General features: G+C 72.8%; 52 protein-coding genes and 1 riboswitch. Of the genes, 43 read left to right on the top strand and 9 right to left on the bottom strand.

The genetic code is table 11. The features are described 5' to 3' along the window. From ABZY13_RS29495 to nusB, 6 genes are all read left to right on the top strand, one after another. Positions 1-138, top strand: a 138-nt coding sequence (locus ABZY13_RS29495; RefSeq protein ID WP_356636083.1) for a shikimate kinase, incomplete at its 5' end; no start/stop codon positions are given. Next, complete coding sequence (aroB, locus tag ABZY13_RS29490; protein ID WP_356636077.1) at positions 135-1,223, top strand: 3-dehydroquinate synthase; 1,089 nt, start codon at positions 135-137, stop codon at positions 1,221-1,223. The genes ABZY13_RS29495 and aroB, both read left to right, overlap by 4 nt. Before the next feature lie 132 nt (positions 1,224-1,355). Further along, a complete protein-coding gene (locus ABZY13_RS29485; protein WP_356636075.1) occupies positions 1,356-2,246 on the top strand; it encodes a Pro-rich N-terminal domain-containing protein in 891 nt (296 codons plus the stop codon). 102 nt (positions 2,247-2,348) lie between these two features. Continuing rightward, positions 2,349-3,458 carry an aminopeptidase P family protein gene (locus tag ABZY13_RS29480; RefSeq protein WP_356636073.1) on the top strand — a complete coding sequence of 370 codons (1,110 nt, stop codon included), beginning with the start codon at positions 2,349-2,351 and terminating at the stop codon, positions 3,456-3,458. Positions 3,459-3,516: 58 nt separating this feature from the next. Next, positions 3,517-4,083, top strand: coding sequence for an elongation factor P (gene efp / locus ABZY13_RS29475; RefSeq protein ID WP_043498973.1), 567 nt, complete (start codon positions 3,517-3,519; stop codon positions 4,081-4,083). 2 nt (positions 4,084-4,085) lie between these two features. Then, positions 4,086-4,514: a transcription antitermination factor NusB gene (nusB, locus tag ABZY13_RS29470; RefSeq protein ID WP_356636071.1), complete on the top strand. Its 429-nt coding sequence runs from the start codon at positions 4,086-4,088 to the stop codon at positions 4,512-4,514. A gap of 116 nt (positions 4,515-4,630) precedes the next feature. On the opposite strand, the gene bldD is transcribed toward nusB, so the two are convergent. Beyond that, positions 4,631-5,131: a transcriptional regulator BldD gene (bldD, locus tag ABZY13_RS29465; RefSeq protein WP_356636069.1), complete on the bottom strand. Its 501-nt coding sequence runs from the start codon at positions 5,129-5,131 to the stop codon at positions 4,631-4,633. Between the two features lie 277 nt (positions 5,132-5,408). Between bldD and pyrR the strand changes: the two genes are divergently transcribed. From pyrR to ABZY13_RS29395, 14 genes are all read left to right on the top strand, one after another. Continuing rightward, positions 5,409-5,981, top strand: coding sequence for a bifunctional pyr operon transcriptional regulator/uracil phosphoribosyltransferase PyrR (gene pyrR / locus ABZY13_RS29460; RefSeq protein WP_356636067.1), 573 nt, complete (start codon positions 5,409-5,411; stop codon positions 5,979-5,981). A 94-nt stretch (positions 5,982-6,075) separates the two neighbouring features. Beyond that, positions 6,076-7,074 carry an aspartate carbamoyltransferase catalytic subunit gene (locus tag ABZY13_RS29455; protein ID WP_356636065.1) on the top strand — a complete coding sequence of 333 codons (999 nt, stop codon included), beginning with the start codon at positions 6,076-6,078 and terminating at the stop codon, positions 7,072-7,074. Positions 7,075-7,080: 6 nt separating this feature from the next. Beyond that, positions 7,081-8,367 carry a dihydroorotase gene (locus ABZY13_RS29450; protein ID WP_356636063.1) on the top strand — a complete coding sequence of 429 codons (1,287 nt, stop codon included), beginning with the start codon at positions 7,081-7,083 and terminating at the stop codon, positions 8,365-8,367. Beyond that, entirely contained in the window at positions 8,364-8,933 is a 570-nt protein-coding gene (locus ABZY13_RS29445; protein ID WP_356636061.1) for a hypothetical protein, read from the top strand. Before ABZY13_RS29450 ends, ABZY13_RS29445 begins: the two co-directional genes overlap by 4 nt. Beyond that, positions 8,930-10,072: a glutamine-hydrolyzing carbamoyl-phosphate synthase small subunit gene (carA, locus tag ABZY13_RS29440; protein ID WP_356636059.1), complete on the top strand. Its 1,143-nt coding sequence runs from the start codon at positions 8,930-8,932 to the stop codon at positions 10,070-10,072. Before ABZY13_RS29445 ends, carA begins: the two co-directional genes overlap by 4 nt. Beyond that, positions 10,065-13,373: a carbamoyl-phosphate synthase large subunit gene (gene carB, locus ABZY13_RS29435; protein WP_356636057.1), complete on the top strand. Its 3,309-nt coding sequence runs from the start codon at positions 10,065-10,067 to the stop codon at positions 13,371-13,373. Before carA ends, carB begins: the two co-directional genes overlap by 8 nt. 71 nt (positions 13,374-13,444) lie before the next feature. After that, positions 13,445-14,554, top strand: coding sequence for a quinone-dependent dihydroorotate dehydrogenase (locus ABZY13_RS29430; protein WP_356636055.1), 1,110 nt, complete (start codon positions 13,445-13,447; stop codon positions 14,552-14,554). After that, complete coding sequence (pyrF, locus tag ABZY13_RS29425) at positions 14,551-15,396, top strand: orotidine-5'-phosphate decarboxylase (protein WP_356636053.1); 846 nt, start codon at positions 14,551-14,553, stop codon at positions 15,394-15,396. The genes ABZY13_RS29430 and pyrF overlap by 4 nt, the downstream gene beginning before the upstream one ends. A 310-nt stretch (positions 15,397-15,706) precedes the next feature. After that, entirely contained in the window at positions 15,707-16,030 is a 324-nt protein-coding gene (locus tag ABZY13_RS29420) for an integration host factor (protein WP_003977346.1), read from the top strand. 61 nt (positions 16,031-16,091) lie between these two features. After that, positions 16,092-16,649: a guanylate kinase gene (gene gmk, locus ABZY13_RS29415; protein WP_356636051.1), complete on the top strand. Its 558-nt coding sequence runs from the start codon at positions 16,092-16,094 to the stop codon at positions 16,647-16,649. 53 nt (positions 16,650-16,702) lie between these two features. Then, positions 16,703-16,975, top strand: coding sequence for a DNA-directed RNA polymerase subunit omega (gene rpoZ, locus ABZY13_RS29410; protein WP_003988945.1), 273 nt, complete (start codon positions 16,703-16,705; stop codon positions 16,973-16,975). 120 nt (positions 16,976-17,095) lie between these two features. Then, positions 17,096-18,298, top strand: a complete 1,203-nt coding sequence (coaBC, locus tag ABZY13_RS29405) for a bifunctional phosphopantothenoylcysteine decarboxylase/phosphopantothenate--cysteine ligase CoaBC (protein WP_356636049.1) — start codon at positions 17,096-17,098, stop codon at positions 18,296-18,298. A gap of 240 nt (positions 18,299-18,538) precedes the next feature. Beyond that, positions 18,539-19,747, top strand: coding sequence for a methionine adenosyltransferase (gene metK, locus ABZY13_RS29400; protein ID WP_356636047.1), 1,209 nt, complete (start codon positions 18,539-18,541; stop codon positions 19,745-19,747). 99 nt (positions 19,748-19,846) lie between these two features. Next, positions 19,847-22,012, top strand: coding sequence for a primosomal protein N' (locus tag ABZY13_RS29395; protein ID WP_356636045.1), 2,166 nt, complete (start codon positions 19,847-19,849; stop codon positions 22,010-22,012). A gap of 740 nt (positions 22,013-22,752) precedes the next feature. Here ABZY13_RS29395 and ABZY13_RS29390 read toward each other — a convergent pair. Beyond that, complete coding sequence (locus ABZY13_RS29390; RefSeq protein WP_356636043.1) at positions 22,753-23,283, bottom strand: hypothetical protein; 531 nt, start codon at positions 23,281-23,283, stop codon at positions 22,753-22,755. A 193-nt stretch (positions 23,284-23,476) separates the two neighbouring features. Between ABZY13_RS29390 and fmt the strand changes: the two genes are divergently transcribed. The 11 genes from fmt to ABZY13_RS29335 all read left to right on the top strand — a co-directional run bounded on the left by fmt (position 23,477) and on the right by ABZY13_RS29335 (position 35,106). Further along, positions 23,477-24,409 carry a methionyl-tRNA formyltransferase gene (fmt, locus tag ABZY13_RS29385; RefSeq protein ID WP_356636041.1) on the top strand — a complete coding sequence of 311 codons (933 nt, stop codon included), beginning with the start codon at positions 23,477-23,479 and terminating at the stop codon, positions 24,407-24,409. 67 nt (positions 24,410-24,476) lie between these two features. After that, positions 24,477-25,895, top strand: coding sequence for a transcription antitermination factor NusB (locus tag ABZY13_RS29380; protein ID WP_356636039.1), 1,419 nt, complete (start codon positions 24,477-24,479; stop codon positions 25,893-25,895). A gap of 84 nt (positions 25,896-25,979) precedes the next feature. Beyond that, entirely contained in the window at positions 25,980-26,666 is a 687-nt protein-coding gene (gene rpe / locus ABZY13_RS29375; protein WP_356636037.1) for a ribulose-phosphate 3-epimerase, read from the top strand. A gap of 89 nt (positions 26,667-26,755) precedes the next feature. Next, the gene (locus tag ABZY13_RS29370) at positions 26,756-27,799 is read left to right on the top strand and encodes a sugar-binding domain-containing protein (protein ID WP_356636035.1); all 1,044 of its coding nucleotides are present in this window, start codon (positions 26,756-26,758) and stop codon (positions 27,797-27,799) included. Between the two features lie 40 nt (positions 27,800-27,839). Then, a complete protein-coding gene (locus tag ABZY13_RS29365) occupies positions 27,840-28,214 on the top strand; it encodes a ribonuclease domain-containing protein (RefSeq protein ID WP_356636033.1) in 375 nt (124 codons plus the stop codon). Beyond that, positions 28,211-28,564, top strand: a complete 354-nt coding sequence (locus ABZY13_RS29360; RefSeq protein WP_356636031.1) for a barstar family protein — start codon at positions 28,211-28,213, stop codon at positions 28,562-28,564. The genes ABZY13_RS29365 and ABZY13_RS29360 overlap by 4 nt, the downstream gene beginning before the upstream one ends. Positions 28,565-28,672: 108 nt before the next feature. Beyond that, a complete protein-coding gene (locus ABZY13_RS29355) occupies positions 28,673-30,115 on the top strand; it encodes a GuaB1 family IMP dehydrogenase-related protein (RefSeq protein WP_356636081.1) in 1,443 nt (480 codons plus the stop codon). 229 nt (positions 30,116-30,344) lie between these two features. Then, complete coding sequence (locus ABZY13_RS29350) at positions 30,345-31,814, top strand: amino acid permease (RefSeq protein WP_356636029.1); 1,470 nt, start codon at positions 30,345-30,347, stop codon at positions 31,812-31,814. Between the two features lie 10 nt (positions 31,815-31,824). Next, complete coding sequence (locus ABZY13_RS29345; RefSeq protein WP_356636027.1) at positions 31,825-32,277, top strand: Lrp/AsnC family transcriptional regulator; 453 nt, start codon at positions 31,825-31,827, stop codon at positions 32,275-32,277. A 292-nt stretch (positions 32,278-32,569) separates the two neighbouring features. Next, positions 32,570-33,358, top strand: a complete 789-nt coding sequence (locus ABZY13_RS29340; protein ID WP_356636025.1) for a carbon-nitrogen hydrolase family protein — start codon at positions 32,570-32,572, stop codon at positions 33,356-33,358. 50 nt (positions 33,359-33,408) lie between these two features. Then, positions 33,409-35,106 (top strand): NAD(P)/FAD-dependent oxidoreductase, encoded by a 1,698-nt coding sequence (locus ABZY13_RS29335; RefSeq protein WP_356636023.1) that lies wholly within the window; start codon positions 33,409-33,411, stop codon positions 35,104-35,106. Here the strand turns inward: ABZY13_RS29335 and ABZY13_RS29330 are convergent. Next, entirely contained in the window at positions 35,067-35,804 is a 738-nt protein-coding gene (locus ABZY13_RS29330; RefSeq protein WP_356636021.1) for a DUF5995 family protein, read from the bottom strand. The genes ABZY13_RS29335 and ABZY13_RS29330 overlap by 40 nt on opposite strands. A 246-nt stretch (positions 35,805-36,050) precedes the next feature. Here ABZY13_RS29330 and ABZY13_RS29325 point away from each other — a divergent pair, with 246 nt between their 5' ends. Next, positions 36,051-36,509 carry a hotdog domain-containing protein gene (locus ABZY13_RS29325; RefSeq protein WP_356636019.1) on the top strand — a complete coding sequence of 153 codons (459 nt, stop codon included), beginning with the start codon at positions 36,051-36,053 and terminating at the stop codon, positions 36,507-36,509. Here ABZY13_RS29325 and ABZY13_RS29320 read toward each other — a convergent pair. Further along, positions 36,469-37,680, bottom strand: a complete 1,212-nt coding sequence (locus ABZY13_RS29320) for an MFS transporter (RefSeq protein WP_356636017.1) — start codon at positions 37,678-37,680, stop codon at positions 36,469-36,471. The genes ABZY13_RS29325 and ABZY13_RS29320 overlap by 41 nt on opposite strands. A 151-nt stretch (positions 37,681-37,831) precedes the next feature. On the opposite strand from ABZY13_RS29320, the gene ABZY13_RS29315 reads away from it, so the two are divergent. After that, on the top strand, positions 37,832-39,019 hold the full coding sequence (locus tag ABZY13_RS29315; RefSeq protein ID WP_356636015.1) for an ROK family transcriptional regulator: 1,188 nt from the start codon (positions 37,832-37,834) through the stop codon (positions 39,017-39,019). A gap of 353 nt (positions 39,020-39,372) precedes the next feature. Here the strand turns inward: ABZY13_RS29315 and ABZY13_RS29310 are convergent, their stop codons facing one another. The 3 genes from ABZY13_RS29310 to ABZY13_RS29300 all read right to left on the bottom strand — a co-directional run bounded on the left by ABZY13_RS29310 (position 39,373) and on the right by ABZY13_RS29300 (position 43,531). Next, on the bottom strand, positions 39,373-40,125 hold the full coding sequence (locus ABZY13_RS29310; protein ID WP_356636013.1) for an SDR family oxidoreductase: 753 nt from the start codon (positions 40,123-40,125) through the stop codon (positions 39,373-39,375). Positions 40,126-40,130: 5 nt separating this feature from the next. After that, a complete protein-coding gene (locus tag ABZY13_RS29305; protein WP_356636011.1) occupies positions 40,131-41,102 on the bottom strand; it encodes an RNA polymerase sigma-70 factor in 972 nt (323 codons plus the stop codon). A gap of 95 nt (positions 41,103-41,197) precedes the next feature. Beyond that, complete coding sequence (locus ABZY13_RS29300; RefSeq protein WP_356636009.1) at positions 41,198-43,531, bottom strand: chitinase C-terminal domain-containing protein; 2,334 nt, start codon at positions 43,529-43,531, stop codon at positions 41,198-41,200. A 161-nt stretch (positions 43,532-43,692) separates the two neighbouring features. After that, positions 43,693-43,823, top strand: a riboswitch (FMN riboswitch). 144 nt (positions 43,824-43,967) lie between these two features. On the opposite strand from ABZY13_RS29300, the gene ABZY13_RS29295 reads away from it, so the two are divergent. From ABZY13_RS29295 to ABZY13_RS29255, 9 genes are all read left to right on the top strand, one after another. Next, positions 43,968-44,570, top strand: a complete 603-nt coding sequence (locus tag ABZY13_RS29295; protein WP_356636007.1) for a riboflavin synthase — start codon at positions 43,968-43,970, stop codon at positions 44,568-44,570. Then, positions 44,567-45,208, top strand: a complete 642-nt coding sequence (locus ABZY13_RS29290; protein WP_356636005.1) for a nicotinamide mononucleotide transporter family protein — start codon at positions 44,567-44,569, stop codon at positions 45,206-45,208. Before ABZY13_RS29295 ends, ABZY13_RS29290 begins: the two co-directional genes overlap by 4 nt. Continuing rightward, positions 45,205-46,494, top strand: a complete 1,290-nt coding sequence (locus ABZY13_RS29285) for a bifunctional 3,4-dihydroxy-2-butanone-4-phosphate synthase/GTP cyclohydrolase II (RefSeq protein ID WP_356636003.1) — start codon at positions 45,205-45,207, stop codon at positions 46,492-46,494. The genes ABZY13_RS29290 and ABZY13_RS29285 overlap by 4 nt, the downstream gene beginning before the upstream one ends. Before the next feature lie 44 nt (positions 46,495-46,538). Then, on the top strand, positions 46,539-47,024 hold the full coding sequence (ribH, locus tag ABZY13_RS29280; protein WP_356636001.1) for a 6,7-dimethyl-8-ribityllumazine synthase: 486 nt from the start codon (positions 46,539-46,541) through the stop codon (positions 47,022-47,024). A gap of 34 nt (positions 47,025-47,058) precedes the next feature. Further along, entirely contained in the window at positions 47,059-47,331 is a 273-nt protein-coding gene (locus tag ABZY13_RS29275; RefSeq protein WP_055636932.1) for a phosphoribosyl-ATP diphosphatase, read from the top strand. A 47-nt stretch (positions 47,332-47,378) separates the two neighbouring features. Further along, positions 47,379-48,227, top strand: coding sequence for an ATP phosphoribosyltransferase (gene hisG, locus ABZY13_RS29270; RefSeq protein ID WP_356635999.1), 849 nt, complete (start codon positions 47,379-47,381; stop codon positions 48,225-48,227). 14 nt (positions 48,228-48,241) lie between these two features. Then, complete coding sequence (locus ABZY13_RS29265) at positions 48,242-48,685, top strand: PH domain-containing protein (protein WP_356635997.1); 444 nt, start codon at positions 48,242-48,244, stop codon at positions 48,683-48,685. A 225-nt stretch (positions 48,686-48,910) separates the two neighbouring features. Then, positions 48,911-50,245, top strand: a complete 1,335-nt coding sequence (locus tag ABZY13_RS29260; protein WP_356635995.1) for a hemolysin family protein — start codon at positions 48,911-48,913, stop codon at positions 50,243-50,245. Next, complete coding sequence (locus ABZY13_RS29255) at positions 50,242-51,324, top strand: hemolysin family protein (protein WP_356635993.1); 1,083 nt, start codon at positions 50,242-50,244, stop codon at positions 51,322-51,324. The genes ABZY13_RS29260 and ABZY13_RS29255 overlap by 4 nt, the downstream gene beginning before the upstream one ends. A 142-nt stretch (positions 51,325-51,466) precedes the next feature. Here ABZY13_RS29255 and ABZY13_RS29250 read toward each other — a convergent pair whose 3' ends face one another. Further along, entirely contained in the window at positions 51,467-53,329 is a 1,863-nt protein-coding gene (locus ABZY13_RS29250) for an AAA family ATPase (RefSeq protein WP_356635991.1), read from the bottom strand. A gap of 433 nt (positions 53,330-53,762) precedes the next feature. After that, a complete protein-coding gene (locus ABZY13_RS29245; protein WP_356636079.1) occupies positions 53,763-54,386 on the bottom strand; it encodes a hypothetical protein in 624 nt (207 codons plus the stop codon). Between the two features lie 233 nt (positions 54,387-54,619). Between ABZY13_RS29245 and ABZY13_RS29240 the strand changes: the two genes are divergently transcribed. Further along, a partial coding sequence (locus ABZY13_RS29240) for a peptidase C39 family protein (RefSeq protein ID WP_356635989.1) occupies positions 54,620-55,928 on the top strand: 1,309 nt, incomplete at its 3' end.

Below are 55,928 nucleotides of genomic sequence, written 5' to 3'. Positions count from 1 at the left end.
AAGCAGTGGCGGGAGTTGATGGAGGCCCGGCGCCACCTGTACGAGGAAGTGGCCAGCGCGGTCGTATCCACCGACGGCCGCACCCCCGAAGAGGTTGTCCGAGAAGTGCTCAACGCCCTGGAGTTGAAGGAAGCATGAGCGAGACGACGCGGATCCGGGTCGGCGGCACGGCGGGCTCCGACCCCTACGACGTCCTGGTGGGCCACCGTCTGCTCGGGGAACTCGCCGGGCTGCTCGGCGAGAAGGCCCAGCGGGTCGCCGTCATCCACCCCGAGGCGCTCGCCGAGACCGGCGAGGCGCTCCGCACCGACCTGGCCGATCAGGGCTTCGAGGCCGTCGCCATCCAGGTGCCCAACGCCGAGGAGGCCAAGACTGCCGAGGTCGCCGCCTACTGCTGGAAGGCGCTCGGGCAGTCCGGCTTCACCCGCACCGACGTCATCGTCGGCGTCGGCGGCGGCGCCACCACGGACCTCGCCGGGTTCGTCGCCGCGACCTGGCTGCGCGGGGTGCGCTGGATCGCCGTACCGACGACCGTGCTCGCCATGGTCGACGCGGCCGTCGGCGGCAAGACCGGCATCAACACCGCCGAGGGCAAGAACCTCGTCGGAGCCTTCCACCCGCCCGCGGGCGTGCTGTGCGACCTCGCGGCGCTCGACTCCCTCCCGGTCAACGACTACGTCTCCGGACTCGCGGAGATCATCAAGGCCGGATTCATCGCCGACCCGGTCATCCTCGAACTCATCGAGAGCGACCCCGAGGCCGCCCGCACCCCGTCCGGCCCGCACACCGCCGAGCTGATCGAGCGGTCGATCCGGGTCAAGGCCGACGTGGTCTCCAGCGACCTCAAGGAGGCCGGACTGCGGGAGATCCTCAACTACGGCCACACCCTCGGGCACGCCATCGAGAAGAACGAGCGCTACAAGTGGCGGCACGGCGCCGCGGTCGCCGTGGGCATGCACTTCGCCGCCGAACTCGGCCGCCTCGCGGGCCGGCTGGACGACGCGACCGCCGACCGGCACCGCACCATCCTGGAAGCGGTCGGCCTGCCGCTGCACTACCGCTACGACCAGTGGCCCAAGCTGCTCCAGAACATGAAGGTCGACAAGAAGTCCCGCGGCGACCTGCTGCGCTTCGTCGTCCTGGACGGCCTCGCCAAGCCCACCATCCTGGAGGGCCCCGACCCGGCCGTACTTCTCGCCGCCTACGGCGAGGTCGGCCAGTAGCCCGCGCCGCCAAGGCCGACTCCCCGGCCGCCGTTCACCAAACGGCGGCCGGGGACGGTACCGTTCGGTAGGAAGCGGGGCAGGCGCCCCGCTGCCAGCGCCAATCGCCTGTACGAGACGGAGTGGCACCGGATGCAGCACGCAGTGGGGTCTCCGCTGCCGCCGCCCCATCAGCCGGGGCACGGACCGGACGCCGGCTGGTCGCCGGCCGCACATCACCCGGACCACCAACAGCCGGGGCCGCCGCCCGGACCCCCGCACCCCGGCGCCGTGCCGCCCCCGCCCTCCCCGCCCGGCTTCGCCGTACCACCGCCCACCGGACCCGTCCCGCCGGTCCCGCCCGCGCCGGGGCACACCGTCGCGGCCCCGGTCCCGCAGGACGCCACCGGCCACGTACCGCTGCCGCCCGGCGGCCCCGTCGGCGTGCCGAGCGCCCCGCCCGCCGTGGCCGCCCCCAACCCGGCGACCACGACCCTCGCGGTGCTCCTGATAGGCCCGGCGGGCGCCGGCAAGACCAGCGTCGCCAAGTACTGGGCCGACCACCGCCGGGTGCCCACGGCCCACATCAGCCTGGACGACGTCCGCGAATGGGTGCGCTCCGGCTTCGCCGACCCGCAGTCCGGGTGGAACGAGAACTCCGAGGCCCAATACCGCCTCGCCCGCCGCACCTGCGGCTTCGCCGCCCGCAACTTCCTCGCCAACGGCATCTCCTGCATCCTCGACGACGCCGTCTTCCCCGACCGCCCGGTCGTCGGCCTCGGCGGCTGGAAGCGGCACGTCGGACCGGGCCTGCTCCCCGTCGTCCTGCTGCCGGGCCTCGACATCGTGCTGGAGCGCAACGCCGAGCGCAGCGGCAACCGCCGCCTCAGCGACGAGGAGGTCGCCCGGATACACGGCCGCATGGCCGGCTGGTACGGCTCCGGGCTGCCGATCATCGACAACTCCCAGCTCGACGTCGAGGGCACGGCCCGGGTCCTGGACGAGGTGCTGGCCCGGTCGATCGCCAGCCCGCCGCAGTGGTAGGAGCACGCTGACCCCGGCCGGTCCGCCGCCCGGCGTCCGGCCGCTGCTCCACTCGGCCCCTCCCGACCGGCGCGGCCCCGGCCGAGCTCTTACGCTCGGCACATGTCAGAGGTGTACGCGGCCCGCCGGACGCGGCTACGTGAGCGGTGCAACGCGGGAGGCAGCGCGGCGGCGCTGGTCTCCCGACCCGCCAACGTGCGCTACCTCGCGGGCGCCGCGCCGCACGGCGCCGCGCTGCTGCTGGGCAGGCGCGAGGACCTGCTGGTGGTCGCCGGCCCGCCCGACGACCGTCCGCCGCCGCAGGGACGCCCCGACGAGAACCTGCGGGTGCACACCCTGCCCGGCCCCGGCGGCGACCCGGCCGTCGCGGCCGCCGGCCTCGCCGCGGAGCAGGGCGCCGACTCCCTCGCGGTCGAGGAGCACCACCTCACCGTGGCCAGGCACCGGGCCATCGGCTCCGTCGCGCCCGCGCTGCGGCTGGCCGACCTCGGCGGCGCGGTCGAGCAGCTGAGGGTGGTCAAGGACGAGGAGGAGATCTCCTGTCTGCGCATCGGCGCGGAGATCGCCGACCAGGCCCTCGGCGAACTGCTGGAGTCCATCCTCGTCGGGCGCACCGAACGCCACCTCGCCCTCGAACTCGAACGGCGGCTGGTCGACCACGGCGCCGACGGCCGTGCCTTCCCCACCTCCGTCGCGACGGGCCCGCACTCCGGCCGGCGCGGCCACCGGCCCACCGACCGGCGGGTGGAGGAAGGCGACTTCCTCACCGTCTGCCTCGGCGCCGCCTACCGGGGCTACCGCTGCGAGATCGGCCGCACCTTCGTCATCGGCACCAGCCCCGCCGACTGGCAGATCGAGCTGTACGACCTGGTCTTCGCCGCCCAGCGCGCCGGACGCGAGTCGCTGGCACCGGGCGCCGCCCACCGCGACGTCGACCGCGCCGCACGCCAGGTACTGGCCTCGGCGGGTTACGGAGAAGGGCTGCCGGAGCTGACCGGACACGGCGTCGGACTCGAAATCCACGAGGACCCTCGGATCGCCCCCACAGCCATGGGTAAACTGGACGCTTGCGTGCCGGTCACCGTCGAACCGGGGGTCCACCTCCCGGGCCGGGGCGGTGTCCGGATCGATGACACGCTCGTCGTGCGCCCCGAGGCGGACGGCGGACCCGAGCTACTCACCATCACGACCAAGGAGCTGCTCGCGCTCTAGCCTCGCGCTGGGCGCCTGCCCCGGGGTCGTCCACGTCAGTCCAGGAGATTCCGCAACCGTGGCTTCCACGAACGACCTCAAGAACGGCATGGTGCTCAAGCTCGAAGGCGGCCAGCTCTGGTCCGTCGTCGAGTTCCAGCACGTCAAGCCCGGCAAGGGCCCGGCATTCGTGCGCACCAAGCTCAAGAACGTGCTTTCCGGCAAGGTCGTCGACAAGACCTTCAACGCCGGCGTCAAGGTCGAGACGGCCACCGTCGACAAGCGCGACATGCAGTTCTCCTACATGGACGGCGAGTACTTCGTCTTCATGGACATGGAGACCTACGACCAGCTCATGGTCGACCGCAAGGCCGTCGGCGACGCCGCCAACTTCCTGATCGAGGGCTTCACCGCCACCGTCGCCCAGCACGAGGGCGAGGTGCTCTTCGTCGAGCTGCCGGCCGCCGTCGAACTGACCGTCCAGGAGACCGAGCCCGGCGTCCAGGGCGACCGCTCCACCGGCGGCACCAAGCCCGCCACCCTGGAGACCGGCCACCAGATCCAGGTCCCGCTCTTCATCACCACCGGCGAGAAGATCAAGGTCGACACCCGTACGAGCGACTACCTCGGCCGGGTGAACAGCTAACCGTGGCTGCCCGCAACACGGCCCGCAAGCGCGCCTTCCAGATCCTCTTCGAGGGCGACCAGCGCGGAGCCGACGTCCTCACGGTCCTCGCGGACTGGATCCGGCACTCCCGGACCGACACCCGGCAGCCGCCGGTGAGCGAGTACACGATGCAGCTGGTCGAGGGGTACGCGCAGCACGCGGGCCGTATCGACGAGCTGCTCGGCCAGTACTCGGTCGGGTGGACGCTCGACCGGATGCCGGTCGTGGACCGCAACATCCTCCGCCTCGGCGCCTACGAGCTGATCTGGGTCGACGAGACGCCGGACGCCGTCGTGCTGGACGAGATGGTGCAGCTGGCCAAGGAGTTCTCCACGGACGAGTCGCCGGCGTTCGTCAACGGCCTGCTCGGACGGCTCAAGGAACTCAAGCCGTCCCTGCGGCGGGACTAGTCCCGCCGCAGGGCCCCGGCCCGAGCGACGACGCACAGGAAACCGCCGGGGTGGTCCGGACCGAGTAGGTCCGGACCACCCCGGCGGTACGTTTCTGCGGGCTGCCCGTGTCGCGGTCAGCTGTCCTCGTGGGTCACCGCGCGGCGCGCGTCCGCGTCCAGCACGCCCCAGCTGATCAGCTGCTCGGTGAGGACCGAGGGGGACTGGTCGTAGATGACGGCGAGTGTGCGCAGGTCGTCCTGGCGGATCGAGAGGACCTTGCCGTTGTAGTCACCGCGCTGGGACTGGATCGTCGCGGCGTAGCGCTGGAGCGGGCCCGCCTTCTCGGCCGGCACCGTGGCCAGCCGCTCCAGGTCCAGGACCAGCTTCGGCGGGGGCTCGGCCGCGCCGCCGGGGGTGGTGCCCGGGAGGAGTTCCTGCACGGGAACGCCGTAGAAATCCGCCAGCTCGGCGAGTCGCTGCACGGTCACGGCGCGGTCGCCGCGCTCGTACGAACCGACCACGACGGCCTTCCAGCGTCCCTGGGACTTCTCCTCGACACCGTGGAGGGAAAGGCCCTGCTGGGTGCGGATGGCCCGGAGCTTGGCCCCGAGCTGTTTGGCGTATTCGCTGGACATATGGCTCCCCGGACACTGTGTCGACGCGGCCTGCAGTGTTGCGAGCCGCGCGGCTGGTAACTCACTGTGAGGTTACGCAGCGTTACTCTGCCGCGTCAAGCCGAATGGTCCGCACCGACGCTTCCGCGCTCCTCGGACCCCATTGCGCCGTCCGGGTGACTGGACACCGGCCCTGGGGCCCCCTGAGCGCGGCCCCGGCGGCCTGCTACCGTGGAGGACGCAATCCCGACGTCCTTTAAGGTCCGTCCCGTGAGGCGGAGAAGGAGGTCCGTTTCGTATGGACACGCAAGCGTCCGATGCCAGGCCCGTGCTCGAAGGGCCCGACATCGCGCGGGTACTGACCCGCATCGCCCACGAGATCGTCGAGCGCGCCAAGGGCGCCGACGACGTGGTGCTCCTCGGCATCCCCACCCGCGGCGTCTTCCTCGCCCAGCGGCTCGCCGTCAAGCTCGAGCAGATCACCGAGCGCAAGGTGCCCTGCGGTTCGCTGGACATCACCATGTACCGCGACGACCTGCGCATGCACCCCCCGCGCGCGCTGGCCCGCACGGACATCCCCGGCGACGGCATCGACGGCAGGCTGGTCGTCCTCGTGGACGACGTGCTCTTCTCCGGCCGCACCATCCGCGCCGCCCTCGACGCCCTGAACGACATCGGGCGACCGCGCGCCGTGCAGCTCGCGGTCCTGGTCGACCGGGGCCACCGCGAACTGCCCATCCGCGCCGACTACGTCGGCAAGAACCTCCCCACGTCGCTGCGGGAGACGGTCAAGGTCCAGCTCGCCGAGGAGGACGGTCGCGACACCGTGCTGCTCGGCGTCCAGCAGGCCGCACCGGGCGAGCGGCAGTAACACCCGAAGCGCGCGCGGCGCCGCCGCGCGCCCGTTCGGCACGCCCTCGCACGCCCGAAATCTCCTCAATGAACTGCCTTACGGAGCCTGACAGATGCAGCGTCATCTCATCTCGGCCGCCGACCTCACCCGCGACGACGCCGTCCTGATCCTCGACACCGCCGAGGAGATGTCCCGGGTGGCCGACCGGCCGATCAAGAAGCTGCCGACCCTGCGCGGCCGCACCGTCGTGAACCTCTTCTTCGAGGACTCCACCCGGACCCGGATCTCCTTCGAGGCCGCCGAGAAGCGGCTGTCGGCGGACGTCATCAACTTCTCCGCCAAGGGCTCCAGCGTGTCCAAGGGCGAATCCCTCAAGGACACCGCGCAGACCCTGGAGGCCATGGGCGTCGACGCCGTCGTCATCCGGCACGGCGCCTCCGGGGCCCCGTACCGGCTGGCGAACTCCGGCTGGATCGACGCGGCCGTCATCAACGCCGGCGACGGCACCCACCAGCACCCCACCCAGGCGCTGCTCGACGCGTTCACCATGCGCCGCCGCCTCGTCGGCCGGGACGCCGGGCTCGGCCGGGACCTCGCCGGCAAGCGCGTCACCATCGTCGGCGACGTCCTGCACAGCCGGGTCGCCCGCTCCAACGTCGACCTCCTGCACACCCTCGGCGCCGAGGTCACCCTGGTCGCCCCGCCGACCCTGGTGCCGGTCGGCATCGAGAGCTGGCCCTGCGAGGTCTCCTACGACCTCGACAGCACCCTGCCCAAGTCCGACGCGGTGATGATGCTGCGCGTCCAGCGCGAACGGATGAACGCCGCGTTCTTCCCCACCGAGCGCGAGTACTCCCGCCGCTACGGCCTCGACGGCGAGCGCATGGCGCGGATGCCCGAGCACGCCGTCGTGATGCACCCCGGCCCCATGGTCCGCGGCATGGAGATCACCGCCGAGGTCGCCGACTCCGACCGCTGCACGGTCGTCGAGCAGGTCGCCAACGGCGTCTCCATCCGCATGGCCGTCCTCTACCTGCTGCTCGGCGGCGCGGTCTTCGACTCCAAGAACGTCCCCGCCGCCACCCCCGCCCGTTCCACCGAGGAGAAGTAACCGACCATGAGCAAGATCCTGATCCGTGGTGCGCGGGTGCTCGGCGGCGAGCCGCAGGACGTCCTGATCGACGGCGAGACCATCGCGGCCGTCGGAGCCGGACTGCCCGCCGAGGACGCCGAGGTCGTCGAGGCAGGCGGCAAGGTGCTGCTGCCGGGCCTGGTCGACCTGCACACCCATCTGCGCGAGCCCGGCCGGGAGGACTCCGAGACCGTCCTCACCGGCACCCGCGCGGCGGCGAGCGGCGGTTACACCGCGGTGTTCGCCATGGCCAACACCTTCCCGGTCGCCGACACCGCCGGCGTCGTCGAGCAGGTCTGGCGGCTCGGCCGGGAACACGGCTACTGCGACGTCCAGCCCATCGGCGCCGTCACCGTCGGCCTGGACGGCCAGAAGCTCGCCGAGCTGGGCGCCATGCACGAGTCCGCGGCCGGCGTCACCGTCTTCTCCGACGACGGCAAGTGCGTCCACGACGCCGTGATCATGCGCCGCGCGCTGGAGTACGTGAAGGCCTTCGGCGGCGTCGTCGCCCAGCACGCGCAGGAGCCGCGGCTGACCGAGGGCGCCCAGATGAACGAGGGCGTCGTCTCCGCCGAGCTGGGGCTCGGGGGCTGGCCGGCCGTCGCCGAGGAGTCGGTCATCGCGCGGGACGTGCTGCTCGCCGAGCACGTCGGCTCCCGCGTGCACATCTGCCACCTGTCCACCGCCGGGTCCGTGGAGATCGTCCGCTGGGCCAAGTCCCGTGGCATCCAGGTCACCGCCGAGGTCACCCCGCACCACCTGCTGCTCACCGACGAGCTGGTGCGCACCTACAACCCCGTCTACAAGGTCAACCCGCCGCTGCGCACCGAGCGGGACGTGCGCGCGCTGCGCGAGGCCCTCGCCGACGGCACCATCGACATCGTCGCCACCGACCACGCCCCGCACCCGCACGAGGACAAGGACTGCGAGTGGGCCGCCGCCGCCATGGGCATGGTCGGCCTGGAGACCGCACTGTCGGTGGTGCAGGAGACCATGGTCGACACCGGTCTGCTGGACTGGGCGGGCGTCGCCGACCGGATGTCCTTCAAGCCCGCCGAGATCGGCCGGGCCGCCGGACACGGCCGTCCCGTCTCGGTTGGTGAGCCCGCCAACCTCACGCTCGTGGACACGGCATACCGTGGGCCGGTGAACCCCGCGGGCTTCGCCTCGCGCAGCCGCAACACCCCCTACGAGGGTCGCGAGCTGCCGGGCCGTGTCACGCACACCTGGCTGCGGGGCAAGGCCACGCTCGTCGACGGGGAGCTCACATGACATCCGTAATCCTGCTGGCCGCCGAGAAGGAATCGGCGGAAGTGACCGACTGGGCCGCCCGCATCGGCTGGGTCGTCGGGCTCGCCCTCTTCGTCGCGCTCGTCTACTGGCTGATGCGCGAGGGCTGGAAGTGGCGCGGCACGCTCCAGAGCGACCTGCCCGAGCTGCTCACCGCGCCGGAAGAGACGGGCCCGGTGAAACTGAGCATGAGCGGCCGCTACCACGGCTCCACCACCGCCGGCCAGTGGCTCGACCGCATCGTGGCGCACGGCCTGGGCACCCGCAGCAGGGCCGAGCTCACGCTGACGGACGCGGGACTGGACGTCGTACGCCCCGGCGCGGCCGACTTCTTCGTCCCGGCCTCCGCACTGCGCGAGGCCCGGCTCGACAAGGGCATCGCCGGCAAGGTGCTCACCGAGGGCGGACTGCTCGTGGTGACGTGGGCCCACGGCGACCGGCTGATCGACTCCGGCTTCCGCTCCGACCGGGCGGCCGAGCACCCCGAGTGGGTCGCCGCGATCAACTCCATGACCAAGACCAACGACACGGAAGGCGCCGAACGATGACGACCTCCACCCGGGGAACCGCCCAGGCTCCCGCCGTACTCGTCCTGGAGGACGGCCGGATCTTCCGCGGCCGCGCCTACGGGGCCGTGGGGGAGACCTTCGGCGAGGCCGTGTTCTCCACCGGCATGACCGGATACCAGGAGACCCTCACCGACCCCTCGTACCACCGCCAGGTCGTCGTGATGACCGCCCCGCACGTCGGCAACACCGGCGTCAACGACGAGGACGCCGAGTCGAAGCGGATCTGGGTCTCCGGCTACGTCGTGCGCGACCCCGCGCGCGTGCCCTCCAACTGGCGCTCCCGCCGCTCCCTCGACGAGGAACTGGCCGCCCAGGGCGTCGTCGGCATCAGCGGCGTCGACACCCGCGCCCTCACCCGGCACCTGCGCGAGCGCGGCGCCATGCGCGTCGGCATCTTCAGCGGCGACGCCGTCCGCGACGACGCCACCCTGCTCGCCCGCGTGCAGGAGGCGCCCGAGATGAAGGGCGCCGACCTCTCCGCCGAGGTCGCCACCACCGAGCCGTACGTCGTCCCCGCGATCGGCGAGAAGAGGTTCACCGTCGCCGCCGTCGACCTCGGCATCAAGGGCATGACCCCGCACCGCATGGCCGAGCGCGGCATCGAGGTGCACGTCCTGCCCGCCACCGCGACCGTGGACGACGTCTACGCCGTGAACCCCGACGGCGTCTTCTTCTCCAACGGCCCCGGCGACCCCGCCACCGCCGACCACCCCGTCTCCGTGATGCGGGGCGTCCTGGAGCGCGGCACGCCCCTGTTCGGCATCTGCTTCGGCAACCAGATCCTGGGCCGCGCGCTCGGCTTCGGCACCTACAAGCTGAAGTACGGCCACCGCGGCATCAACCAGCCCGTGCAGGACCGCACCACGGGCAAGGTCGAGGTCACCGCGCACAACCACGGCTTCGCCGTCGACGCCCCGCTCGACCAGGTCTCCGAGACCCCCTACGGGCGCGCCGAGGTCTCCCACGTCTGCCTCAACGACAACGTGGTGGAGGGCCTCCAACTGCTCGACAAGCCGGCTTTCAGCGTCCAGTACCACCCCGAAGCGGCAGCCGGCCCGCACGACGCCGCCTACCTGTTCGACCGCTTCGTTTCCCTGATGGAGGGCCAGCGTGCCTAAGCGCACCGATATCCAGTCCGTCCTGGTCATCGGCTCCGGCCCGATCGTCATCGGCCAGGCCGCCGAGTTCGACTACTCCGGCACCCAGGCGTGCCGCGTGCTCAAGGCCGAGGGCCTGCGCGTCATCCTGGTCAACTCCAACCCGGCGACGATCATGACCGACCCGGAGATCGCCGACGCCACCTACGTCGAGCCGATCACCCCCGAGTTCGTCGAGAAGATCATCGCCAAGGAGCGCCCCGACGCCCTGCTGCCCACCCTGGGCGGCCAGACGGCCCTGAACACCGCCATCTCGCTGCACGAGAACGGCGTCCTGGAGAAGTACGGCGTCGAACTGATCGGCGCCAACGTCGAGGCCATCCACAAGGGCGAGGACCGCGACCGGTTCAAGGAGGTCGTCGAGGAGGTCCGCAAGAAGATCGGGCACGGCGAGTCCGCCCGCTCGGTCATCTGCCACTCCATGGACGACGTCCTCGCCGGCGTCGAGACGCTCGGCGGCTACCCCGTCGTCGTCCGCCCCTCCTTCACCATGGGCGGCGCCGGCTCCGGCTTCGCCCACGACGAGGAGGAGCTGCGCCGCATCGCCGGTCAGGGCCTCACCCTCTCGCCGACCACCGAGGTCCTCCTGGAGGAGTCCATCCTCGGCTGGAAGGAGTACGAGCTGGAGCTGATGCGCGACAAGCACGACAACGTCGTGGTCGTCTGCTCCATCGAGAACTTCGACCCCATGGGCGTGCACACCGGCGACTCCATCACCGTCGCCCCGGCGATGACGCTCACCGACCGCGAGTACCAGACCCTGCGCGACATCGGCATCGCCGTCATCCGCGAGGTCGGCGTCGACACCGGCGGCTGCAACATCCAGTTCGCGGTGAACCCCGAGGACGGCCGGGTCATCGTCATCGAGATGAACCCGCGCGTGTCCCGCTCCTCGGCGCTCGCCTCCAAGGCGACCGGCTTCCCCATCGCCAAGATCGCCGCCAAGCTCGCCGTGGGCTACACCCTGGACGAGATCCCCAACGACATCACGCAGGAGACCCCGGCCTCCTTCGAGCCGACCCTCGACTACGTGGTCGTCAAGGCGCCCCGCTTCGCCTTCGAGAAGTTCCCGCAGGCCGACTCCACGCTGACCACCACCATGAAGTCGGTCGGCGAGGCCATGGCCATCGGCCGCAACTTCACCGAGGCGTTCCAGAAGGCGCTGCGCTCGCTGGAGAAGAAGGGCAGCCAGTTCGCCTTCACCGGCGAGACCGGTGACAAGGAGGAGCTGCTGCGCGCCTCGGTCCGGCCGACCGACGGCCGGATCAACACCGTCATGGCGGCCATCCGCGCGGGGGCCACGCCCGAGGAGGTCTTCGCCTACACGAAGATCGACCCCTGGTTCGTGGACCAGCTGTTCCTCCTCAAGGAGATCGCCGACGAACTGGCCGAGGCGCCCGAGCTGACCGCCGAGCTGCTGGCCGAGGCCAAGCGGCACGGCTTCTCCGACCAGCAGATCGGCGAGATCCGCGGCCTGCGCGAGGACGTCGTGCGCGAGGTGCGGCATGCGCTCGGCGTCCGCCCGGTCTACAAGACGGTCGACACCTGCGCCGCCGAGTTCGCCGCGAAGACCCCGTACTTCTACTCCTCCTACGACGAGGAGACCGAGGTCGCCCCGCGCGAGAAGCCCGCCGTGATCATTCTGGGCTCCGGCCCCAACCGCATCGGCCAGGGCATCGAGTTCGACTACTCCTGCGTCCACGCCTCCTTCGCGCTGAGCGACGCCGGGTACGAGACCGTGATGGTCAACTGCAACCCCGAGACCGTCTCCACCGACTACGACACCTCCGACCGGCTGTACTTCGAGCCGCTCACCCTGGAGGACGTCCTGGAGATCGTCCACGCCGAGCGGCAGGCCGGGCCGGTCGCGGGCGTCGTCGTACAGCTCGGCGGCCAGACGCCGCTGGGCCTCGCGCAGGCGCTCAAGGACAACGGCGTGCCGATCGTGGGCACGCCCCCGGAGGCGATCCACGCCGCCGAGGACCGCGGCGCGTTCGGGCAGGTCCTCAAGGAGGCCGGGCTGCCGGCCCCCAAGCACGGCACGGCCACCACCTTCACCGAGGCAAAGGCCATCGCCGACGAGATCGGCTACCCGGTGCTGGTCCGGCCCTCCTACGTGCTCGGCGGGCGCGGCATGGAGATCGTCTACGACGAGGCCCGCCTGGAGACCTACATCGCCGAGTCGACCGAGATCAGCCCCTCCCGGCCGGTGCTCGTCGACCGCTTCCTGGACGACGCCATCGAGATCGACGTCGACGCCCTCTACGACGGCGAGGAGCTGTACCTCGGCGGCGTGATGGAGCACATCGAGGAGGCCGGCATCCACTCCGGCGACTCGGCGTGCGCGCTGCCCCCCATCACCCTGGGCGGCTTCGACATCAAGCGGCTGCGCGCCTCCACCGAGGCCATCGCGCGCGGCGTCGGCGTGCGCGGTCTGATCAACATCCAGTTCGCCATGGCGGGCGACATCCTCTACGTCCTGGAGGCCAACCCGCGCGCCTCGCGCACGGTGCCCTTCACCTCCAAGGCGACCGCGGTACCGCTCGCCAAGGCCGCCGCGCGGATCTCGCTCGGCGCCACCATCGCCGAGCTGCGCGCGGAGGGCCTGCTGCCGGCCACGGGCGACGGCGGCGAGCTGCCGCTGGACGCGCCGATCTCCGTCAAGGAGGCCGTGCTGCCCTGGAGCCGCTTCCGGGACACCTCCGGCCGCGGCGTGGACACCGTCCTCGGCCCGGAGATGCGCTCCACCGGCGAGGTCATGGGCATCGACTCGGTGTTCGGCACCGCGTACGCCAAGTCGCAGGCGGGGGCGTACGGCCCGCTGCCCACCAAGGGCCGTGCCTTCATCTCCGTCGCCAACCGCGACAAGCGGTCGATGATCTTTCCTGCGCGCGAGCTGGTGGCGCACGGCTTCGAGCTGCTCGCCACCTCCGGCACCGCCGAGGTCCTGCGCCGCAACGGCATCAACGCCACCGTCGTGCGCAAGCAGTCCGAGGGCACGGGCCCGAACGGCGAGAAGACCATCGTCCAGCTCATCCACGACGGCGAGGTCGACCTCATCGTCAACACTCCGTACGGCACGGGCGGCCGCCTCGACGGCTACGAGATCCGCACCGCGGCCGTGGCCCGCTCGGTCCCGTGCCTGACGACGGTCCAGGCGCTCGCCGCGGCGGTCCAGGGCATCGACGCCCTCAACCGCGGCGACGTGGGCGTCCGGTCGCTCCAGGAACACGCGGAACACCTGACCGCGGCCCGCAGCTAGCCCCGAGGGGGACACCGGAAACGGTGTCCCCCTCTTCATGAGGCCTCATGGGGCCCGAAGGACACCAAAAGATGTACGAGCTCTTCTTCCGCCTCGTCTTCCGGCGCATGGACCCAGAGAAGGCCCACCACCTCGCCTTCCGGTGGATCCGCCTCGCCGCCCGCGTGCCGGTGCTGCGCACCTTCGCCGCCGCCGTGCTCGCGCCCCGCTACAAGGAGCTGCGCACCGAGGCCCTCGGACTGCGGATGCACGGCCCCTTCGGGCTCGCCGCCGGCTTCGACAAGAACGCCGTCGCCGTGGACGGCATGGCCATGCTCGGCTTCGACCACGTCGAGATCGGCACCGTGACCGGGGAGCCCCAGCCGGGCAACCCCAAAAAAAGGCTGTTCCGGCTGGTGCCCGACCGGGCGCTGATCAACCGCATGGGCTTCAACAACGACGGTTCGCTCGTCGTCGCCGCCCGGCTGGCCGCCCGCGAGCCGGTCTTCCGGACGGTCGTCGGCGTCAACATCGGCAAGACGAAGGCCGTCCCCGAGGCGGAGGCCGTCGCCGACTACGTGAAGTCGGCCGAGCGCCTCGCCCCGTACGCCGACTACCTGGTCGTCAACGTCTCCTCGCCCAACACTCCGGGGCTGCGCAACCTCCAGGCCGTCGAGCACCTGCGCCCGCTGCTGACCGCCGTGCGCGAGGCCGCCGACCGGGCGACGCCCGGCCGCCGGGTGCCGCTGCTGGTGAAGATCGCCCCGGACCTCGCGGACGAGGACGTCGACGGCGTCGCCGACCTCGCGGTGGAGCTCGGCCTGGACGGCATCATCGCCACCAACACCACCATCGCCCGCGACGGACTCGGCCTCACCTCCGACCCCGCCCTGGTGCGGGAGACCGGCGGCCTGTCCGGCGCCCCCCTCAAGGCACGCTCCCTGGAGGTGCTGCGCCGCCTGTACGCGCGCGTGGGCGACCGGATCACCCTGGTCGGCGTCGGCGGCATCGAGACCGCCGAGGACGCCTGGCAGCGCATCCTCGCCGGAGCGACCCTGGTCCAGGGCTACAGCGCCTTCGTCTACGAGGGCCCCTTCTGGGCCCGCGCGATCCACAAGGGCCTGGCCGCGCGGCTGCGCACGAGCCCGTACGCCACCCTCGCCGACGCGGTCGGCGCCGACGTGAGGAAGACGACGACATGACCTCCCTCGAGCCCTTCGGCGCCCGGCTGCGCCGCGCGATGGACGAGCGCGGCCCGCTCTGCGTCGGCATCGACCCGCACGCCTCCCTGCTCACCGAGTGGGGTCTGAACGACGACGTGGCGGGCCTGGAGCGGTTCAGCCGCACGGTCGTGGAGGCGATGGCCGACCGGGTCGCCGTGCTCAAGCCGCAGAGCGCGTTCTTCGAACGGTTCGGCTCGCGCGGCGTGGCCGTGCTGGAGACGGCGGTGCGGGAGGCGCGGGAGGCCGGCGCGCTGGTCGTCATGGACGCCAAGCGCGGCGACATCGGCTCCACCATGGCCGCGTACGCCGAGTCCTTCCTGCACAAGGACGCCCCGCTGTTCTCGGACGCGCTGACCGTCTCCCCGTACCTCGGCTACGGCTCCCTCTCCCCGGCCGTCGCGCTGGCCCGCGAGAACGGCGCCGGCCTGTTCGTGCTGGCGCTCACCTCCAACCCCGAGGGCGGAGAGGTCCAGCACGCCGTCCGCGTGGACGGCCGGAACGTCGGCGCGACCATGCTCGCCCACCTCGCCGCCGAGAACGCCGGGGAGCGGCCCCTCGGGTCCTTCGGCGCGGTCGTCGGGGCGACCCTGGGCGACCTGTCGTCGTACGACCTGGACGTCAACGGGCCGCTCCTCGCACCCGGCATCGGCGCCCAGGGGGCCACGCCCGCGGACCTTCCCCGGGTGTTCGGCGCCGCGGTGCGCAATGTCGTTCCCAACGTCAGCCGGGGGGTGCTGCGGCACGGTCCCGACGTGACGGCGCTGCGTACGGCGGCGGAGCGGTTCGCGGAGGAGATCCGGGCGGCCGTGACCGCGCGGTGAGCGCGGACGGAGGGTGACCGGGGGGCCGGGAGGGCGGCCGGGATCGGGTTCGAGGCTGGATCCATCCACGAATCCGGGGCAGTATGTCTGGAATATCCAGTCCTGACAGAGGCTGACCAGGACTTTTCCGCTGTTCTCGCTGACTCCGGCGCACTTGACCGCTAGTCTCCGTCGAGTGGGGGCACCTCCCGCGCCCCTCAAGGCAGTGGGGGAGAACGGGCAGGCGTGTTGCTCATGGCTCCCCAGGTGTGGGGCAGTAGGTTCCTCACCGGTCCGTATCCGACAGTTCGACATCCGAGGTGACGTAGGCGTGGCTCTTCCGCCCCTTACCCCCGAACAGCGCGCAGCCGCGCTCGAAAAGGCCGCCGCGGCTCGCCGGGAGCGGGCCGAGGTCAAGAATCGACTCAAGCACTCCGGCGCCTCCCTTCACGAGGTCATCAAGCAGGGCCAGGAGAACGACGTCATCGGCAAGATGAAGGTCTCCGCCCTGCTCGAGTCCCTGCCCGGCGTGGGCAAGGTCCGCGCCAAGCAGATCATGGAGCGACTCGGCATCTCCGAGAGCCGCCGCGTGCGCGGTCTCGGTTCCAACCAGATCGCCTCCCTCGAGCGCGAGTTCGGCAGCACCGGCTCCTGACCCGCCGGCCCCGGGGCCCCACTGGTCCCGGGCACTACGGGATTGCTGGAATAATCGCTGCATGAGTGAACGTCCGCGGCTGACCGTGCTCTCCGGACCCTCCGGGGTCGGCAAGAGCACGGTCGTCGCCCATATGCGCAAGCAACACCCCGAGGTCTGGCTCTCGGTGTCCGCGACGACCCGCAGGCCCCGGCCCGGCGAGAAGCACGGAGTCCACTACTTCTTCGTCACCGACGAGGAGATGGACAAGCTGATCGCCAACGGCGAGCTGCTGGAGTGGGCCGAGTTCGCCGGCAACCGGTACGGCACGCCGCGCGCGGCCGTGCTGGAGCGGCTGGAGGCGGGCGAGGCCGTGCTGCTGGAGATCGACCTCCAGGGGGCCCGGCAGGTGCGCGAGTCGATGCCGGAGGCCCAGCTGGTGTTCCTGGCCCCGCCCTCCTGGGAGGAGCTGGTGCGCAGGCTGACCGGCCGGGGCACCGAGGCGCCCGAGGTGATCGAACGGCGCCTCGCGGCGGCGAAGATCGAACTCGCCGCCGAGCCGGAGTTCGACGAAACCCTGGTCAACACCTCCGTCGAGGACGTGGCGCGTGAGCTGCTAGCCTTGATGGATGTCGTGTGATCACGGCATATGTGATCACCGCCCGTCTTTTCCCATCCATCGGAAGGTAGAGCGTGTCCTCTTCCATCTCCGCGCCCGAGGGCATCATCAACCCGCCGATCGACGAGCTCCTCGAGGCCACCGACTCGAAGTACAGCCTCGTGATCTACGCGGCCAAGCGGGCCCGCCAGATCAACGCGTACTACTCGCAGCTCGGCGAGGGCCTCCTCGAGTACGTCGGTCCGCTCGTCGACACCCACGTGCACGAGAAGCCGCTCTCGATCGCTCTGCGCGAGATCAACGCGGGGCTGCTGACCTCCGAGGCCGTTGAGGGCCCGGCGCAGTAGTATTTCCTGCTTGCAGCAGACTTATCCACAGGCCCGGCAGTACGTCTGCCGGGCCTGTGGTGTGTGATGGACCCGTGCGCAGTCCCGGCGCACGGGAGCCGACAGTTGCGGGGAGAGACGGTGGACAAGCCCAAGGTCGTCCTGGGGGTGAGCGGTGGCATCGCCGCCTACAAGGCCTGTGAGCTGCTGCGCAGGCTCACCGAGTCGGGCCACGACGTCCGCGTCGTGCCCACCGCCTCCGCGCTCCACTTCGTCGGCGCCGCCACCTGGTCCGCGCTGTCCGGCCACCCCGTCGCCACCGAGGTCTGGGACCACGTCCACGAGGTCCCGCACGTCCGCATCGGCCAGCACGCCGACCTCGTCGTGGTCGCCCCGGCGACCGCCGACCTCCTCGCCAAGGCGGCGCACGGCCTCGCCGACGACCTGCTGACGAACACCCTGCTCACCGCCCGCTGCCCGGTGGTCTTCGCCCCCGCCATGCACACCGAGATGTGGGAGCACCCGGCCACCCAGGAGAACGTGGCGACGCTGCGCCGCCGCGGCGCCGTCGTCGTCGAACCGGCCGTGGGCCGGCTCACCGGCGCCGACACCGGCAAGGGGCGCCTGCCCGACCCGGCCGAGATCTTCGAGGTCTGCCGCCGGGTCCTCGCCCGCGGCGCCACCCGGCCCGACCTCGCCGGCCGCCATGTCGTGGTCAGCGCCGGCGGCACCCGCGAACCCCTCGACCCGGTCCGCTTCCTCGGCAACCGCTCCTCCGGCAAGCAGGGCTACGCCCTCGCCCGCACCGCCGCCGCGCGCGGCGCCCGCGTCACCCTGATCGCCGCCAACACCGCGCTGCCGGACCCGGCCGGCGTGGACGTCGTCCCGGTCGGCACCGCCGTGCAGTTGCGCGAGGCCGTGCTGAAGGCCGCGGCGGACGCCGACGCCGTCGTCATGGCCGCCGCCGTCGCCGACTTCCGCCCGGCGCACTACGCCACCGGCAAGATCAAGAAGAGGGACGGCCAGGACCCCGATCCCGTCGCGCTGGTCCGCAACCCCGACGTGCTGGCCGAGATCTCGGCCGACCGGCCCCGCCCCGGTCAGGTCGTCGTCGGCTTCGCCGCGGAGACCGACGACGTCCTCGTCAACGGCCGCGCCAAACTGGAGCGCAAGCGCTGCGACCTGCTCGTCGTCAACGAGGTGGGGGAGCGCAGAACGTTCGGCGCCGAGGACAACGAGGCCGTGGTGCTGGGCGCCGACGGAAGCGAGACGCCCGTGCCCCACGGGCCGAAGGAGGCGCTGGCCGACGTCGTGTGGGACCTGGTGGCGCGGCGTCTGCGCTGACGACGCCGTCCGCGCTCCCGCAAGCCCCCCGGCGCCCGCGCGTCCGGGCGCGGGGCCTGGCCAAGGCCGCCCGGCTTTGGGCAGAATGCCCGTGCCGCAGGTCACAGCACTCCCGAGAAACGAGACAGTGCCCCCTGCGGAGGAGCGTGACAGATAAACTGTCTGCGGACGACGCCGAGCGCAGCTCTCGGCCCGTCCACCCATGATCAGCCAGCAGCCGCTGCAACCACAGGGAGCGTTGTGTCCCGTCGCCTGTTCACCTCGGAGTCCGTGACCGAGGGTCACCCCGACAAGATCGCTGACCAGATCAGCGACACCATTCTCGACGCGCTTCTGCGCGAGGACCCGACCTCCCGGGTCGCCGTCGAGACCCTGATCACCACCGGCCTGGTGCACGTGGCCGGAGAGGTCACCACCAAGGCCTACGCGCCCATCCCGCAGCTGGTCCGGGACAAGATCCTGGAGATCGGCTACGACTCCTCGAAGAAGGGCTTCGACGGCGCCTCCTGCGGAGTGTCGGTGTCGATCGGCGCGCAGTCCCCGGACATCGCGCAGGGTGTGGACACGGCGTACGAGACCCGTGTCGAGGGCGACGAGGACGAGCTGGACCGCCAGGGCGCCGGCGACCAGGGCCTGATGTTCGGCTACGCCTCCGACGAGACGCCCACCCTGATGCCGCTGCCGATCTTCCTGGCGCACCGCCTGTCCAAGCGCCTGTCCGAGGTCCGCAAGAACGGCACGATCCCCTACCTGCGCCCCGACGGCAAGACCCAGGTCACCATCGAGTACGACGGCGACAAGGCCGTCCGCCTCGACACGGTCGTCGTCTCCTCGCAGCACGCCAGCGACATCGACCTCGAGTCGCTGCTCGCCCCCGACATCCGCGAGTTCGTCGTCGAGCCGGAGCTGAAGGCGCTCCTGGAGGACGGCATCAAGCTCGACACCGAGGGCTACCGCCTGCTGGTCAACCCCACCGGCCGCTTCGAGATCGGCGGCCCGATGGGCGACGCCGGCCTCACCGGCCGCAAGATCATCATCGACACCTACGGCGGCTTCGCCCGGCACGGTGGCGGCGCCTTCTCCGGCAAGGACCCGTCCAAGGTGGACCGCTCGGCCGCCTACGCGATGCGCTGGGTCGCCAAGAACGTCGTCGCCGCCGGTCTCGCCGCCCGCTGCGAGGTCCAGGTCGCGTACGCGATCGGCAAGGCCGAGCCCGTCGGCCTGTTCGTGGAGACCTTCGGCACCCACAAGGTCGAGCCGGAGCGCATCGAGAAGGCGATCGACGAGGTCTTCGACCTCCGCCCGGCCGCGATCATCCGCGACCTCGACCTGCTCCGCCCGATCTACGCCCAGACCGCCGCGTACGGCCACTTCGGCCGTGAGCTGCCGGACTTCACCTGGGAGCGCACCGACCGCGTGGACGCGCTGCGCAAGGCCGCGGGCCTGTAGGCCCCCGGTCGCCCCCGAGGCCCGGTTCCCCTCGCGGGAGCCGGGCCTCGGCCGTTCCGGGCGCCGCCCGTTGTCAGTGGCGTTTGGAAGAATGCAGGCGTGAGCGGCGAGAACGGGCAGGGGGACGGCGGTGGCGCGGGGACGCCGCCGCCGGAGCAGCTCGCGCTCATCCGGGAGAGCGTGCGCAAGGCCAACGCGCCCAGGGCCAAGCCGCGCACCTGGCGGGGAGCGGCCCTGGCCGCCGAGCTGCCGGTCGCGCGGGTGCTGGTCGACAAGGGCGTGCTGCACCTCGACCGGTACTTCGACTACGCGGTGCCCGCCGAGCTGGACGCCGACGCCCAGCCCGGTGTGCGGGTGCGGGTGCGGTTCGGGGCCGGACGGCACCGGGTCCGCGAGGGGCGGCGCGAGGGCGGAGGACTGATCGACGGGTTCCTCGTCGAGCGGCGGGCCGAGTCCGACTACGCCGGGCCGCTGGCCGCGCTCGCCCAGGTGGTGTCGCCGGAGCGGGTGCTCGACGAGGAGCTGCTGGGGCTGGCCCGCGCCGTCGCCGACCGGTACGCGGGCAGCCTGGCCGACGTCCTGCAACTCGCCGTGCCGCCGCGCAACGCCCGCGCCGAGCAGCGGCCCTCGCCCCCGCCGCAGCCCCCGCCCCCGGCGCCCGCCCCCGGCACCTGGGAGCGGTACGAGCGGGGGCCCGCGTTCCTGACGGCGCTGGCCTCCGGGGCCGCCCCGCGCGCGGTGTGGAACGCCCTGCCGGGTCCCGAGTGGAGCGCGGAACTGGCCCGCGCCGTGGCCGCGACGCTCGCCTCGGGGCGGGGCGCGCTGGTCGTGGTGCCGGACGGGCGTGCCGCCGCGCGGGTGGACGCCGCACTGACCGAGCTGCTCGGCGAGGGACGGCACGCGCTGCTCACGGCCGACGCGGGGCCGGAGAAGCGGTACGGGCAGTGGCTGGCGGTGCGGCGCGGGTCCGTGCGGGCCGTGGTGGGCACCCGGGCGGCGATGTTCGCGCCGGTGCGGGACCTGGGCCTGGTGGCCGTGTGGGACGACGGGGACGACAGCCACAGCGAGCTGCACGCCCCGCAGCCGCACGCGAGGGACGTGCTGCTGCTGCGGGCCGCGCAGGACGGGTGCGCCTTCCTGCTGGGCGGCTGGAACTGCACGGTGGAGGCCGCGCAGCTGGTGGAGAGCGGCTGGGCCCGGCCCCTGGTCGCCGGGCGGGAGCAGGTGCGGGCCGCCGCTCCGCTGGTGCGCACGATCGGGGACCAGGACCTGGCGCGGGACGAGGCCGCGCGCGCCGCCCGGCTGCCCTCGCTCGCCTGGCAGGCGGCGCGCGAAGGACTGCGGCACGGTCCGGTGCTCGTCCAGGTGCCCCGGCGCGGCTACGTCCCGCGGCTGGCCTGTGCCGCCTGCCGGACGCCCGCCCGGTGCCGGCACTGTGCCGGTCCGCTGCGGGCGCGGGACGCGGGCGCGCCGTACTGCGGCTGGTGCGGGCGCGAGGAGGGGGCGTGGCACTGCCCGGAGTGCGGGGCGTTCCGGCTGCGGGCTCAGGTGGTGGGGGCCCGCCGTACGGCGGAGGAGCTGGGGCGGGCGTTTCCGGCCGTGCCGGTGCGCACCTCGGGGCGGGAGCATGTGCTGGACACGGTGCCGGGGACGCCCGCGCTGGTGGTGAGCACGCCGGGCGCGGAGCCGGTGGCCCAGGGCGGGTACGCGGCGGCGCTGCTGCTCGACGGGTGGGCGATGCTCGGGCGGCCCGATCTGCGGGCGGGCGAGGACGCGCTGCGGCGCTGGATCGCGGCCGCGGCGCTGGTCCGGCCGCAGGGGGATGGCGGCACGGTCGTCGTGGTCGCCGAGCCGACGCTCAGGCCCGTGCAGGCGCTGGTGCGCTGGGACCCGGTGGGCCACGCGGTACGGGAGCTGGCCGAGCGGGCCGAGCTGGGCTTTCCGCCGGTGTCGCGGATGGCGTCGGTGGCGGGGCCGCCCGAGGCGCTCGCGGACTTCCTGCGCTCGGTCGAACTCCCGCCGGAAGCGGAGGTGCTGGGCCCCGTGCCGCTCCCGGTCACCCCGTCGGCGGCGGCCGGCCGCCCGCGCCGCCCCGGGGAGCCTCCGCCGGGCGAACAGTGGGACCGCGCGCTGATCCGCGTGCCACCGGGCCGGGGCGCGGCCCTGGCGTCGGCGCTGAAGTCGGCGCAGGCGGCCCGGATGGCCCGGGGGAACGGGAGCGGTTCCGGGGTCCGGGTACGGATCGACCCGCCGGACATCGGCTGAGGCGGGGCGGGGGAGGGCGGGACGTGGGCTTGCCCCGGAGACGGTTTCGCCCTCCTGGTGTGGAGGGCGGGTGGCGGGGGGTGGTTTTGGGGGCTGGGCCGCGTCCGGTCGGTGTGGGGCGGCCGTGGGACGGTTCACGGAGACGGTTTTGCCCTCCTGGTGTGGAGGGCGGGTGGCGGGGGGTGGTTTTGGGGGCTGGGCCGCGTCCGGTCGGCGTGGGGCGGCCGTGGGACGGTTCACGGAGACGGTTTCGCCCTCCTGGTGTGGAGGGCGGGCGGCGGGGGGTGGTTTTGGGGGCTGGGCCGCGCCCGGTCGGCGTGGGGCGGCCGTGGGACGGCGACGGACATGCGGCTGCCTTCCCGGTGCGGGGGCGGGGATGGTGCGGGGGCCGAGTCGCGCCCGGCCGGTGTGGGTGCTTGTGGCGCGGCGCGGGAGTTGCGCTTGCCCTCCCGGTGTCGAGGGCGGGAGGCAGGGGTGTTGTTGCGGGCCGAGTGGCGCCCGGGCGGCGGGGGCGGTCGTGGGAGGGCGACGGACGTGCCGTTGAACCTCACCCGCGTGAGGGCCGGAGTCGGGTGTGGTGTGGGAGGCCGCGGCGCCCGGGCGGCGGGGCGTGGACGATGACGGACGTGCGGCTGCCCTCCGCGCGTGGAGGCGGGGAGGGCAGCGGTGGTGCGAGGGCCGAGCCGCGCCCGGTCGGCGTGGGGCGGTCGGCCGTGCTCGGGACGGTGACGCGGGTGCGGTCAGCCGTTGCGCGGGCCGGGGAAGGCCGTCGGACGGGTCTCGTGGCTGCCCGCCGTCGGCTGGGTCGGCATGGAACGGGCCGCGGGGACCGTCGGCACCGTGGCGACTCCGGCGCCCGTGTTCAGCGGGCGGGAGCCCGCCGGCTCGGCGCCCCGCTCGGCCTCCGCGGCGGCCTGGGCCGCGGCGCGGCGGGAGCCGTACCGGCGGTGCACCGCCTGCTTGGTGACCCCGAGCGCGGAGCCCACCGCGTCCCACGAGAAGCCGAGCGAACGGTCGAAGTCGACCGCCGCCGTGACCAGGGTCTCGACGCTGTCCCGCAGCTCCTGGGCGAGGCGGACCGTGGGTGCGGGGGCGCGTCCGTAGACGACGAAGCCCGTGGAGGGGCCGGAGCGGCGCGGGCGGTAGACGTTGCCGAGCTGGGCGGTGAGGGTCCGCAGTGCGTCCACCTGCCGGCGGACCCGCTCGATGTCCCGCACCAGCAAGTGCAGGCTGGCCCGAGCCTGGGCGTCGTGGGTTGCGTGGTCGGCCATGAACAAGCCTCTCGAACCGGCGTTGAGGAGAAAGGATCGGGCCGCTGCCGCGGCCCGCAGTGGTCAACTCTTTCTTGACCAACGCGCTTTCGCTCCGCTGGTCACGCTGCGGGGCGTAAGAACATGCCCGCGCGCCCGTCATAGACTGGTGCGCCGCCCGTCAAGACCCCCGCCCGAGAGGCCCGTACCACCCATGAAGCTGGTCTTCGCCGGTACCCCCGAGGTCGCCGTCCCCGCTCTGGACGCACTGCTCGCCGCCGAGCGGCACGAGGTGGTCGCCGTGGTCACCCGGCCGGACGCGCCGGCGGGCCGCGGTCGCAGGCTGGTGGCGTCCCCCGTGGCCGAGCGCGCCGAGGAGGCCGGCATCGAGGTGCTCAAGCCGGCCAGGCCGCGCGACCCCGAGTTCCTGGAGCGGCTGCGCGAGATCGGGCCGGACTGCTGCCCCGTCGTCGCCTACGGCGCCCTGCTCCCGCGCGCCGCCCTCGACATCCCCGCCCGCGGCTGGGTCAACCTGCACTTCTCGCTGCTGCCCGCCTGGCGCGGCGCCGCCCCCGTGCAGCACGCCGTCATGGCGGGCGACGAGATCACCGGGGCGTCCACCTTCCTGATCGAGGAGGGCCTCGACTCCGGTCCCGTCTACGGCACCGTCACCGAGACCGTCCGCCCCACCGACACCAGCGGCGACCTGCTCACCCGCCTCGCCTTCGCCGGCGCCGGACTGCTCGCCGCCACCATGGACGGCATCGAGGACGGCTCCCTGAAGCCCGTGCCGCAGCCCGCCGAGGGCGTCAGCCTCGCCCCCAAGATCACCGTCGAGGACGCCCGCGTCGACTGGCGCGCCCCCGCCCTGCGCGTCGACCGGGTGGTGCGCGGCTGCACCCCCGCACCGGGCGCCTGGACCACCTTCCGCGGCGAGCGCCTCAAGCTCGTCCAGGTCGCGCCCGTCCCCGACCGCACCGACCTCGCCCCCGGCCGGCTGTCCGCCGCCAAGAACAACGTGTACGCGGGCACCGGCTCGTACGCGATCGAGCTGCTGTGGGTGCAGCCCCAGGGCAAGAAGCCGATGCGGGGCGCCGACTGGGCCCGCGGGGTGCGCATCGCCGACGGGGAGAGCCTCGGCGGGTGACGTCGCCGCGCACGGGCGGACGTAGGCTGGGCGCAGACCGTATACAGAAATCCGGAGCACCTTCTTCGTGAGCGACACCTCCCGTCGGCCCCGCAAACCCGGCAAGCCCTACCGCCGTCCCCGTAAGGACCCGGTGCGCGTCCTCGCGTTCGACGCGCTCCGGGCCGTGGACGAGCGCGACGCGTACGCCAACCTCGTGCTGCCGCCGCTGCTGCGCAAGGCCCGCGAGAGCCACGGCTTCGACGCGCGGGACGCCGCCCTCGCCACCGAACTGGTCTACGGCACGCTGCGGCGGCAGGGCACGTACGACGCGGTGATCGCGGCCTGCGTGGACCGGCCGCTGCGGGAGGTCGACCCGCCCGTGCTGGACGTGCTCAGCCTCGGCGCGCACCAGCTGCTCGGCACGCGCATCCCCACCCACGCCGCCGTGTCCGCCTCCGTCGAACTGGCGCGGGTGGTGCTCGGCGACGGACGGGCCAAGTTCGTCAACGCCGTGCTGCGCAAGGTGGCCCAGCACGACCTCGACGGCTGGCTGGAGCGGGTCGCGCCGCCCTACGACGAGGACCCCGAGGACCATCTGGCCGTGGTGCACTCGCACCCGCGCTGGGTGGTCTCCGCGCTGTGGGACTCGCTCGGCGGACCGCGCTCCGGCATCGAGGAACTGCTCGCCGCCGACAACGAACGGCCCGAGGTGACCCTGGTGGCCAGGCCCGGCCGGGCCACCACCGAGGAACTCCTCGGCGAGGAGGCGGCGCTGCCCGGACGCTGGTCGCCGTACGCGGTGCGGCTGACCGAGGGCGGCGAGCCGGGCGCCGTCGACGCCGTCCGGGAGGGGCGGGCCGGCGTGCAGGACGAGGGCAGCCAGCTCGTCGCCCTCGCCCTCGCCAACGCGCCGCTGGACGGGCCGGACGGCAGATGGCTCGACGGCTGCGCCGGGCCGGGCGGCAAGGCCGCACTGCTCGCCGCGCTCGCCGCCGAGCGGGGCGCCACCCTGCTCGCCTCCGAGAAGCAGCCGCACCGTGCAGGCCTCGTCGCCAAGGCCCTCGCCGGAAACCCCGGCCCCTACCAGGTCATCGCCGCCGACGGCACCCGCCCGCCGTGGCGGCCCGGCAGTTTCGACCGGGTCCTGATGGACGTCCCCTGCACCGGACTCGGCGCCCTGCGGCGGCGTCCCGAGGCCCGCTGGCGCCGCCGCCCCGAGGACCTCGACGGCTTCGCCCCGCTCCAGCGCGGCCTGCTGCGCACCGCCCTTGACTCCGTGCGCGTCGGCGGCGTCGTCGGCTACGCCACCTGCTCCCCGCACCTCGCCGAGACCCGCGCCGTCGTCGCGGACGTCCTCAAGCAGTTCCCGCGTGCCGAGCTGATCGACGCCCGCCCGCTGCTGCCCTCGGTGCCCGACCTCGGCGACGGTCCGGACGTACAACTGTGGCCCCACCTGCACGGCACCGACGCCATGTACCTGGCGCTCATCCGCCGGACCGGCTGACCCGGGCCGCCCGCGGCCGGGCAGCGGCGCCCACCATCCGACACCGATGCCCGCACCCCCAGCCGGGCATGGCAGTCTTGGGGCATGGCCGTGCAGATCAACCCCAGCATCCTGTCCGCCGACTTCGCCCGTCTCGCCGACGAGGCGAAGGCGGTCGAAGGGGCCGACTGGCTCCACGTCGACGTCATGGACAACCATTTCGTCCCCAACCTCACGCTCGGCGTGCCGGTCGTGGAGTCCCTGGCCCGGGCGACGGACACCCCGCTGGACTGCCATCTGATGATCGAGGACCCCGATCGCTGGGCGCCCCGGTACGTGGAGGCCGGGGCCTCCTCGGTCACCTTCCACGTCGAGGCCGCCGCCGCACCGGTCCGGCTGGCCCGGGAGATCCGAGCCAAGGGCGCCCGCGCCTCCATGGCGCTCAAGCCGGCCACGCCCATCGAGCCGTACGAGGACCTGCTCCCCGAGCTGGACATGCTGCTGATCATGACGGTCGAGCCGGGCTTCGGCGGGCAGGCGTTCCTCGACATCATGCTGCCGAAGATCCGCCGTACCCGTGAGCTGATCGGCAAGCACGGCCTTCAGCTGTGGCTGCAGGTCGACGGCGGGGTGTCGGACGCCACCATCGAGCGCTGCGCCGAGGCCGGCGCCGACGTCTTCGTGGCCGGCTCCGCGGTGTACGGCGCCGCCGACCCGGCCGAGGCGGTGCGCGCCCTGCGCGCCCGGGCCCAGGCGGTGACCGAGCACGCCACATGGGCGTGCGACCACTGAGCCACGGTTACGTGAACGGCGTCCATCGGGCACCGATCGGGGCTGAGCGACCGCGCCGGATCTGCGAGGATGAACGGCGAATCCAGAGTGTGAACAGCAGTGAGGAGAACGCCGTGTCGGGTATGTCGGCGGGCCGGTCAGCCATGCGGATGGGACCCGCTGAGCTGGTGCAGGCGGCGGCCATGGCCCGCCGCTTCTACCTCGAGGGGAAGTCCAAGATCCAGATCGCGGAGGAGTTCGGCGTCAGCCGCTTCAAGGTGGCCCGGGTCCTGGAGACCGCCCTCGAACGGGATCTCGTGCGCATCGAGATCCGAGTCCCCGCCGAACTGGACGCCGAGCGCTCCGACGCGCTGCGCGCCCGCTACGGCCTCAGGCACGCCGTCGTCGTCGAGTCCCCGGCCGACGCCGAGGAGACCCCCGACCCCGAGAACCTCGGCGAGGTGGCCGCCGACCTGCTCGGCGAGCTGCTCAGCGAGGGGGACGTCCTGGGCCTGGCCTGGGGCCGTTCCACCATCCACATGGCCGCCGCCCTCGACCGGCTGCCGCCCTGCACGGTGGTCCAGCTGACCGGCGTGTACGACGCCGGGACCGCCGAGCGCGGTTCGGTGGAGGCCGTGCGCCGGGCCGCGCAGGTGGCCGGCGGCGACGCCCACCCCATCTACGCGCCGATGCTGCTGCCGGACGCGGCCACCGCGCAGGCCCTGCGCCACCAGACCGGGATCGCCCGCGCCTTCGACTACTTCGACAAGGTCACGGTCGCCTGCGTGTCCATCGGCTCCTGGGAGCCGGGCATCTCCACCGTGCACGACATGCTCAGCGACGAGGAGCGCGCCCACTACGCCTCCCTCGGCGTCGCCGCCGAGATGTCCGCGCACCTCTTCGACTCCGACGGCCGCCGGGTCGGGCGCGACCTGGGGGAGCGGTGCATCACCGTCAAGGCCGACCAGCTCCGCCGCATCCCGGAGGTCGTCGCGATCGCGGGCGGACAGCGCAAGGCCGCCGCCATCGACGCGGTCCTGCGCTCCGGGCTGGTCACCAGCCTGGTCACGGACACCTCGGCCGCCGACTACCTGATGACGGCCGGGCCGACGCCCAAGCCGGCGCTCAACCGCGCCGACCCGGACGGAACCTGACAACAGGTCGGGGGAGGGCGGCCGTGGCAGCATCGTCGGCATGGTGCTGCGGCTCGTCCTCCGAGGGCTCCTGGGCGCCCTCCTCCTGCTCACGGGGTGCTCGTCCACCGAAGCCCCGGTCCCTTCCCGGTCCGACGGCATGGCCACCGTCCGGGAGTCCGAACTGCCCCCCGAGGCGCGCGAGACCCTGCGCCTCATCGACGCGGGCGGCCCCTTCCCCCACGACCGCGACGGCGCCGTCTTCGGCAACTTCGAAGGGCTGCTGCCCCGGCAGCCACGCGGCCACTACCGCGAGTACACCGTCCGCACCCCCGGCTCCCGCGACCGCGGGGCCCGCCGGATCGTCGCCGGGCGCGGCGGCGAGACGTACTACACCGACGACCACTACGCATCCTTCAGGGCGGTACTGAGATGACGCACGACGCGGCGGGCCGGACGGTGGTCACGCTGGACCTCGGCGGGGTCACCGACAAGGCGGGCCTGATGGACCGCTGCGCCCTCGCCCTCGACCTGCCCGACTGGTTCGGCCGCAACTGGGACGCCCTCGCCGACTGTCTCGCCGACCCGACCCTGTGGCCCGAGGGTGCCGAGGAGCGGGGCCTGCTGGTCGTGGTCGAGGGCTGGCGGGAGTACGCCGAGACGCGGCCCGAGGAGTGGCGGGTCGCCGAGGAGGTGTTCGCCGAGGCGACGGACCGCGGACCCGGCCTGTTCGTGACCCTCGGATTCGGAGGTTCCTCCAAGCAGGCCGCTGACCAGCCTGGATGATCTGCCGGGGCGGTCCGGGGGCCTCGCCATGGGACAATGAAGTACGTGCTCTTTCCCCCTGGCTGACCTGTCCGGGGGCCGCCTCTGATCGACTGGGATGTGCAGCACGTGCGTTTCCTCAACGACATCCAGCCCTCGTACGACCTCACGTACGACGACGTGTTCATGGTGCCGAACCGCAGCGCGGTCGGCTCCCGGCAGGACGTCGACCTCAGCTCCCCGGACGGCACGGGCACCACGATCCCGCTCGTCGTCGCCAACATGACCGCCATCGCCGGCCGCCGCATGGCCGAGACCGTGGCCCGGCGCGGCGGCCTCGTGGTCATCCCGCAGGACATCCCGATCGACGTCGTCACCGACGTCGTCTCCTGGGTCAAGAGCCGCCACCTGGTGCTGGACACCCCGATCGTGCTCGCCCCGCACCAGACCGTCGCCGACGCGCTCGGCCTGCTGCCCAAGCGCGCCCACAACGCCGGCGTCGTCGTCGACGAGGAGAACCGGCCCGTCGGCGTCGTCACCGACCGGGACCTGACGGGTGTCGACCGCTTCACCCAGCTCGAAGTGGTCATGTCCAAGGACCTGCTCCTGCTGGACGCCGACATCGACCCGCGCGAGGCCTTCAACACCCTCGACCACCACAACCGGCGCTACGCCCCCGCCGTCGACTCCGACGGCCGGCTCGCCGGCATCCTCACCCGCAAGGGCGCCCTGCGCGCCACCCTGTACACCCCGGCGACCGACGCCGACGGGCGGCTGCGCATCGCCGCCGCGGTCGGCATCAACGGCGACGTCGCGGGCAAGGCCAAGCAGCTGCTGGACGCGGGCGTCGACACCCTCGTCATCGACACCGCGCACGGCCACCAGGAGTCGATGATCAGCGCCGTCAAGCTGGTGCGCGCCCTCGACCCGCAGGTGCCGATCGCCGCCGGCAACATCGTCTCTGCGCAGGGCGTGCGGGACCTGATCGAAGCGGGCGCGGACATCGTCAAGGTAGGCGTGGGCCCCGGCGCCATGTGCACCACCCGGATGATGACCGGCGTGGGCCGGCCGCAGTTCTCCGCCGTGCTGGAGTGCGCCGCCGAGGCGAGGAAGCACGGCAAGCACGTCTGGGCCGACGGCGGCGTGCGCCACCCGCGCGACGTGGCCATGGCCCTCGCGGCCGGCGCCTCGAACGTGATGATCGGCTCCTGGTTCGCCGGCACCTACGAGTCCCCCGGCGACCTCCAGCACGACGCGGACGGGCGGGCCTACAAGGAGTCGTTCGGCATGGCGTCCGCGCGCGCCGTGCGCAACCGCACCTCCGAGGAGTCGGCCTACGACCGCGCCCGCAAGGGCCTGTTCGAGGAGGGCATCTCCACCTCCCGGATGTTCCTGGACCCGGCCCGCCCCGGCGTCGAGGACCTGATCGACGCGATCATCGCGGGCGTCCGCTCCTCCTGCACCTACGCCGGCGCGGGATCCCTGGAGGAGTTCGCGGAGAACGCCGTCGTCGGCATCCAGAGCGCGGCTGGCTACGCCGAGGGCAAGCCGCTGCACGCCAGCTGGAACTGACCCCGCGCAACGGTCGACAGCCCTTCCGCAACGAACACGCACCGAGCCGCGAGGAACGCAACGATCTTGCGTCCATGCGCAAGATTGCTTCATTACATGAGCAACGCCGCCCTCATAGGCTGTCGCCTCGTACGTGGCGTGGCGGGGACCCCGCTCGGTGGGTCCCTGCCCCAAGGGGCGCCACCGGGTCCCCGCCGGCCGGACCCGCAGCGACAAGGAGCCCCCGCGCGTGCTCGACCAAGGCGCACCCCCGCAGCACAGCAGCACCACCGCCCCGCCCGCCCCGGGCTTCGCCGCTCGTCTGATGCGGCGCAAGCCCGTGGAACGCCTGGTCGCGGAGGGCGGGCAGGGCGAGGGAGGGTCCCTGCGACGCTCCCTCGGCCTGTGGCAGCTCACGATGATCAGCATTGGCGCCACCCTCGGCACCGGCATCTTCGTCGTCCTCGGCGACGCCGTCCCGGAGGCGGGCCCCGCGGTCACCCTGGCCTTCGTCATCGCCGGCCTCACCGCTCTGTTCTCTGCCCTGTCCTACGCGGAACTGGCCGGCAGCATCCCGGTCGCCGGCTCCTCCTACTCGTACGCATACGCAACGATGGGTGAGCTGGTCGCCTGGGTGTGCGGCTGGTGCCTGGTGCTGGAGTACGGCGTGTCGGTGGCCGCCGTCGCCGTCGGCTGGGGCGAGTACCTCAACGAACTCCTCGACGGCACCCTCGGCGTCACCATCCCGTCGGTGCTCTCCTCCGCGCCCGGCGAGGGCGGTGTCGTCAACCTGCCCGCGCTGCTCGTCGTCCTGCTGGCGATGGTCTTCCTGCTCGGCGGCGTCCGCGAGTCCGCCCGCGCCAACACCGTCATGGTCGCCGTCAAGATCGCCGCGCTGGTGCTGTTCTGCGCGGTCGGCTTCCTGGGCTTCAAGTCGGGCAACTACGCCGACTTCATGCCGCTCGGCATGGCCGGGGTGAGCGCCGCCGGCGCCACGCTGTTCTTCTCCTACATCGGCTTCGACGCCGCCTCCACGGCCGGCGAGGAGGCGAAGGACCCCAAGCGCGACCTGCCCCGCGCGATCATGCTCTCCCTGATCATCGTCACCGCGCTGTACGTGCTGGTGGCGGCCGTCGCCGTCGGCGCCTGGAACTGGACGAGGTTCGAGGGCTCCGAGGCATCCCTCGCCGCGATCATGAACGACGTGAGCGGCCAGACGTTCTGGGGCACCCTCCTCGCCCTCGGCGCCGTCATCTCCATCGCCAGCGTCGTCCTCACCGTCCTCTACGGCCAGACCCGCATCCTGTTCGCGATGTCCCGCGACGGCCTCGTCCCCAAGGCGCTCGGCAAGGTCGACGCGAAGACCGGCGCGCCCCGCCTCAACACGGTGATCGTCTCCCTGTTCTGCGGCGTCCTCGCCGCCCTGATCCCGCTCGGCAAACTCGTCGACGCCACCAGCATCGGCACGCTGTTCGCCTTCGCCCTCGTCAACGTCGCCGTCGTGGTGCTGCGCCACCGGCGGCCGGAGCTGGAGCGCACGTTCAAGGTGCCGTTCGGGCCGGTCCTGCCGGTGCTCGGCTTCCTGTTCTGCGCGTACAACATGCTCAGCCTCGACTCGGTGACCTGGGTGGTCTTCGCGTGCTGGATGGCCGCCGGTCTCGTGTTCTACTTCCTGTACGGCTACCGCCGCTCCCGTCTGGCCGCACCCGAAGCGAAGTGAACCACCCGCAGTGCTGAACGATCTCGACGAACGCATCGTGCACGCCCTCGCCGAGGACGCCCGCCGCTCCTACGCGGACATCGGGCAGCTCGTCGGCCTGTCCGCGCCCGCCGTGAAGCGGCGCGTGGACAGGCTGCGCGCCACCGGCGCCATCACCGGCTTCACCGTCCGGGTGGACCCCTCGGCGCTGGGCTGGCACACCGAGGGGTTCGTCGAGATCTACTGCCGCAGCAATACGTCCCCGGAGACCATCCAGCGCGGCCTGGAGCGCTACCAGGAGGTCGTGGCCGCGTCCACCGTCACCGGGGACGCGGACGCGGTCGCCCAGGTCTTCGCCTCCGACATGCGGCACTTCGAGCGGGTCCTGGAGCGGATCGCGGGGGAGCCGTTCGTGGAGCGCACCAAGTCGGTGCTGGTGCTGTCGCCGCTGCTGCGGCGCTTCTCCTCCGGGTCGCCGACCTAGACCGCCGGGCCCGCGGGCCCTGGGCACCGGTCCGGTGACCCGGCGGCACCGACGCACGGCGCGGAGGGGGAAACCCGGGACTCCGGCCGCCCGGCGGCCAGTCGTGTCGGAACGCTCCGCCGCAGATCCACCTACAGCGCCGCCGGTTCGCGCAACGAATCGCCGCCGACGGCCCGACGGACGCAACGAACGGCTCACGAGCGCGCAACGGCTGCTCCTTGTCCGCCGGAGCGCCCCGACCGTACCGTCTACATGGCCCCCACACCCACTTCCGTCCCGGTGAGGAACACCCATGCGCACCGCCCTGCTCCAGAGCTCCGGCCGGCCCGGCTCGACCGTCGAGAACCTCAAGGTCCTCGACGAGGCCGCGGGCCGCGCCGCCGCGGCCGGCGCCGGGCTGCTGGTCGCTCCGGAGATGTTCCTCACCGGCTACGCCATCGGCGACGACATCGCCCGCCTCGCCGAGCCCGCCGACGGCGACTGCGCCGACGCGATCGCCGAGACCGCCGCCCGGCACCGCCTCGCCATCGCCTACGGCTACCCGGAGCGCGCCGGCGACACGGTTCACAACTCGGCCCAGCTGATCTCCGCCGCCGGCGACCGGCTCGCCAACTACCGCAAGACCCACCTCTTCGGCTGCTTCGAGCGCGACCACTTCACCCCCGGCGACCAGCAGGTCGTCCAGGCCGAGCTGAACGGCCTCACCGTCGGCCTGATGATCTGCTACGACGTGGAGTTCCCGGAGAACGTCCGCGCCCACGCCCTCGCCGGCACCGACCTGCTGCTGGTGCCGACCGCGCAGATGCACCCGTACCAGTTCGTCCCCGAGTCCGTCGTGCCGGTGCGGGCCTTCGAGAACCAGATGTACGTCGCGTACGTCAACCGCACCGGCCGCGAGGGCGAGTTCGAGTTCGTCGGCCTGTCCACCCTGGCCGGCCCCGACGGCATCGCCCGCACCCGGGCCGGCCGTGCCGAGGAACTGGTCCTCGCCGACGTGGACCCCGTCCTCCTCGCCGCGTCCCGCGAGGCGAACCCGTATCTGAAGGACCGCCGCCCCGGTCTGTACGGCTCCCTCGTCTGAGCCCCGGCATTCCCCCCTCCCAGAGTTTTCGCGCAAGGAGTCCGCACCCCATGACGTCCACGGTGCCCAACGCCGTCGAGCACACCGACGAGCAGCAGCCGCCGATCACCATGTTCGGCCCGGACTTCCCGTACGCGTACGACGACTTCCTCGCCCACCCGGCGGGCCTCGGCCAGATCCCCGCGACCGAGCACGGCGCCGAGGTCGCGGTCGTCGGCGGCGGCCTGTCCGGCATCGTCGCCGCGTACGAGCTGATGAAGATGGGCCTCAAGCCCGTCGTCTACGAGGCCGACCGGATCGGCGGCCGGCTGCGCACGGTCGGCTTCGAGGGCTGCGACCCGGAACTGACCGCCGAGATGGGCGCGATGCGCTTCCCGCCGTCCTCCACGGCCCTCCAGCACTACATCGACCTGGTGGGCCTCGAAACCCGTCCGTTCCCCAACCCGCTGGCGGAGGCGACGCCGTCGACCGTCGTCGACCTGAAGGGCGAGTCGCACTACGCCGAGACGATCGACGACCTGCCGCAGGTGTACCGGGACGTCGCCGAGGCGTGGGGCAGGTGCCTCGAAGAGGGCGCCGACTTCTCCGACATGAACCGCGCCCTGCGCGAGCGCGACGTGCCGCGCATCCGCGAGATCTGGTCGCGGCTCGTGGAGAAGCTCGACAACCAGACCTTCTACGGCTTCCTCTGCGACTCCGAGGCATTCAGGTCCTTCCGCCACCGCGAGATCTTCGGCCAGGTCGGCTTCGGCACCGGCGGCTGGGACACCGACTTCCCGAACTCCATCCTGGAGATCCTGCGGGTCGTCTACACCGAGGCCGACGACCACCACCGCGGCATCGTCGGCGGCTCCCAGCAGCTGCCGCTGCGTTTGTGGGAACGCACGCCGGAGAAGATCGTCCACTGGCCCTACGGCACCTCGCTGGCCACCCTGCACGAGGGCGGCGAGCCCCGCCCGGCGGTGACCCGCCTCCACCGCACAGCGGGCAACCGCATCACCGTCACCGACGCGAACGGCGACATCCGCACCTACCGGGCGGCGATCTTCACCGCCCAGTCCTGGATGCTGCTGTCCAAGATCGACTGCGACGACTCGCTCTTCCCGATCGACCACTGGACCGCCATCGAGCGCACCCACTACATGGAGTCCAGCAAGCTCTTCGTCCCCGTGGACAGGCCGTTCTGGCTGGACAAGGACGAGGAGACGGGGCGGGACGTCATGTCGATGACGCTCACCGACCGCATGACCCGCGGCACCTACCTCCTCGACAACGGGCCGGACCGGCCCGCCGTGATCTGCCTGTCCTACACCTGGTGCGACGACAGCCTGAAGTGGCTGCCGCTGTCCGCGAACGAGCGGATGGACGTCATGCTCAAGTCGCTCGGCGAGATCTATCCGAAGGTCGACATCAGGAAGCACGTCATCGGCAACCCGGTGACCGTCTCCTGGGAGAACGAGCCCTACTTCATGGGCGCGTTCAAGGCCAACCTGCCGGGGCACTACCGGTACCAGCGGCGCCTGTTCACCCACTTCATGCAGGACCGGCTGCCCGAGGACAAGCGCGGCATCTTCCTCGCCGGCGACGACATCTCCTGGACGGCCGGCTGGGCCGAGGGCGCCGTGCAGACCGCGCTCAACGCCGTCTGGGGCGTCATGCACCACTTCGGCGGCGCCACCGACCCGTCCAACCCGGGCCCCGGCGACGTCTACGACGAGATCGCCCCGGTCGAACTGCCGGAGGACTGAGAGCCGTTCGGCTCGCCGGGCAGTGGAGTGAGCATCAGGCGCCCCGCGAAGCCCACCGTCGCGTCCAGCCGCTCGGCGAACTCCCCGGCGACGTCGGGCGTCCGGCGCAGCGTCCACAGGGCCCGGGCCGCCGCCCAGGCGGCGTCCCGGGCCCGCTCCAGGCTCCACGCGCCCAGCAGATGGGCGAGCGGATCGGCGATCCGGAGCAGATCGGGCCCCGGCGTCAGCTCCTCCCGGACGCGCTCCTCCAGCGTCACCAGGAGATCGCCCACCTGGTCGAACTCGTCCTCCAGTTCCGTCGGCCCGCACTCCAGCGCCCGGCAGGAGTCCACCACGGCGAGCGCCAGGTCGTGCCCGACGTGGGCGTTGAGCCCGGCGAGCGCGAACTGCAGGGGCCGTACGCCCGGATGGCGGCGGAACTGGAACAGCGGGCGCCAGCAGGCGGGCGGCCGGCGCCCCTCGCCGGCCGCGTCCACCGCCGCCAGATAGCGCTCGGCGAACCGCACGTCCAGCGTGACCGCGGCCCGCGCGTCGGCGAAGGCGCCCGCCCGCAGGCGCCGGTCGACGGCCTCGGCGACCGCGAGACGGACGCGGTTGAAGACCGCGACGCCGTCCCGCGCGGGCAGGGCCGCGTCCAGCGCGCGCATCCGGCGGACGACCGCGTCCTCACCTGTGGCGAACTCTTCCCACTGCGTCATGGGGGCAGGGTCCCAGCCGTGGGCCGGCCCGGGCGTCGATGGGCCGACGCTTCCCCGGAACGGGGGACCCGAGGCGTCCGACGGCGGCCGGGGGACCGGCGGGGACGTGCAGTCCGTCGTACGCCCATGAGCCGGCCGGTTGAGCCGACGGGGCCGCGTTCGTGCACGTGAGCGGCTGCTTAGGATGGGAGCGGCCGCCGATCGGTGCAGCCGCCATCCATCTCGTCCGACCCAGGAGTCCCGCCCGTGACCGCCGAAGCCCCGACCGCTCCCGCCCCGCCGTACGGCCGGCTGGTGCCCGTCACCGTCCACTTCGACGACCTCGACGCGCTCGGACTCCTGCACAACGCCCGCTACCCGCTGATGGTGGAGCGGGCCTGGACCGCGCTGTGGCAGGAGCACGGGCTGCGCTTCGAGGGCGACTGGGCCGCCGCCGGGGACGCCTGCAACGCGGTCAAGGAACTGCGGATCACCTACGAGGCGCCGGTGACCCGGCCGGGCCGGTACGCCGTCCACCTGTGGCTGGAGCGGCTCGGCACGACCGGGCTGACGTACGGCTTCCGGTTCTGCTCCGAGGACGGGTCGGCGACCTACGCGCACGGCGCCCGGGTCCTGGTCCGGCTGGACCCGGGGACGCTGCGGCCGGCGCCGTGGAGCGAGCGGTTCAGGAGCGTGGGCCGGGAACTGCTTCGCTCGGCGGACTGATCTTCGGGCGGTCGCGGTCGCCGGAGCGCAGCACGCCCGCGAAGCCGACCAGGCCGCAGGACAGGAACGTCACCAGGCCGAAGGACACCACCAGACTGGTCGCCTGCGCGAGCGTGCCGATGGCGCTCGGCGCGACCAGGCCCGAGGTGTAGGTGATGGTGGCGACGCCGGCGATGGCCTGGCTGGCGTTGGTGCCGGTGCGGCCCGCCGCCGCGAAGCACAGCGGGACGACGACCGCGATGCCGAGGCCCATCAGGGCGAAGCCGGTCATCGCCACCGCCGGATGGTCCGCGAGGACGATCAGCAGACCGCCGCAGGCGGCCAGGACGCCGCTGACGCGGACCGTGCGCACCGAGCCGAAGCGGTCCACCACCCGGTCGCCCGCGATCCGGGCGATCGCCATGGTGAGCGTGAACCCGGTGGTGCAGGCCGCCGCGACCCCGGCCGAGCTGCCCAGTTCGTCCTCCAAGTAGATGGCCGACCAGTCCAGGCTGGCGCCCTCCGCGAACACCGCGCAGAATCCGATGGCGCCGATCAGCAGGGCCGACCGGGGCGGCAGCGCGAACCGGGGCGGAGCCTCCTCGTCCTCGGCCGGCTGGAGGTCCAGCACCCAGGCGCAGGCCACCAGGCCGAGCACGGTCAGGATCCCGGCGGCGAGCGCGTGGTGCAGCCGGGCGTCCGCGCCCAGGTGGGCGGCGAGGGTGCCGCCCGCCGAGCCGATCAGCGCACCCGCGCTCCACATGCCGTGCAGCCCGGACATGATCGACCGGCCGAGACGGTTCTCCACGTCCACACCGAGCGCGTTCATCGCGACGTCGGCCATGCCCGCGGTGGCGCCGAAGACGAACAGGGACAGACACAGGGTGAGCAGCCCGGGGGAGAGGGACGGCAGGATCAGGGCCAGCGTCCACAGCGCGAGCAGCCCGCGCAGCGCCGGTCGGGCCCCGAACCGGTGGGTGATCCCGCCCGCGAGCGGCATCGCCAGGGACGCGCCGAGCGCCGGGAAGGCCAGCGCCAGCCCCAGCTGGCCGGCGCTCACCCCGGCGTGGTCCTGGATCCACGGCACACGCGTGGCGAACGAGCCGGTGACGGCGCCGTGCACGGCGAAGACGGCGGCCACGGCGTACCGGGCGCGCCTCACCTCGCGTTGCTGGTAGACCACTTCGGCCATGGTGGGGTTCCCTCCGCTGTCGTGTCACCCGCTGTGCGACTGCTCCGCGTCTCTGTCCGTGGCGTAAACTATCAGGCACCCTGCCTGATAGATAGTGGATTATCTGCCGCCGGGGCCCCGCGCAGCCCCGCCGATCTGGGAGGATCCCGGCATGCCCGCATCCCCGAGCACCGCCCGGGCCATCAACGACCGGCTCGCCCTGCGCCTGTTGCAGCAGGAGGGCCCGCTGACGGCGGGGCAGCTGAAGCAGCTGACCGGACTGTCCCGGCCCAGCGTCGCCGACCTCGTCGAGCGCCTCACCGCCTCCGGGCTGATCGCCGTCGTCGGCGAGGCGGGCGAGCAGCGCCGGGGCCCCAACGCCAAGCTCTACGGCATCGTCGCCGACCGGGCCCACCTCGCCGCGCTCGACGTGCGCACGGACGGCGTCTCCGTGGCCGTCTCCGACCTGGTCGGGCGGGTGCTCGCGGAGGCGTCCGCGCCGATTGTGACCGACGCCGGGACCGGGCCGGCGGTGGAGCGGGCGGTCGCGCTGGTCGAGCGGACGGCCAAGGAGGCGGGCGCGGACCGGCTGCACACCGTCGGGATCGGCGCGCCCGGCCTCATCGACCCGGCCACCGGGGAACTGCGGGACACCACCGGCCTGCCCGCCTGGCACCGCCGGTTCGTCGCGGCCCTCCAGGAACGGCTGCCCGAGGCCCGCGTCATCGTCGAGAACGAGACCAACCTCGCCGCCCTGGCCGAGCAGCGGGACGGGGCGGCGGGGGACCGGGACACGTTCGTCCTGCTGTGGCTCGGCCACGGCACGGGCGCGGCCGTCGTCCTGGACGGCGCCCTGCGCCGCGGGGCGTCCGGCGGCACCGGCGAGATCGGCTTCCTGCCGGTGCCGGGGACGACGGGGCTGCCGTCGGCGACGGACTGCGAGGGCGGCTTCCACTCGCTGGCGGGCTCCGCGGCCATCGCCCGCCTCGCCGGGGAGTACGGCCTGACCGGGACGCCGGCCGGGTCCGAGCCGCCGGCCGCGGCCGTCGTACGGGAGGCGGCGGCCCGGGACTTCGGCCCCGCCGCCCGCTTCCTCGACGCCCTCGCCGACCGGCTCGCCATCGGCGTCGCCTCGGTGGTCGCGGTGCTGGACCCCGGGTGCGTGGTCCTCGGCGGCGAGGTGGGCCAGGCCGGCGGCGACGCCCTCGCGCAGCGGGTCGCGGCACGCGTCCACCGCATGTCGCCGCTGCCGACCTCGGTGCGGGCGGGCGTGCTCGGCGGCGGCGCGGTCCTGCGGGGGGCGCTGCTGACGGCCCGCGACACGGCCCAGGACGAGCTGTTCGCACCGCCGGGGCGGTGAGCGTGCCGCACGGCACCGGGCCTCGGGTGTGTGCCTTGTGGCTGGGGCCAGCGTGCCGCACGGCGCCGGACCTCGGGGCGACGCTCACGGATCCCGGGCCCGCCGGGGCGGTACCGGTCGCCGCCCCCGGCGGCGGGGGCGTGGAGCGCCTCCCGGCCCGGCCGAGCCGCGGGGGGCGGTCCCCGAGCCTCCGCCCCCTCCGGCACCCCGGACGGCCACCTCGGCACCCGAGCCGCGGGGCGCCGACGCGCCCTCGCGGCCACAGGGCGCCGGGCAGCGACCGCCGGCGCACCCTCGAGCCTCCGGCAGCGACCGCCGGCGCACCCCCCGGAGCCGCCCCGCCGCTCCCTCCCTCAGCCCCCGTTCGCCCCGGACCGCCCCGCCAGATACTCCTCGAACGTCCCCTTCCCCACCGCCCGTTCCGGCGTCAGATGACCGCCGGCCCGGAAAGCGCCGTAGGCGCGGCCCCACAGCGGCATGTTCACCAGGCGCCGGCGCCTGCCCGTGGCCCGCAGGTAGGCGCGGGCCAGCGACTCCAGCGTGCGGATCTCCGGGCCACCCATGTCCTCGACGCGCCCGGCGGGCCGCCCCGCCGCCAGCTCGGCCAGGCGGCCCGCCACCTCGGCCGCCTCCACGGGCTGGTCGCTCACCCCGGCCGGCACCGGCATGAGGGGCGCCTTCGACAGCCCCTGGAACAGGCGGGCCAGCAGGTCGTGGAACTGCGTCGCCCGCAGCACCGTCCAGCCCAGCCCCGACTCCTCGATCAGCCGCTCCACGGCCAGCTTGGACTCGTAGTAGCCGAACGGGACCCGGTCGACGCCGACGATCGAGATGTAGACCAGATGGCCCACCCCCGCCCGCCGCGCCGCCGCGATCAGATGCCCGGCCGCCTCCTCGTCGCCGCCGCGCGGCGAGCTGGCGCAGTGCACGATCGTGCCGGCGCCCTCGACGGCCGCGTCCAGCGCACCGCCGCCCTGGCGCAGGTCGACGGCGTACGGCTGGGCGCGCCTGCTGAGCACCCGCACCTCGTGCCCGTCCGCCCGCAGCCGCTGTACGACGAGCCGGCCCAGGGTTCCGGTACCGCCGGTCACCAGGATCGTGGTCATGCGCTTCAGTCCCTTCGGACGCCGTGCGCGCTCCGTTCCGGAACGCCTCTCGTCAGCTCGGACCGAGCAGCCCCGCTCGATGTGACAGTCACCTGCGTCCGCGCGAGCTGACGCCGTACGAAGTCCAGCTTGTCCGGGTTCCTCACATCGCGCAGGTCGGTGATCAGCCCGTCGCGCACGTCGAGGGTCACCACGTTCGCCACCGTGCCGTCCGTCCGGACGACCAGCGCGGGACGGCCGTTGACCTCCGCCGTGTCGACGTCCCAGGCGTCCGCCCCGCGGGCGACGCCGGCCAGGAAGCGGAGCACCTTCTCGCGCCCCACGATCGGCCGCAGCGCGGCGGTGACCCGGCCGCCGCCGTCGGACCACCAGGTCACGTCGTCGGCGAGCAGCTTCTCCAGCTCGACCAGCGCCCCCTCGCGGGCCGCCGCGACGAACGAGGCGACCAGTTCCTCCTGGCGCCGGGGCGCGGCGTCGAAGCGGCTCTCCTCGGCTTCGACCCGCGCCACCGCCCGTCGGTACAGCTGTCGGCAGTTCGCCTCGCCCAGCCCGAGCACGCCGGCGATCTCCCGGTATCCGTACCCGAACGCCTCGCGCAGCACATAGACCGCCCGTTCGGTGGGCGTGAGCCGCTCCAGCAGGACCAGCATCGCCAGCGACACGGCGTCCCGCTGCTCCGCCGAGTCCATGGGCCCGAGCGTGCCGTCGGAGGTGATCACCGGCTCCGGCAGCCAGGTCCCGACATAGCTTTCGCGCCTGACCCGGGCCGAGGTCAGCCGGTTCAGGCACAGGCGGGTGACGGTCTTGGCGAGCCAGGCGCCGGGCCGCTCGATCCGAGCCGGCCCGGCGCCGCTGAACCGCAGATACGCGTCCTGGACGATGTCCTCCGCCTCGTGGGCGGAGCCCAGCATCCGGTAGGCCAGCCCGAACAGGCGTGGCCGGTGGCTCTCGAACACCTCGGCGTGGTCCCTCGTCATGGCCCTCACCCTGCCAGAGCCCGCGGGGCGGCCATGGGGCGACCCGGCGGCGGGCAAGGGCCTTCGTCACCGCCGCCGGGCCGGTCTCAACGGGGTCAGCAGGCGCCGAGGTCCTGCCAGACCCCCCATTCGCCGGTGGTGCCGGGCTCCTCGCCCTGCGTCCACCACTTGGCCTTCCACGAGTGCCCCTTGTGGGACACCTGAGTACCGCCGCCGTACGCCGAGGTCGCGTTCCATGCCGGCGCGGTGCAGGCGCCGGGCGTCGGGGTGGGACCCGTCGGGTCCGGCGAGGGGCTCGTGCCGGAGCCCGGCTCCACCAGCGTGGCGCCGCGCGCCAGGTCCCCGGCCAGGGCGTACGTCGTGCCCGCGATGTTCACCGTCCAGTTCCAGGGGGTGGACACCGGCAGGTAGTAGTTGAAGGACAGCTCCACCGAGGCGCCGGGCGCCAGCGACTGCCAGGACGGCAGCTTCAGCGAGACGCGGTGGAAGTCGCCCTTCAGACCGCCGACGTTGGAGCCGGTGTGGTCGCTGCTGATCACCTTGGTGCCGAAGCCCGACTGGTCGGAGGCGTTGGCCGGGGCCGACGTGGAGTAGTCGAACTGGAACTCCGTGCCGCCCGGCAGCGCCGTCTTCGTGTTGTTGGTGATCTTCACCTTCGGGGTGATCGGGTAGTTGGAGTCGCCGAGCTTGAACTCGCCGAACTCCACGCCGATGTTCACGGCCTTCGTGGGCAGCGCCCGGTTGGAGACCTTCGCGCCGTAGGGCGTCGCCGACTTGAACTTGTCGTACATCAGCGAGGTGAGCGTGGAGCCGGGCTCGTACTGGCCCTTGGCGGCGTTCCACGCGTAGTCGCCCGCCAGTTCCCAGACCATCGTGCCGCCGATGCCGCGGTCCACGACGTAGTCCGCCTTGGCGGCCACCGACTGCTCGTCCTCCGTGGACAGGAACACCTTCTTCTGCGCGTTCCACAGCCAGGGCGCGACCAGCGTGGAGTCGTACTTGCGGGCGTACGTGCCGGTGAGCTTCGTGTCCGCCGGGAAGCCGTAGTCCGTGACGTAGTCTCCGACGACGCCCTTCTCCAGGTTCTTCGCGTGCCACATCGGGTTGGAGCCGGCGGGCGACTCCTTGCCGTTGGAGTCCAGGTCGTGCCACAGGTTGTCGATGCCGACCGCGCCGTCACCGCACTTGGTCAGGCCCGAGCCCGCCGGGCACGTCGTCGCGGCGGCCCTGCCCCACAGCCCGTCGGTGCCGCCGGTGACGTTCTTGAAGCCGCGCGTGTAGTACGGCAGGCCGATGTTGATCCGGCCGGCCGGCATGGACCCGCGGAAGTAGTGGTAGGCCCAGTCGGTGTTGAGGTAGCCGATGCCGCCGTACTGCTGGCTGCCGTAGACGTTCGCCGCCGCCAGCTCCGCGTCCTTGCCGTCGTCGAACAGCGAGGCGTTCGGGCCGACGTACTCGTTCCAGGCGCCGTGCAGGTCGTACGACATGATGTTGACGTAGTCCAGGTACTTCTGGACCTGGAAGGTCTCCATGCCGCGCAGCAGATAGCCGGACGAGGGCGCCGCCACCGTCAGCATGTAGTGCCGGCCGTCGGCCGCGCCCGCCCGGTCGAGCTTCTCCCGCAGCGTCTTCATCAGGGCCGCGTAGCCCTTGACCAGCCCGGCGCGGCGGGCGTTGGCGAAGGACCAGTCGAGCGGGTTGCCCGCGTCCTTCATCGTCGTCGGGTACTCGTAGTCGATGTCGACGCCGTTGAAGCCGTACTTGCGCAGGAAGTCCACCGTCGAGTTCGCGAACGTCTCGATGCCGGCCTGGTTGACCGAGCCGTCCGCGTTGGTGGCCATGGAGTAGAAGCCGCCGGAGTCGACGCGCTTGCCGCTCTCGTCGAAGTAGCCGCCGGTCTCCGCCCAGCCGCCCACCGAGATCAGCGTCTTGACGTCCGGGTGCTGCTTCTTGAACTTGCCGAGCAGGTTGAAGTGGCCCTTGTACGCGAACCCGGGGTCCATCTCGGCGCCCGCCACGCCCGGCCAGGTCATCCCGGTCGCCGGGTTCGCCGGGCCGTCCGCGCCGACGGAGATCTTGTTGGCCGAGTCGACGTGCGCGAAGGCGTAGTTGATGTGGGTGACCTTGTCCCACGGGATGTCCTTGGCGAGGTAGGCGGGCTTGCCGTCCTTGCCGGTGCGCCAGCCGGTGAAGTAGCCGATCACCCGGCGCTGGTGGTCGGCGCCCATCTTCTCGCGGCCGGCCGAGTCGTAGACCGAGCAGTAGGGGACGTCGACGCCGGGCGTGCGGTACAGCCCGTCGGGGCGACAGGACTCCTGGTCGGCGGCGTGCGAGACGGTGGCGGGAAGGGCGGCGAGCACCAGGCCCGCGGCCGCGGTGACCGCGGCGAACAGGGCGGGTCTGGTTCTGAGACGTGAGGGGGACAGCACAGTCGGATCCTCTCCACGGAAGTTGCGCAGACCCTAGAAAGGACTAGACCAGTGCGTCAATAGGTATGGACCAATCCGCCGACCACGTTCTGTGAGCCACCCCACACGCATCGCCCCAATGGACGACTTCCGGACGTGGCACACTGGCCGTGTACCAGAAGCAGCGCACTCCGGGGTCGGTGAAAGTCCGAACCGGCGGTTACAGTCCGCGACCCGGTCGCCTCCAGCGGCCGGTTGACCAGGTGAAATTCCTGGACCGACGGTTAAAGTCCGGATGGGAGGCAGTGCGCGCGGGCGGGCATTCGTGCGCGCCGCCGTTGTCCGGTCCGCCCTCTCGGGCGGCCGTGTCCGGCGTCGCCCCGGTGTCCCCGTCCGTCTTTCTGTCGTTCCCGACAGCCCCGGAGTCCGTGCCCGAAGAGGCAGGAGGACCCGGGAAGTGTTCACCGGAATCGTCGAAGAGCTGGGCGAGGTCACCGCCGTGGAGTCCCTCGGCGACGCCTGTCGCTTCCGGCTGCGCGGCCCCGTCGTCACCGAGGACGCGAAACACGGCGACTCCATCGCCGTCAACGGCGTATGCCTCACCGTCGTCGAGCACGAGGGCGACGAGTTCACCGCCGACGTGATGGCCGAGACCCTGCGGCGCTCCAGCCTCGGCGACCTCGTCGTCGGCTCCCGCGTCAACCTCGAACGCCCCACCGCGGTCGGCGCCCGCCTCGGCGGCCACATCGTCCAGGGCCACGTCGACGGCACCGGCCGGATCCTGGAGCGCACGCCCTCCGAGCACTGGGAGATCGTCGGCATCTCCCTCCCTCCCGACCTCGCCCGCTACGTCGTCGAGAAGGGCTCCATCACCGTCGACGGCATCAGCCTCACCGTCGTGGAGGCCGGCGACGACCACTTCACCGTCAGCCTCATCCCCACCACCCTCGCCCTGACCACGCTCGGCCTGAAGCAGCCCGGCGACCCGGTCAACCTCGAGGTCGACATCGTCGCCAAGTACGTGGAGCGACTGCTCGCCGGTCGGGAGGCGGCCAAGTGAACTGGCTCAACCACGAGGCATTCGTCCTCCTCGACCAGCGCATCCTCTGGTCCGACATGGTCGGCAACATATGCGGCCTGATCGCCCTCGCCCTCGGCTGGCGCCGCTCCCTGTGGACCTGGCCCGTGCAGTTCCTGGCCGGCCTGATCCTCTTCGGCGCGTTCTTCGGCCACCTCACCGGCAGCGCCGGCAAGCAGGCCGTGGTGATGGCCGTCGCTCTCTACGGCTGGTGGCAGTGGAACCGCGGCAAGGACAGGGGCGAGGACGGCCAGATCTCCGTCCGCTTCGCCACCTGGACCGAGCGCGCGGCCATGACCGCCGCCGCGGCGGCCGGAACCGTCGCCGTCGCCCTGCTGTTCAAGGCCTACCCCAGCCTGTCCTGGGACCCCTGGCCGGACGCCTACATCTTCGTCGGCACCATCGTCGCCATGTACGCGCAGGCCCGCGGCATGGTCGAGTTCTGGTTCGCCTGGCTGCTCGTCGACCTCGTCGGCGTGCCGCTCAACTTCGCCAACGGCTACGCCTTCTCCGGCTTCGTCTACGTCATCTACGGCGCGCTCGTCCTGTGGGGCCTGCGCGACTGGTGGCTGCGCTCGCGCCGGACCGGCCGGCCCGTCCCGGAAGGAGCGCCGGCATGACGGCGGCACACACCCTGTACCCCACCGACGGTCCCGAAGCCCTCGTCCTCGACCCCGTCGAGCAGGCGGTCGCCGACATCGCGGCCGGCCGCCCCGTCGTGGTCGTCGACGACGAGGACCGCGAGAACGAGGGCGACCTCGTCATCGCCGCCGAGAAGGCCACCCCCGAGATCGTCGCCTTCATGATGAGCGAGTGCCGCGGCCTGATCTGCGCCCCCATGGAGGGCGACGAACTCGACCGGCTCCGGCTGCCGCAGATGGTCGACGACAACACCGAGTCCATGAAGACGGCGTTCACCGTCTCCGTGGACGCCTCGCCCGCGCACGGCGTCACCACCGGCATCTCCGCCGCCGACCGCGCCACCACCCTCCGCCTCCTGGCGAGCGGCGCCGCCGAACCGGGCGACCTGGTCCGCCCCGGCCACATCTTCCCGCTGCGCGCCCGGCCCGGCGGCGTCCTCGCCCGCAACGGCCACACGGAGGCCGCCGTCGACCTCGCCCGCCTCGCGGGACTGCGCCCGGCCGGCGCCATCGTGGAGATCGCCGGCGAGGACGGCAGCATGCTGCGCCTGCCCGAGCTGATCCCGTTCGCCCGCAAGCACGGGCTGACGATCATCTCCATCGAGGACCTGGTCGCCTACCGCCGCTCCGCCGAGCCCACCGTCCGCCGCGAGGCCGAGGTGCACCTGCCGACCGCGCACGGCACATTCACGGCGTACGGCTACCGCTCCACCGTCGACGGCGTCGAGCACGTCGCCCTGGTGCACGGCGGGATCGGCGACGGCGAGGACGTCCTCGTCCGCGTCCACTCCGAATGCCTCACCGGCGACGTCTTCGGCTCCGCCCGCTGCGACTGCGGCCCCCAGCTCGACGCCTCGCTCGAACGCATCCGGCAAGAGGGCCGGGGCGTCGTCGTCTACCTGCGCGGACACGAGGGCCGCGGCATCGGACTGCTGTCCAAGCTGCGCGCCTACGAGCTCCAGGAGCGCGGCCGGGACACCCTGGACGCCAACCTGGAACTGGGCCTGCCCGCCGACGCCCGCGACTACGGCGCCGGCGCGCAGATCCTGGCCGACCTCGGCGTGCGCAGCCTCCGCCTGATGACCAACAACCCCGAGAAGACCGACGCGCTCGCCCGCCACGGCCTGCGGGTCACCGCACGCGAGCCGATGCCCGTGACCGCGGGCGAGCACAACCTCCACTACCTGCGCACCAAGCGCGACCGGATGGGACACGACCTGCCCTGGCTGGACACGCCCGCCGTGTCCACCTGCGGCAACCAGTAGGCCGACCGGCCGACAGGCCGGCAGCACCGAGGAGAGACGAGAACGTGAGCGGCAAGGGCGCACCGGAACTGTCCGTACGCAACGTCGGCGACCTGCGGGTCGCCGTCATCGCGGCGCAGTGGCACGAAAAGGTGATGGACGGACTGGTGGACGGCGCCCTGCGCGCCCTGCACGACCTCGGCATCGACGAGCCGACCCTGCTGCGGGTCCCCGGCAGCTGGGAGCTCCCGGTCGTCGCCAAGGTCCTGGCCGGCCGGGGCTACGACGCGATCGTCGCCCTCGGCGTCGTCATCCGCGGCGGCACCCCGCACTTCGACTACGTCTGCCAGGGCGTCACCCAGGGCCTCGCCCAGGTCAGCGTCGACACCGGTGTCCCCGTCGGCTTCGGCGTGCTGACCTGCGACACCGAGGAACAGGCCCTGGACCGGGCCGGCATCGAGGGCTCCAGCGAGGACAAGGGGCACGAGGCCGTCACCGCCGCGGTCGCCACCGCGGCCACCCTGCGTTCAGTATCCGAACCCTGGCGCTGAGCGGCGCCCGGTAGCGCGTAGGGTGAGGGACACCATGTCCAAGAAGACGTTCGAGGAGCTCTTCGCCGAGCTCCAGCAGAAGGCCGCCACCGGCGACCCCGCCACTTCCCGCACCGCAGAACTGGTCGGCAAGGGCGTCCACGCCATCGGCAAGAAGGTCGTCGAAGAGGCCGCCGAGGTCTGGATGGCCGCCGAGTACGAGGGCAAGGAGGCGGCGGCCGAGGAGATCTCCCAGCTGCTGTACCACGTCCAGGTGATGATGGTCGCCCGCGGGATCTCCCTGGACGACGTCTACGCCCACCTGTGAACCGAAGCCCGCGAAACCCGCCCCCTCACACGAAGGAAGCCGACCTCATGCTGCGCATCGCCGTCCCCAACAAGGGTTCACTCTCCGGCCCTGCGGCGGACATGCTGCATGAGGCCGGCTACCAGCAGCGCCGCGAGTCCAAGGAACTGCGCATCGTCGACCCGGACAACGAGGTCGAGTTCTTCTACCTCCGCCCCCGCGACATCGCGATCTACGTCTCCGCCGGCCGCCTCGACATCGGCATCACCGGCCGCGACCTGCTGATCGACTCCGGCGCCAACGCCGAGGAGATCCTCCCCCTCGGCTTCGCCCGCTCCACCTTCCGCTACGCCACCAAGCCCGGCACCGCGAACGGCGTCGAGGACCTGAACGGCATGACGGTCGCCACCTCCTACGAGGGCATCGTGGCGGGGCACCTCGCCGACCACGGCATCGACGCCTCCGTCGTCCACCTCGACGGCGCCGTCGAGACGGCCATCGAGCTGGGCGTCGCCGAGGTCATCGCGGATGTCGTGGAGACCGGGACCTCGCTGCGCAACGCCGGGCTGGAGGTCATCGGCGAGCCGATCATGAAGTCCGAGGCGGTCGTGATCCGCCGGGTCGGCGCGGAGGCCGACGAGCCCAAGGTGCAGCAGTTCCTGCGGCGCCTCCAGGGCGTCCTGGTCGCCCGGACGTACGTGATGATGGACTACGACTGCCGGGTCGAGCAGCTGGAGAAGGCCGTGGCCCTCACCCCGGGTCTGGAGTCGCCGACCATCTCGCCGCTGCACAACGAGGGCTGGGTAGCCGTCCGCGCCATGGTGCCCGCCAAGGACGCCCAGCGGATCATGGACGACCTGTACGCCATCGGCGCGCGGGCCATCCTGACCACGGCCATCCACGCCTGCCGGCTCTGAAGGGCGCCGCACCGATGTCCGACCCGATCACCCTCCCCGTCACCTTCCGGCCGGCCCGCACCCGGGCCGTGCTGGTCGCCGCCGCCGTGGCGATCTTCCTCACGGTCGCGCTGATCGCGCTGCTGCTGCCCACCCTCAGCCCCGCCGAGCGGCTCAGCTTCATCCTCACCGGCGCCCTGCTGGCCGCGGTGGCGCTGGTGCTGGCCCGCCCCAAGGTGGTCGCCGAGGAGTCCGGCGTCACCGTCGTCAACTTCGCGAGCACCCGCAGGCTCGCGTGGGCGGAAATCGTCCAGGTGCATCTGCGGGTCGGCGACCCCTGGGTGTTCCTCGACCTCAGCGACGGCAGCAGCCTGGCCGCCATCGGCATCCAGCCCGGCATCGACAAGCAGCAGGCCATCGCCGACGCCGGCGCCCTGCGGGCGCTGGTCGAGGCCCGGACGGCGCAACATCCGGGCTGACCGAGGCCGTTCACCCTGCCACAGTCGCCCATGTCTTGATTAATCTGGTGGCGGAGGCGTTCCGGTGACGCCTCCGCCCCTGTCGTCGCCGCCCGGCGCGCAGGGGTTCCTGCTACCAGAGGAGTGACCCCCTCCGGCGATGGACGGATCGTCCTGCAGTACCTGCGCCGCCCCCTGCCGACATAGCGCGGAACCGATCCGCGACCGGGCGGAGGCGGCGGCGACATGACCATCCCCCTGCTGCTCCTGGCAGCCGCTTTCCTGCTCATCCTCGCCAACGGCTTCTTCGTAGCGGCCGAGTTCGGCCTCGTGACGGTGGACCGCCCCGACGCCGAACGCGCCGCCGCCGAGGGCGACCGGCGCGCGCTCCGGGTCGTCGCGTCGCTGAGGGAGCTGTCCTTCCAGCTCTCCGGCACCCAGCTCGGCATCACCCTCACCTCCCTCGTCGTCGGCATGCTCGCCGAACCGGCCCTCGCCCAGCTGCTCGACGGCCCGCTCACCGCCGCCGGGCTGCCCGGGGGCGCGGTGCCCGGCGTGTCCGTGGCCGTCGGCATGCTCGCGGCCTCCGCCGTGCAGATGGTCGTCGGCGAACTGGTGCCGAAGAACTGGGCGGTGTCCCGGCCGCTCCAGGTCGCGCGCTTCGTCGCCGGCCCGCAGCACGCCTTCGCCCGGGTGTTCCGGCCGGTCATCGCCGGGCTGAACGCCGTCGCCAACCGGCTGGTGCGCGCGATGGGCGTCGAGCCGACCGAGGAACTGGCCTCGGCCCGCACCCCCGGCGAACTCGTCTCCCTGGCCCGGCACTCCGCACGGGCCGGCGCCCTGGAACAGGACACCGCCGACCTGTTCGTGCGGACCCTGTCGCTCGCCGACCTGACCGCGCAGCACGTCATGACGCCGCGCGTGAGGGTGAGCGCGCTGCAGTCCTCGGCCACCGCCGAGGACGTCGTCAACCTGACCCGGGCGACCGGTCTGTCCCGCTTCCCCGTCTACCGGGAGCGGATCGACGAAATCGTCGGCATGGTCCACCTCAAGGACGCCCTCGCGGTGTCCGCGTCCGACCGGCTGCGCACCCCCGTCGGCCGGATCGCCCGCCCGGCACTGCTCGTCCCCGAGACGCTGCCGGTCCGACCGCTGCTGGCCCGGCTGCGCAGCGAACAGCCGATCGCGGTCGTGGTCGACGAGTACGGCGGCACGGCCGGGGTCGTCACCCTGGAGGACATCGTCGAGGAGATCGTCGGCGAGGTCCGCGACGAGCACGACGGGCAGGACCTGCCCGAGCTCGCCGCCGCTCCGCCCGAGGACGGCCGGCCCGCCTGGGACGCCGACGGAAGCTGCCGGGTCGACCTGCTGCGCGGCATCGGCCTCGACGTGCCCGAGGGCCCCTACGAGACGGTGGCCGGCCTGGTCGCCGACCTGCTCGGCCGGATCCCCGCCGTGGGCGACCGGGCCGAGCTGCCGGGCTGGCGGCTGGCCGTGCGCCGGGTGGGGCACTACCGCGCCGAGCGCGTGCGCCTGATCCGCACCGCCGACGCCCCGGCCGTCGTGGAGGCCGTGCGATGACCCTGCTCCAACTGCTGTTCGCGGCCCTGCTGGTGCTCGCCAACGGCTTCTTCGTCGGCGCCGAGTTCGCGCTGGTGTCGGTGCGCCGCAGCCAGATCGAACCGCTCGGCACGGCCCGGGCCCGCCAGGTCCTGCACGGCCTGGAGCACCTGCCGCAGATGATGGCCGCCGCCCAGTTCGGCATCACCGTCTGCTCGCTGACGCTCGGCGCGGTCGCCGAGCCGACGGTGGCGCACCTGCTGGAACCGGTCTTCGCCTTCGTCCATCTGCCGCACGCGATGATCCACCCGCTGGGCTACGTCATCGCGCTCGCCACCGTCGTCTTCTTCCACCTCGTCATCGGCGAGATGGTCCCGAAGAACCTGGCGATGGCGGCGCCGGAGAAGGCCGCGCTCTGGCTCAGCCCCGGCCTGGTCGCCTTCGCACGCCTGTGCCGGCCGATCACGGTCGCCCTCGGGGCGTGCGCGCAGGGCGTGCTGCGCCTGTTCCGCGTCGAACCCAAGGACGAGGTCGAGGCCGTCTTCACCAGCGAGCAGCTCAACCGGCTGGTGGAGGACTCCGGCCAGGCCGGCCTGCTCGACCCGGAGGAGGCCGAACGCCTGGAGGACGCCCTGGAACTGGGCTCCCGCCCGGTGACGGACGTGCTCCTGCGGCGGGAGTCCCTGGTGACGGTCGCCCCGTCGGTCACCCCGGCCCGGATCGTCGAGCTGACCGCCCGCACCGGGTACTCCCGCTTCCCGGTCGCCGCGGGCGCCGGCGCCTTCATGGGCTATCTGCACGTCAAGGACGTCCTGGACCTGGAGGACTCCGACCGTGCCGTCCCCCAGCACCTGTGGCGTCCCATGACCACCCTGCGCGCGGAACTCCCCCTGGACGACGCCCTGACGGTGATGCGCCGCGCCGGCGCCCACCTGGCGCAGGTGGCCGATGCCTCGGGCCGGGTGCTGGGCCTGGTCGCCCTGGAGGACGTACTGGAACTCCTGGTGGGCGAGGTCCGCGACCCCGCCCATCACCACCCGTCGGCGCCGGCCCCGACCCTGTCGGGCCCTCGCGCGAGCGAGGAGGCGCTGGCGGGCTGAGCGGGACCCGGGCGGCGGGTTCCTCCTGGGCGGTGCGGGTCACCGCGGGGGGAGGGCCCGCCGCCGTCGGCTCCCCGGGCCGCGGCGGTGGAGTGCGGCGGCCCGGGACGGCGTGCGGTCGCAGGACCCGGGTCCGGGGACGTCAGAGCGACGACGGGTCGTGCGGGCTCCGGCCCGAGAGGACCTCGCCGTAGGCCTGCATGAGGTCGGGGAGGCGGAGGGTGGCCAGGTCCTCGCGGGACAGCACGCCCGGGTAGGCCGACAGCCGCAGGTCGCGGTAGGCGCAGCTCTTCTCGTACAGGGTGCGAAGGAAGCGGCCGTTGCCCAGTTCGTCGATCCAGCCCTGGTCCACCACGTGCCCCGCGATCGAGCGCAGCTCCTCCAGGGACTCCTCGTCCCACAAGTCGCCGTTCTCGGCCGCCAGCACCTCGCCGATGCGGGTCAGTTCCAGGGGGCGGTACGACGGGAAGTCGACGCGGGTGGTGAAACGGGAGGACAGACCGGGGTTGGCGGCGAGGAGGCGGTCCATGCCCTCGGGGTAGCCGGCGAGGATCACCACGAGGTGGTCGCGGTTGTCCTCGGCCCGCTTCAGCAGCACCTGCAGCGCCTCGTCGCCGTACGCGTCGCCCTTGCCGTAGCCGGAGTTGGACAGGGAGTACGCCTCGTCGACGAAGAGCACCCCGCCCAGCGCGGAGTCGATCAGCTCGTTGGCCTTCACCGCGGTCTGGCCCAGATACTCGCCGACCAGGTCAGCGCGCTGTGCCTCCACGAGGTGGTCGCCGCCGAGCAGTCCCAGCGCGTAGAAGACGCGGCCCAGGATACGGGCCACCGTGGTCTTGCCGGTGCCGGACGGGCCGGAGAAGACGAAGTGCCGTTTCGGCGGCTGCACCGGCAGGCCCTGCCCGGCCCGCAGCCGCGCCATGTTCAGCTGTGCCGACAACGCCTTGACCTGGCGTTTCACCGGCTCCAGCCCCACCATGCGCTCCAGCTCGGCGAGCGCCTCCTCCAGTAACCCCGGGTCGGTGGGGCCGGTCGGCAGCGGCTGTGCGGGCCCGGACTTGGCGCGCACCGCCGGGTCGGCGGCGGCCGGCGGGGGACCGGCAGGCGGCGGCGCCGGGTCGGTCGGTCGCAGGTCCCGGCCCTCGATGCCGAACAACGGGTCGAGCGCGTCGGGGCCGTCCACGGTGTCCTGCCCGGCGCCGGTGAGCGTGATCGCGGCGAGGTCGGCCGAGTCGTCGTACCCGTCGCCCTCGGCGATCGCCGCCAGCCGGGCCGAGGTGTCCATGAACGCGGGGTCGACGCGGTGCACCGCCCGGTACAGCGGGAGCGCCGCCGCCGAGCGGCCGGTCCCCTCGTGGGCGCGGGCCAGCCAGTAACGCAGCTCCTTGCGCTGCGGCTGCTCGCTGCGGCACCGCATCAGCGCCGCCGACAGCAGCGGCTCCGCCTGCCCGTACATCTCCAGCCGGACCCGGGCCATCCCCCCGAACAGCCCCGCCTCGATGCCGAGCAGCGGATCGTCGAGCAGTGGATCGGTGTGCCGTACCAGTTGCTCCCAGTCCTTGACCAGATAGGCGCGGCACGCGTGCAGGAACCGCACCTGCTGGTCCGCGTCGACCGGCGGCAGTCCGGCGAGGGCCCGGTCCAGCTCGGGGACATGGCGGCCGTCCAGCCAGTGCGAGGCGTGCGCCAGCAGCAGATCGCGCGGGCTCTCCAGCACCGGCTGCACCCACCAGCCCAGCCAGTACCAGGAGTTGAGCGAGCGCCGGTGCCGGGCCCGCTGTTCCCCGAAGCGGTCGCGGTGCCGGAACATCCGCAGCAGCGCCGTCGTCGTGTCCACGCGCAGCGCGTGCAGCCCGAGCCAGCCGTCGGCCATCCCGGGATCCAGCCGTACCGCCGTCCGGAACTCCTCCTCCGCCTGCGGATACGCGCCCATGGTGTACGCGTCCACGCCGCGCAGCCAGGCCAGGTCGGCCGGGGCCTCGGGGCCCTGGGTGCCGAAGTCCATTCCGTCCCCCCACAAACCGTGCCCCCGCTGGTTCGCCGCCGGGCTGTCGCCCGTCGGCCGACTTGGTCGAACCGCCGTTCCGCGGGCGGGAGTTGCCCGCAGTGCGCAGAGCTGCGTCCGTAGGTCGCACCGAGGGCATCGTACCCGTCGGTCGGTGCCTGCCGAAGGGTGCCGCGAGGACGTTTGGCGAGGTCGGAGCGGGCGCGCGCGGGCCGGCGATGGTGACCGAGCGTGATCGGATCAGGCCGGGTGACGCCCGGAGAGGGCTGTCGAGGGCAGAACGAAGCCCCCGGTCACGGGGGAACAACCGGGGGCTTCGTGTCTGGGGGCGGTCTCCTGCGACCGCACATTCAGAACGTAAGACCTGTACGGCCCCCCGGTCAAGCCGAGTTGAAGCACTCGACCGACTTCCCGCGCAAGGGTCTTCACAGGTTCAGCACATTGCGGGCGGGTCGTCACCGAGGGTTACCGTGCGGTGCGGATCGGCCGTTCTCAGCGGTCCCGGGAGCACCTCGTACCCCTCCCGCAACTGACGTACCAACAGATCCGCGAAGGGCAGGGACGGGTCCTCGGTGAAATGCCGCCGCTCCGCCCCGACCCACCCGGCCCAGAACTCCCGCTGCTCCTCCCCGTCCCGCACCCGCCCCCGCGCCCACGCCTGCTCGCGCGGCACGTCCAGCCACAGCAGGCACGCCAGGTGCGGCCGCAGGGCGCGCCGGCCGGCCCCGACGCCCTCGACGAGGACCACCGGGGCGGGCGGCAGCGGGCGCGGCGGGCCGAAGGCGCGGGCACGCCAGTCGTAGGGCGCGTAGTACGCCGTCCGGCCGTGGCGCAGCGGCTCGATCACCTCGGCGCGCAGCCGCGCCGTCCAGTCGAACAGCTCGTCGTGGCTGGCGATGTCGTCCAGGTGCAGTACCGGCGCCCCGTCCAGCGCCGCGGCCAGATGCCCGGCGAAGGTGGACTTCCCCGAGCCCGCGTGCCCGTCGACGCCGACGAGCCGGACGGGGCCGCAGGACGGCGGCAGCGCGCGCAGCCCGCGGGCCAGACGCTCCGGCACCGACCGGGCGGGGTGGGACGGCTGCGAGGACGGGGCGGCGGGAGGCGACACGCCCTCATCATCCCCCGCGCGCCACCGCGTTGCGCACCGGCCGTGCCAGTGGTCCCTACCAATGACGGTGGACACGGCGTGGTCCGAAGTGCTGGCAGCGGACGCCTCCGGCGGCCATAGTTGGCGCACACATCCGTGCGGACCCAGCCCGCCCCGACTCGTCCCCCGGGAGTCCTGTGCCCATGAGCAGACCCGAACAGCCGTCCCGCAGAAGCGTCCTGGCCGCGGCGGTCGCCGCCGCGGTCGCCGGCAGCACGGGCTCCGCGATGGCCCGCCCGGCGACCTCCGGCCCGTCCCCGGCGACCGCCCGCCCCGTCGACAACCGCGCCTGGACCACGTACACCGACTGGCGCGGCGGCACCGGACAGGGCACCCGCGTCGTCGCCGGCCCGCGCCCCGGCATCGCCGTCGCCGCCCCGGCCGGCACCACCGCGTACACCGACCCGCACACCGGCCGCACCGCCGACTGGGAGTACGCGACCTGGACCTCCCCGGTCCACCGGCTCACCGTCCCCGCCACGGAGGTCGTCCCCTCCTGGAACGCGCACACCCCCGAGGGCACCTGGCTCCAGGTCGAGCTGCGCGGCACGTACTCCGACGGCACGGACACCCCCTGGTACGTCATGGGCCGCTGGGCGGCCGGCGACCAGGACATCCGGCGCACCTCGGTCGACGACCAGACCGACGGCAAGAGCACCGTCTGGACGGACACCTTCGCCGTCGACGACGCGTCCACGGGCCTGCGCCTGACCTCGTACCGCCTGCGCCTGACCCTCTACCGCAGGCCGGGCACCCGCCTCACCCCCACGGTGTGGCGGCTCGGCGCGATGGGCTCCGACGTTCCCGACCGCTTCGAGGTGCCCGCCACCACGCCCGGCCTCGCCCGGGAACTCGCGGTGCCGCGTTACTCGCAGGAGATCCACAAGGGCCAGTACCCCGAGTACGACAACGGCGGCGAGGCCTGGTGCAGCCCCACCTCCTCGCAGATGATCATCGAGTACTGGGGCGGCCGGCTCACCGAGGAGCAGCTCGCGTGGGTCGACCCGGCCTTCGCCGACCCGCAGGTCTGCCACGCCGCCCGCCACACCTACGACCATCAGTACGCCGGCTGCGGCAACTGGCCGTTCAACGCCGCCTACGCCGCCACCTTCAAGGGCATCCAGGGCGTGGTCACCCGCCTCGGCTCGCTGACCGACCTGGAGCGGCTGATCGCGGCCGGCATCCCGGCCATAACGTCCCAGTCCTTCCGCGCCGAGGAGCTGACGGGCGCAGGCTACGGCACCGCCGGCCACCTGATGACCGTGATCGGTTTCACCGCCGACGGCGACGTCATCGCCAACGACCCTGCCTCGCCGAGCAACGAGGAGGTGCGGCGGGTCTACCGGCGGCGCGAGTGGGAGAACATCTGGCTGCGAACCAAGCGCCACAACGCCAGCGGCAAGGTCGTCTCCGGCACCGGCGGGGTCTGCTACCTGTACTTCCCGGTGAAGC

Origin of the sequence: Streptomyces sp. NPDC006610 (assembly GCF_040611575.1) — a bacterium.
GTDB lineage: Bacteria > Actinomycetota > Actinomycetes > Streptomycetales > Streptomycetaceae > Streptomyces.
This window is presented reverse-complemented; position numbering and strand designations above follow the sequence as displayed.

Excerpts from the sequence above, each read along its gene's own strand:
- hisG (WP_356635999.1), top strand. The coding sequence starts at position 47,379 with ATGCTGCGCATCGCCGTCCCCAACAAGGGTTCACTCTCCGGCCCTGCG.
- ABZY13_RS29450 (WP_356636063.1), top strand. The coding sequence starts at position 7,081 with ATGAGCAAGATCCTGATCCGTGGTGCGCGGGTGCTCGGCGGCGAGCCG.
- ABZY13_RS29285 (WP_356636003.1), top strand. The coding sequence starts at position 45,205 with ATGACGGCGGCACACACCCTGTACCCCACCGACGGTCCCGAAGCCCTC.
- ABZY13_RS29250 (WP_356635991.1), bottom strand. The coding sequence starts at position 53,329 with ATGGACTTCGGCACCCAGGGCCCCGAGGCCCCGGCCGACCTGGCCTGG.
- ABZY13_RS29390 (WP_356636043.1), bottom strand. The coding sequence starts at position 23,283 with ATGGCCGACCACGCAACCCACGACGCCCAGGCTCGGGCCAGCCTGCAC.
- ABZY13_RS29315 (WP_356636015.1), top strand. The coding sequence starts at position 37,832 with ATGCCCGCATCCCCGAGCACCGCCCGGGCCATCAACGACCGGCTCGCC.
- ABZY13_RS29335 (WP_356636023.1), top strand. The coding sequence starts at position 33,409 with ATGACGTCCACGGTGCCCAACGCCGTCGAGCACACCGACGAGCAGCAG.
- ABZY13_RS29360 (WP_356636031.1), top strand. The coding sequence starts at position 28,211 with ATGACGCACGACGCGGCGGGCCGGACGGTGGTCACGCTGGACCTCGGC.
- ABZY13_RS29430 (WP_356636055.1), top strand. The coding sequence starts at position 13,445 with ATGTACGAGCTCTTCTTCCGCCTCGTCTTCCGGCGCATGGACCCAGAG.
- ABZY13_RS29255 (WP_356635993.1), top strand. The coding sequence starts at position 50,242 with ATGACCCTGCTCCAACTGCTGTTCGCGGCCCTGCTGGTGCTCGCCAAC.
- pyrF (WP_356636053.1), top strand. The coding sequence starts at position 14,551 with ATGACCTCCCTCGAGCCCTTCGGCGCCCGGCTGCGCCGCGCGATGGAC.
- ABZY13_RS29260 (WP_356635995.1), top strand. The coding sequence starts at position 48,911 with ATGACCATCCCCCTGCTGCTCCTGGCAGCCGCTTTCCTGCTCATCCTC.
- ABZY13_RS29485 (WP_356636075.1), top strand. The coding sequence starts at position 1,356 with ATGCAGCACGCAGTGGGGTCTCCGCTGCCGCCGCCCCATCAGCCGGGG.
- ABZY13_RS29480 (WP_356636073.1), top strand. The coding sequence starts at position 2,349 with ATGTCAGAGGTGTACGCGGCCCGCCGGACGCGGCTACGTGAGCGGTGC.
- ABZY13_RS29265 (WP_356635997.1), top strand. The coding sequence starts at position 48,242 with ATGTCCGACCCGATCACCCTCCCCGTCACCTTCCGGCCGGCCCGCACC.
- rpe (WP_356636037.1), top strand. The coding sequence starts at position 25,980 with ATGGCCGTGCAGATCAACCCCAGCATCCTGTCCGCCGACTTCGCCCGT.
- ABZY13_RS29455 (WP_356636065.1), top strand. The coding sequence starts at position 6,076 with ATGCAGCGTCATCTCATCTCGGCCGCCGACCTCACCCGCGACGACGCC.
- bldD (WP_356636069.1), bottom strand. The coding sequence starts at position 5,131 with ATGTCCAGCGAATACGCCAAACAGCTCGGGGCCAAGCTCCGGGCCATC.
- ABZY13_RS29320 (WP_356636017.1), bottom strand. The coding sequence starts at position 37,680 with ATGGCCGAAGTGGTCTACCAGCAACGCGAGGTGAGGCGCGCCCGGTAC.
- ABZY13_RS29305 (WP_356636011.1), bottom strand. The coding sequence starts at position 41,102 with ATGACGAGGGACCACGCCGAGGTGTTCGAGAGCCACCGGCCACGCCTG.
- ABZY13_RS29445 (WP_356636061.1), top strand. The coding sequence starts at position 8,364 with ATGACATCCGTAATCCTGCTGGCCGCCGAGAAGGAATCGGCGGAAGTG.
- ABZY13_RS29340 (WP_356636025.1), top strand. The coding sequence starts at position 32,570 with ATGCGCACCGCCCTGCTCCAGAGCTCCGGCCGGCCCGGCTCGACCGTC.
- carA (WP_356636059.1), top strand. The coding sequence starts at position 8,930 with ATGACGACCTCCACCCGGGGAACCGCCCAGGCTCCCGCCGTACTCGTC.
- aroB (WP_356636077.1), top strand. The coding sequence starts at position 135 with ATGAGCGAGACGACGCGGATCCGGGTCGGCGGCACGGCGGGCTCCGAC.
- ABZY13_RS29310 (WP_356636013.1), bottom strand. The coding sequence starts at position 40,125 with ATGACCACGATCCTGGTGACCGGCGGTACCGGAACCCTGGGCCGGCTC.
- pyrR (WP_356636067.1), top strand. The coding sequence starts at position 5,409 with ATGGACACGCAAGCGTCCGATGCCAGGCCCGTGCTCGAAGGGCCCGAC.
- ABZY13_RS29275 (WP_055636932.1), top strand. The coding sequence starts at position 47,059 with ATGTCCAAGAAGACGTTCGAGGAGCTCTTCGCCGAGCTCCAGCAGAAG.
- gmk (WP_356636051.1), top strand. The coding sequence starts at position 16,092 with ATGAGTGAACGTCCGCGGCTGACCGTGCTCTCCGGACCCTCCGGGGTC.
- ABZY13_RS29365 (WP_356636033.1), top strand. The coding sequence starts at position 27,840 with ATGGTGCTGCGGCTCGTCCTCCGAGGGCTCCTGGGCGCCCTCCTCCTG.
- ABZY13_RS29330 (WP_356636021.1), bottom strand. The coding sequence starts at position 35,804 with ATGACGCAGTGGGAAGAGTTCGCCACAGGTGAGGACGCGGTCGTCCGC.
- fmt (WP_356636041.1), top strand. The coding sequence starts at position 23,477 with ATGAAGCTGGTCTTCGCCGGTACCCCCGAGGTCGCCGTCCCCGCTCTG.